This is a genomic window from Alkalicoccus luteus (assembly GCF_012034335.1).
GTDB classification, from domain to species: domain Bacteria; phylum Bacillota; class Bacilli; order Bacillales; family Salisediminibacteriaceae; genus Alkalicoccus; species Alkalicoccus luteus_A.
In genome coordinates this window covers 1-57671 of the sequence record NZ_JAATHJ010000015.1, presented here as the reverse complement: position 1 = coordinate 57671, position 57671 = coordinate 1, and the positions used below count along the sequence as shown (strand labels likewise).

The window sequence follows — 57671 nt, the reverse complement described above, 5'->3', positions numbered from 1 at the left end:
AACTGCTGCAAATAGAAATCAAGGTTATCGAGCGTGTGCTGGCGGATCTCTTCGGCATGGTCGCGCCAGTCCTCCCACGTGCCGAGTTCGGCAGTCGAGGCAGCCTTTCGTCCTTCGAGGCGGTCCTGAGCGCCGGAGACGGCGGAGCGCATGAACGTGTTTTCAATTCCTTTGCCGACCCGGTCAAAAAACGGATCGTTGCTGATGCGGATACTCATGAAACCGTCTCCTCTCTGCTGTTTAAAATCTCTGCGATGTGCCGGACTTCCACAGGTTTCCCGGTCCGTTCGATGCGGCCTCCGATGTTCATGAGGCAGCCGAGGTCAGAGCCGACGAGGCAGGACGCACCGGTTTCTTCAATGTGCTGCACCTTTTCATCGACCATCTGCTCGGAAATCGGCATCATTTTCACCGAGAATGTACCACCGAATCCGCAGCAGTGTTCCTTATATGGAAGCTCGGTCAGCGTTAGTCCGGATACATGTTTCAGCAGCCGGAAGGGAGCTTCCTTCACTCCGAGAAGTCGCGTCATATGGCAGGAGGAGTGGTAGGTGACGCTGCCATGAAACGTGGCACCGACGTCCTCAATTTCCAGCACATCAACGATGAACTGGGTAAGCTCATACGTTTTGGCCGCGAGTTTTTCCGCTTTCTCTCTCCAGACGTCGTCTTCAGGAAACAGCTTCGGATACTCGTGAATCATCGTCGCACACGAGCCGGAGGGCGTGACGACCCACTCTTCCTCTTCAAATGTCGTGATCATATGACGGGCCACTGTCTGCGCTTCTTTATGAAAGCCGCTGTTAAAGGCAGGCTGACCGCAGCACGTCTGTTTTTTGGGAAAGGAGACGTTACAGCCGAGGCGTTCGAGCAGTTCAACCGTACTCCGTCCGACAGATGATGGATAGACAGCATCAGCAAGGCATGTGATGAAAAGTGATACGTTCATAAAACAGTCCTCCCGGAAGTTAAGCAGATTTGGAAACCGCCTCCTGTTCGCTCACCGGCCGTGAACCGAGGTAGATCGCATAGGCGAGCCCGGAAATAACGAGCACGAGGAGTAAGCTTCCAATGTTTAAACCAAATCCATAAAACCAGACGGAGCCAAGTGCTCCGGCAAATACGAGATAGTATGTCGTTGGAATGAGCGTCTTGCGGATCAGCAGTCCTTCTTTGCCGGTCAGTCCGGCAGCAGCGCTTGCAGCGACAACATTATGAACACAGATCATGTTCCCGGCGGCACCGCCGATCGCCTGCAGAGCAACCGTCGTTGTGCCGGTGACGCCGATCAGCTCAGCCGTCTCGTACTGAAAGCCGGAAAACATCATGTTGCTGATCGTGTTGCTTCCTGCAATGAACGCGCCGAGTGCACCGATGACAGCTGAGACGAGCGGCCACTGGGAGCCGAAGACGGATTCAGCTCCGAGCGCAAGCTGAAACGGCATCGTGCCGAACGCGTTCGCTTCGACACCGGTGTTAATGAACACCTGCACCATCGGCACCGCGAAGATCAGTGCAGCTGCAGCTCCGACGGTCGTTTTAAAAGAAAGCGAAGCAGCGCGCCCAAAGCGGGCGACGGGCATCTTATATAAAAGAACAGACAGCACAGATACGAGGATTAAAATCGCAGCCGGCAGGTAAAGCGGCTGAAACGATACGGCAATTCCGGCATTAAATGGTTCTCCAAAGCTGACAACGACACTTTGCAGCCAGGCTTTCACCGGCAGGGCATCCAGGCGGGTGATGACAAGCAGCAGGCCGACGATAATGTACGGCACCCAAGCGCGGATCATGGACACCTTCGGCACGGTGCCGGCTGCTTCTGTTTTCAGCACGCCTTTCCATTCCGGATCCCAATTTGACTCTTTCTCAAACTGCCAGTCATCCTTCGGAACGAACAGACCGCGTTTAGCTGCCGGTATGACAATCGCAAGGCCGATTAACCCACCGAACAGCGACGGAAATTCCGGTCCCATGAAGACAGCGATCAGCATGTACGGAATTGTAAACGAAACGCCTGCAAACAGAGCGAACTTCCAGGCCCGCAGTCCTTCAATGAAGGAACGGTTTTTCCCAAAAAACTTTGTCAGCATCGCGATCATGATCAGTGGGATAAACGATCCGATTATCGCATGCAAAATTGACACGTGCTGCGTGATTTCCATGAGTGTTGCCGTGCTGAAGCCTGCCGTGTTCTGTAGGCCGTCGTTAATTCCGACGAGGACCGGTGTTCCGATCGCACCGAATGTCACCGGCGTAGACTGAATTGTAAGAGCAACCATGACGGCAGCCATCGCAGGAAAGCCGATGGCAACGAGCAGCGGAGCGGCAATAGCGGCGGGCGTTCCAAATCCGGAAGCGCCTTCGATAAAGGAACCGAACAGCCAGCAGATGATAATCGCCTGGACACGGCGGTCCGGAGAGATGTCCGTAAAGCCGCGGCGGATCGTATCGAGTGCTCCGCCTTCCCGAAGCGTGTTCAGCAAAAGCAGTGCGCCGAAAACGATAAGCAGAATCGTCAGAGCCGAAACGAGTCCATTTGCAATCGCGCCGCCGATTTGATTGGCCGGCACGTTCCAGAAGATCATCGCGGCCGCAATCGTAATCAGCAGCGAGACCGGCATCGCACGGCTGGCGGGCCAGCGCAAAATAACAAGAAAAAGCAGGACAGCAAGTATCGGGGTAAGCGCAATCAGTGCCAGCATTCCAGTTCCCATTCATATTCCTCCATTCATTGTAAAACAAACTCGCGTCACATCCAAGAAAAAACAGCGGGTCATCAAGAGAGCAGGTCATCAGATGACTGTTTTTGTAAGTGCTTACATTATAAGCGGAGGACTCCGTGGATTGCAACCTGTTTTTCAAATAATCGTCACAAATGCAGGTGATGAGTGAAATAAACAACGATTATGGTAACCAGTTTATTTTCAGTCATTTCTTCTTTTGTTAAGAGGCGATAAGCACGTCAGGAATAATCTTCGCGGAATCAGGGTATTAGATAGACAGAAATCCAAGGAGAAAAGGGGAATTCAGCATGACACAGAAATCAAAATCAATGGAAGCAGAGCTGGGCAGCTATTTTTCCTCTTTGCTGCGGGAACACTTCGGCAGAGGGCCCACATCTGTATATGTCACCATAGAACCGCCTTTTTTTACTGTTCATATACGGGGGTTTCAGCCTCCTATGGAAAAGATTTTGCTGAAGCGGAGAGAATATCAGCGGATTCTGGATACACGGGAAATGATGCTGTCCGAGCTTCGCAGCGATATTTGCGAAATGCTTGAGCAGACTGCTGGTGTGGAGATGAAAGAAATGTACACCGACTGGAACCTGCGCCGGGAAACCGGCCTTATTTTCGGAGAGCTAAGAGGGATACGGGCTGAAGATCAGGAGTGGAAATCCCCTGTTGAAGTGAATGACCGGGCGCTGCTTCGAGAATTAGTCCGTGCGAGCGAGATGGCAGAGAAAGAGCCGGGAGAAACGCAAATTTACTGGCTGAATGAACGGACCGTCCTCTGCCGGCGCAAAAAAATTCTTGTTGAAGTCGAAAAGGAGCTGATCCGTCACGGCATGCTCCGTGAACTAAAGCAGGCGAAGCGGCCGCTGGAACACCGGATGCTTCAGGAGGTAGACTTGGAAAGTGCTGTGGGAAAGCCGGTGCTTGATCATTTCGTTTCCTGGGATTTCTATACCGATAAGGGGTACATCGTGCTGGTTATGGATGCCCAGTGAACAAGCAAAAAGCCGTTCCTGAATAGAGGAACGGCTTACGTTATGGGTTTACTTATTTTCCAACAAGGGTAAAGGCTTCACAGTGCGAACACTTATGATAAGCCATGTCGCGAACGAGACGGTCGATTTGTTCGCTGCTGTTTGTAAACTCCCGCTGATCTGCGGGTGTTTCGTTAAATCCACATTTGTCACCTGCGCATAGTACACGGTGAACTCGTTTTTGTTTGTGATCAATGAAAAATGTCACGCTAATACCACCTTTCTAGTCGAAAGCGGACAGAAAAAAAGCCGAAAAGACGTACCTCTGGCGGGTTCGTCTCTTCGGCTTTGCGAAAACAGCACTATTGTCTGTCACAGATTGCCAAAATATGATCGCTCCGGCTGTTACACGGAACGGTTGTCTAATAAGGGAGTACAGCAGGTTCTAACGGAAACACTATTGTTTTCCGAGTAATGCCCATGATACGCACCTTTCTGGTATATGTCAAACAGATCTTTGTATAAGCATACAAAGTCCCGCCATGGCAGGGTACAGACTCGTTCAAATGATAATCATATGATGAAGGAGAGACGATGATGACAACAATGAAAGCAGTTGGACTTTATGAATACCTTCCGGCTGAGGATGAGAACAGCCTGCAAAATGTAACGGTGGAACGGCCAACGCCGAAGCCGCACGATATTATTGTTCACGTTAAAGCCGTGTCGCTTAACCCGGTCGACACGAAAATTCGGGCGCCAAAGGATGGAAAAGAAGAGGAGCCGAAAATTCTCGGCTGGGACGCAGCAGGAGTCGTTGTGGAAACCGGATCAGATGTGACACTGTTCAAGGAGGGCGACGAGGTGTATTACGCTGGCTCTGTCGGCAGACAAGGGGCGAACAGTGAATACCATGCAGTCGATGAACGAATAGCGGCCAAAAAGCCGTCATCGCTCGATTTTGCAGAAGCCGCGGCCATGCCGCTCACGGCAATTACCGCCTGGGAAGGCATGTTTGACCGGCTCGGCATTGCTCAGGCAGCTGAGAAAAATGAAGGGAAATCGATTCTGATTATCGGTGCTGCCGGCGGTGTCGGGTCGATTGCGCTGCAGCTGGCAGCACAGGCAGGGCTGCACGTCATCGGGACAGCCTCGAGGAAGGAAACAACGGACTGGGCCCGTGAGATGGGAGCGGACACGATCATCAACCACCACGACGATTTCAGGCCGCAGCTGGAGCAGGAAGGCATTCATGAAGTTGACTATATTTTCTGCCTGAACGCAACCGACACACACTGGGATAAAATGGCGGATGTCGTTAAGCCGCAGGGCATGATCTGCTCCATTGTCGAAACCGGGGAAAAGCTCGACCTCGGATTATTAAAACAGAAAAGCGCAGGTTTCATCTGGGAATTCATGTTTACTCGCGCGCTGTTTGAAACAGAGGACATGATTGAGCAGCACCGGCTGCTGGAAGAAGTGTCATCCAGGCTGGATGCCGGAACGTTGAAGACGACGATCACCGAGCGCCGCCGCGGCTTGGACGCCGCCGTGTTCCGGGAAGCCCATCAAAAGCTGGAATCTGGCACCATGATCGGCAAGCTCGTGATCGAATTTACAGAATAAAGCTTAAGGCTGCACCGGTTATCCTGCCAGTGCAGCCTTGTTTTATCCTGATTACTTCAGCGTTTCGTCGTCGTCCTGCTTTAAAAACGCTTCAGGCAGACGCAGGCGGTTGTCCTTCAAAATAAGTTCAAACACGCCTTCAGAATCTTCTTCCTTGTCCTTCAGCTCTTTCATTTCCAGATGCAGCTTTTCCATTTTGCGGTCGAGCGCGGCGGCGGAATCAGCAGCCTCTTTCAGCTCTGCGCGAAGCCTGGCCGGCACGTCGCGGTCGTATTTGTAGAAGATTTTATGCTCGAGGCTCGCCCAAAAATCCATTGCGATCGTGCGGATCTGAATTTCCACACAGACGTGCTCCACCCGGTCGGACATGAATACCGGGATGCGTACGAGCAAATGCAGGCTCTGATAGCCGCTGTTTTTTGGATGCTTGATGTAGTCCCGAACTTCAAGCACCTCGAGATCCTTTTGCTGCTGCAGCATGCGGCTTATTTCGTAAATATCTGACTGGAACGAGCAGATGACGCGTACGCCGGCGATATCCTGAATGTTTTCACGCATTGAGCTCAGGTTAATTGGCAGGTGTTTCCGATGCAGCTTCTCGACGATACTCTCCGGGCTTTTTAGACGGGAATTCACGTGTTCAATTGGATTGTAGTCGTTCATGTAGTGAAATTCCTGCTGCAGAATTTCGATTTTCGTGACAATCTCATCCAAAGCAAATTGATACGTCATCATAAAGCGCGTTAATTCTTCTTTCATCCGCTTTAGCTGGTGCAAATTCAGTGATGGTACCTCGGCCATAAGCTGACCCCTCCTTTGCGTTCTGTCTCTATTATATCGCATGAAGCAGGCTGTGAATGTGGAACTTTTGTGAAATAAATCACAAAGTAGGCGTGCAGGAATGTCACAGAATCTCACAGGAGCGGGGAGGTCTTTCCTGTGAACATCTTGGGAAGGGTGCCATTATGGCAGGGAATAGCAGCAGAGCCTCGAACTCTTAGGGAGCCGAAAGGCAAATACGGGCGGGACGACCCGCCTCCAGAGAGGGAAGGTTGAGAACATGCGTATCTTATTGCTTTTGCTTGCTGCTATGCTGCTCATGCCACTTCAGACGGTTTCTGCCGGAGAATTTAAGGGAGGCGGTGGTGACTTGACGCCGGGAACGATTACATACGGCGACCCGCCGGCGAAGGTGGACCCGGACAAGCCGGTGCTCGTATTTGTACAGGGGCTCACAAATGATTCCACAACTTGGTACGACGGGAACTCTATGTATGATACGGCCCGTGATGCCGGCTATGAAACGGTATTCGTCGAGCTTCACGATTCCGGCGGCGAGCCGAAAAGCTACTGGGACAACGGCGCGATGCTCGCTGGACAGCTTGAGGAGATTTCCGCTCATTTTGACGGGAAAGAGATTGTCATCGTCGGATACAGCAAGGGCGGTGTCGATGCCCAGGTAGCGCTGATTCACGAAGGAAAGCATTCGCTCATTTCGGACGTCATCACGATTGGATCGCCTCACGACGGTTCGGAGCTCGCTGATTTAGCGAACAGCACCTCGCTCGGCTGGATCGCTGATTTAATCGGGCAGAACAGTGAAGGCACGCAAAGTCTGCAGACGGGTGTCATGAATCATTTCCGCTCCATCACCGATTCCAGGCCGGAAGTGCAGGAAAATCGCTACTTTACACTCGCAGGTGATCGAACTGGTCCAATATTCAGCAGCTACTGGTTCGGCAGCGGGTTTATTTCCGGACCGAGTGACGGCGTCGTGTCCGTTGAAAGTGCGACACTGCCATACGGAACGATGCTTGGTGTAGGGAACTGGAATCACGGAGAAGTGCATCAGGGAGAAAATGCGTTTCCATTCATGCAAAGCGTCTTGAGCGGCGAGGCAGGAGCTGCCTCTCTAATGGAAGCAGCAGCGGAAGACTCCCTGTCAACGCTCGTAAAAGGCGGACAACAGGACGGGGAAGCGACGGAAACGATGATGATTGAAGCAGAGGCTGACAGTGTCTCCTTCAGCTGGATGAGCATGGAGCCGCTTGACGAGCTGGAGCTTGTCACGCCGGATGGCTCTGTGGACGTCGTGCAGGTGGAAGCGGAAGAAGACGAAACGCCGTTCTTTAAAGGTGCTTATCATCATCTCGTCGACCTGGAAAATCCGGCGGCAGGAGAGTGGACGGTTCGTGCAGCAGAAAACGGCTCGAAAGCCTATGGTCTCGTCGCCCAGTTTGAATCGGAATTGAACAATCAGCTGCACGTACGCGCAGAGGACAACAACCGCTCGTTCCGGGCAGAGGCTGATTTTCCTGCTGTGAACCGGGCTGGCCGCGGAGCGCTGGAGATGAACGCAGACATCCGCTTCACGCCGGGTGAGCCGGGAGCAGGCCGCGCATTCGGCCAGGCGGTCAGTGAATACCTGCAGCAGGCAAGGGGACAGGCCCCTGACCGGATTGCCGTCGGCGGCCGCGGAGCAGGTATTTACAATGCTGTCGTCCGCGTCAGCGGAGAAGCGCCGTCAGGCACGGCATTCGAACGCTCAGCCGTACGCTCCGTCTTCACCGACGAAGAGGGACAGTCTTACTAAAGAAGAAACCAGCACCGCGGGAGCACGCTGCCTGGGTGCTGGTTTTTCTGTTGAGGGGGAAGGAAGGCGCCGAAATAAGGAAACCGGGCAAGCGCCAGGTTTATTCCTAATGAATGCAGCGGGGAGGAAGCTTTTCGGCTGTTGTGCCGAAAAGTAACTTAACGGCAGACGAACGTAATTTACGCAACGTAACAGACCGTTATAACGAATAAAGCGACACAGCAACTTGCGAAAACGACAAAAACGTCCTCAAAAGCAACCATCACCTCAAACGGAGGCTTTCGGCTCGGACGCCGAAAGGCATCAGTCCATTAAAAGAGACCGGGCCGCAGCCCGGTCTCTCCAGGCTGGTGTGCCCGGCATGTCTGGCAGCTTGGTGGTGAAAGTCCACTACGGGCTTGGCAATGGGAACCGTTAGCGAATGGCAAGGGTGTCCGGGGCGACCCGGAATCTGAAGGAAGCCGGACGCAAACACACGCGGTAACGAACAGAAACAGGATACAAGGCTGAATAGGGAGGGATGAGTCTGCCAGCCAAGACGAAATCCCACATTGCCCGAATCCCGTTCAGTAAATTCTGTGCCGACGAGTGGAAAGCGGTCAGACTTACCCGGGGAGATCTGTATGGAATGCTCTAACGAGTAACGATTGCCGTGAGGCAATCCTGAACATACAGAAGTCAGTTCAAGTCATAGTACCGGGGACGATCCCTGAAAAGGGAAACGAGGGAAGGACTTGACGGTTGGTATCTCCATGTCCGCAGACGTGTGAAGTTGTGATGATCACAGACAACGGAATTGAATTTCCGGCTGCTCCCGGAAGGATAGAGTGGAACTCGAACGTACTGGGAGAGCGTGTAGCAACCTTTGCGGGGAAGCGACAAGGAAGGAAGATGCCATCGAACCGCCGTGTACGAGATCCGTACGCACGGTGGTGTGAGAGGACGGGGGTTAGCCACCCCCTTCTACTCGATTTGAAAAAGTCTTTCAACTTACATATTTATTCGTTTGATTGTATTTCCCCTCTGCTTACCAGCGGAAGCTTGCCGTGGGCTGGCCTTCAGCTATTTCTCAGGGCGACCCCTGAGAAAGGATCTTCAGACTGCGCTGATCCCACGGGCGTCCCCGCCGGACACATCGGGGAAACGGCTCTGATTCATGGAGAACAGCGTCACGACAGGCAGGTGCGACCGCTTTTTTTACCTTTTATACTGAATTGTAGGAAGAATTGGCATCCCTATTCAACATCGAAACGTCGCATAGGGAAGGTTCAATCTGTGTGGAAGCCGATCGTGCAGGCCTAACAACACATATGAACCGTACTGCCAGCTGCCGACGTCGAAGGAACTCGACTCCGGGAGGATCAGAACGAGGCGAAGATCCAGCGCTTCCGGCAGCAGGAGGAAGCGGTTAGCTGAGCCCGTTCCCTCCGGAAAGCGAGTGTCCGCAGATACAGGCAGATGCAACGTTATTCACTTAAAATGACTTTATCAACACTCTGAAGAGACCGGGCCTCAGCCCGGTCTCTCCTCTTTCCATTTATTGTGCGTGCTCTGGCTGTGGCTGTTCAAATGCGGCGAGGCCGGCTTTGTTCAGGAAGTTCCAAGGCTGATTGAAGTGCGGCTGGAAAAAGAAGTCGACGAAAGCTAGCTCGTCTACCGTCATTCTCGTCTGCACGCAGACGCTCAGCGTATTGATAGACTGTGTCACGTCTGCTTTTGAGATCACCTGTGCTCCAAGCAGACGGCGGGAGTTCGGATCAAACGTCACCTTCAGCTTGACGTCTTCAGACGTCGGCATAAATTCGGGACGGTGCTTCTCATTAATCGTGACGCTTTTCACCTCAAGCCCCATCGCTTCGGCGGACGTTTCCGTCAGGCCGGTGGAGGCCATGTTCATACCGAAAATGTGCAGGCCGGACGTGCCCTGAGTACCTACGTGGCGCATCTGAGGCTTCATAATGTTACGAGCCACAAGCGTACCCATGCGTACTGCATTTGTCGCGAGCGGGATATAGGCGTGTCCAGCTGTCGGGTTGTAAGGTACTGCACAGCAGTCGCCTGCGGCAAAGACAGCCGGGTCGCTCGTCTGCATATAATCGTTCACACGGATTGCACCATTGTCGAGCATATCGACCTTTCCTTTTAACAAATCCGTATTTGGACGGAAGCCGACGCACATGATGACCATGTCTGTTTCCACCGCGCCTCCGTCAGTGATGACGCGCTGCACATGTTCGCCGCCTTCGAAGCGGACAACAGATTCACCGAGTCGAAGCTCAATGTCCTTGCTTCGGAAATCATCTTCTACGATGTCCGTAAATTCCTTGTCCAGATACTTATTTAAAATGCGGTCCACGCCGTCAATCAGAGTCACTTTTTTGCCAGCCTGCTGAAACGCTTCGACAAGCTCGACGCCGATGTAGCCTGCGCCGACTACAGTTACGTGCTCGGCCTTTTCACCGCGCTCAATGATCGTGTTCGCCTGGTTAAAGTTTTTCGCAAGCAGAATGTTATCCAGGTCGATGCCTTCGATCGGCGGCGTTACAGGCCATGATCCTGTCGTCATGACGAGACGGTCGTAGCTGTCCGTGCGGGACTCGCCTGTTTTCATATCCGTTACATTAATCTTGCGGCTTTCTGTATCGATATTGGTCACATCATGCTCCATGTGCACGTGCACACCCATTGCCTTCATTTCTTCAGGCGACGAGTAGAAGAGACCCTGCGGATCTTTGACCACTCCGCCGACATACAGAGCCAGGCCGCACGATAAAAAGGATACGTTATCGTTCCGCTCGTAAACGTGAATCTCTGCTTCCGGGTAAAGCTCGGCCATGTTGCGGACTGCAGCGGTACCTGCGTGTGTGCTTCCTATTACAGCAATTTTCATGCTGACATACCTCCTATTATTATCTTGCTCAATTATTCACAAATCAGCGTATACTCAAATCATATCAACTCGGTTTTTACACGTCCATCATCTTGCTCAAACATTCACAATGAAACGTAAAAAGCATACGGTTTTTCTTGTGAAGTAAATCACAATTTAACCGTACACTCAGTATACAACGTGCAAAAACAAGATGCAATATAAATGCTCAACGGTTCACAAACTGTTCACAGGTGGATAGTACGAAGCACTTCGTAAACATCACGCTCATCAAATATTACAGGAACAGGATAAAGCGGATTTGCTTCGCGCAGGGCCGTCCGGGCGATCACCGGATAATCCGCGATGCGCAGCTTGTCGGTTCCAGCGGGCAGCTCAAGCTCCTCACGCAGGTGCTCCAGCTTATCGATAAACCTCGCTCCATCTGTACCAAGTCCGGCAGCGGCGGATAGCTTTTCCAGACGGGGATGCACCTCGCTGCCGTATTGACGGAGAACGGGAACAAGCAGCATGGCATTTGCTTCGCCGTGAGGAATTCCGTAGACGGCGCCGAGCTTATGGGCCAGCGCGTGCACGTTGCCAACAAATGCTTTCGTGAAGGCGAGACCGGCTAAATGGGATGCGTGCAGAACGAGCCGTTTGTTTTCAAGGTTGTGACCATCTGCATACACGTCCGGCAGGTGCTTCAGCAGCAGGCGCACCGCTTCCGCTGCGTGCCGGTCTGTCTCATTCGTTCTGCTGCGGCTGATGAAGGCTTCCACTGCGTGCGTCAGCGCGTCCATTCCGGTAGCGGCGGTCAGCCGTTTAGGCAGGCCTGTCGTAAGCGTCGCGTCGAGTACGGCGATGTCCGGGATCAGACACGTATCGATCAGCGCGTATTTTTCGTGCAGCGCAGGATCGGTCACGACCGCCGCTGCCGTCGCTTCAGAGCCGGTTCCCGCTGTTGTCGGCACGGCGGCAAGCATTAGTCCCCGCCGGCGTATTTTTAACACGCCTTTCATATCTGGCAGCGACTTATCCGGTCTTGCTAACAGCGCTCTGGCTGCCTTTGCACAATCGATGACGGAGCCTCCGCCAATTGCGATCACTGCTTCTGCTTTCGTTTCTTCCAGGTGCTCGGCCAGGCGGGCCGCCTGTTCAGCGGTCGGATCCGTGGTTACGTCATTCCAGACGTGAAAGCGCAGACCTTTCATCTCCAGCTGATCATAAAATGAAGCGGGAATCACATTCTTTTCCACCCCCGCGTCCGTTACGATCACCGCTCGGCTGGTACCCCGGTGCTGAAGCAGGGCAGGAAGCCGCTTCAGTGCGCCGGGGCCTTCCAATAGCTCAGGAGTACGCCAAGGTAAAAAGGGAGTCGCAATATAAAAGCCGGTTTGAATCGCACGGGAAAACAGCTGCATGCAAATTCGCCTCCTGTCTGTTTTTTCCTATTATAGCATTTTGTAAGCGCTTTACCTACAGGGGAACTGTTTTCTGAAGGAGGAATATGGGAATATGCATGTAATAGGAGGTGGGGCATTAGATGACTGCACTGCTGGATCAACAGTTAATTGCCGGAGACCAAAAGCTGCCCGGCTGGTTTTATAAGGAATACGAGACGTTTCGTTCCATTGTAACGAAAAAAGATTTCCCCTGTTATTTTGGCCAAAAGGGTGAAAAGAAAGCGGAGCTGCGCTACGGATGTGTATCCAGAAACGACTGGAGTGCGCTGCCGCAGATCGTTCATGAATTTCTGCAGCTGTTTCAGGAACCAAAACCGGCCAGACACGGCCTGTTTGTTTTCGTCGAGCCAGAAGAAGAGGAGCGGAGCATAGCGTATTACCGTGCTTACTTCTGGGAGATGCTTCAATATTTACATGAGCAGGATCCGCGTCCGTGGCCGGAGGATAAACCGGCGGACCCGGAGCATTTTTTATGGGATTTTCACTTCGAAGAAGAGCCGATATTCGTGTTCGGCAACGCACCTGCTTATAAGCAGCGGAAAACGCGTGATCTTGGCAACAGCCTCATTCTCGGTTTTCAGCCGCGGCGAATTTTCAAAGGGCTGGAAGGAACGCAGCCCGGAGGCATGATGTCCCGTGAGAAGGTGAGAGAGCGGGTAGAGGAGTGGGATCAGCTGCCCACTCACCCGGATATCAGCCACTACGGAGACCCGGAGCACCAGGAATGGAAGCAATTTTTTATTGGGGACGATGCAGAGCCGATTAAAGGAACCTGTCCGTTTCATGTGAAAAAGTAGCCACGGCACGACAGCTGGCCGGCCTCTGTTGTAAAATGAACGAACAGAGGAGGAGGCCGTATGACCACCGTTTCATTTCGAGACATTACCCGCCAGGAGGCGGAGCACTATATAAACGAAGCGATTCCGGACATGGCGCCGGTTAAGCTGGAACATACCGGAACCGGCTTTGATACGATCGTGTACGCAGCATCCGGCAGGCACGTGTTTCGGTTTCCGAGGCACGAAAAAGGATGGCATTCTCTGCGGAATGAAAAATACGTGCTGCACCTGCTGAAGGAGAGGCAGTTTCACAGCGTCTACGACGTTCCGGTGCCATTCACCGATACCGAAGGAACGAGCCACTACCCGTTCACCAGATTTTCATATGTTCCCGGCAGAGAACTTGCTTCCGAATCGAATACAGATCTGCTCGGTGCGGAAGCAGAACGCATTGCCAGCTTTCTAATCAGGCTGCATGACATACCGGTGCAGGACAGCGGCCTCCCGGGAGATGAGCTCAAGCGGCTTTCGGCTAAAAAGCGGAAACCGATGCTTGAAGAGATTCTTCGCGGACTGAAGCCTGTTTGTCCGGAGCGCACGCTCGATATGGCGAGGGGCTATCTGAGGGAGATTCCTGACTGGGAAAACCCACAGGAATCGGTGCTCGTGCACGGCGATCTGCACCCGAAAAACCTGATTGCCTGCCGCGGAAGACTGAAAGGAATCATTGACTGGGGAGATGCCCATATCGGACACCGCGCCTCTGACTTGGCGCTTGTCTATCAGGCGCTTCCTGATGAAGCAAAAAAACGCTTCTTTGAATGGTACGGAGCAATCGATGACGAAACGGAGGCACTCGCCGTGTTCAAGGCTGTGTTCGTCAGCGCAGCGGTCGGACGTGCCGCATATGAACAGAATGATAAACAGGTCGTGAACTGGTGCCGCACGGGAATGGAGCGTGCGCTTCGCTACTGGTTCCGTTCCTGACAAACACCCGCCTGTCCAATGTGACAGGCGGGTGTTCAGAGTGTTGATAACGTCATTTCAGGTGAATAACCTTGCATCTGCCTGCATCTGCGGACACTCGCTTTCCGGAGGGAACGGCCTCGGCTTTCGCCTCGTTCTGATCCTCCTGGAGTCAAGTTCCTCCGATTTGGCAGCTGGCAGTCCGGTTGACACACCTGGTGAGGCTTCACACGAGCTTGTTCCATATGGATGGAACCTTTCGTTAGGCAACGCTTCGATGTCGAATAGGGATGTACGTCAACGTATCCACCAAATAAAGCCGCAGCGTCAGTGATCGGGACGTTTTTTCTCCATTAAACAAATCCATTTTCCCTTCGTGTCCGGCGTGCCCGTGGAAGCCGCGCCATCCTACGTGCCTTTCTTCCCTTCATACAGGAGAAATAGCTGAAGGCAAGCCCACGGCAGGCTCGGTAAACAGAGGGGAAATACAATCAACCGAATACTCATGTAAGCTGATTGACTTTGTCAACAGCCTGAACACCCGCCTGTCCAATGTGACAGGCGGGTGTTTGTGATCGTATTTAATAAGTCGTAAAGCGGAGGGATTTCTGCAGCACGTACAGTCCGTATAAGTACGGGGTGACCGCATCCGCATATTCGTCGTAGGCGACGGTGAACTGTTCGTCTTCATTGAACCAGATCCGGTTATAATAGGCGTCAACGTCTTCTGCGATCTCGCTGTCAGAAGGCGCGGTCAAACTGATGTTGTTTTCCAGGTTGTAATTGTTCAGGTTCCGTTCTGTGAAATTTGTAGAGCCAGCGATAATATTGACTTGTTCTCCACGGTCGGCGTAAAGCATTTTCGTATGGTACTGCTCTTCATACGTATCGTACCAGCGCACTGTGATCAGATCGTCGTCCCGGTCCGTCAGCTCAGAGGCGACCGGGATATTCGGAAGGCCAATTTTCTCCTGGCCGAAGGCATTCTGGTTCGGATCCAGTACGGCATTGATGCGTACACCGCGGTCTGCCGCCTCATGCAGGCCTTCGATGACGTAGCGGTCTGACAAGTAAAACATTCCGATCCAGACGGTATCGTCCGGCTCGGCCCGTTCCAGCACTTTCAGCGTGGCCCGCCGGATGCTTTTCTCTGTAACAAGCTGTGCCTGAATCGGACCGTCATCGCGCACGGTCACCCATTCATCAAGCTCTGCTTCTGTTGGAAATGCTCCCATATTTCCGTCAGAAAACGCAGTGACCGCCCGTTCCTGATCGACTAGTTCCTTTAATACAGAGCCCGATACCCGGATGCCGATATTGGAGTGAAAGCCGCTTGCATCATGCGGGTTGGCAGAAGTGATAACCGCCTCTTCTTCATTCATCACGAGCTTGCGGTGGTTCGCTTTAATATTGGCCAGCTTTAAGTACGAGCGAAGTGTGACGTCCGGAGCGGTAGGACCGAACGCATTTGGCAGCCAGGCGGGTCCCCGCTGGCCGAACCATTGGAAGCCGATCCGCCAGAAGCTCGAGTAAATCGGATTTGGATCACGCAGTCTTTCCAGATTCGTATAGATCACTTCGACCCCGGCATCCGTGAGTCTGTCAATGTGAGCAGCTTCATGAGAGAAGTAGGTGGTATTGATCGGGTCGGTAATAAACACCGCCTTTACATCAGGTGACTCTGCCATCTTCTGTTCGATTCTGTCGCCGAATTCCCGGCTAAGCTCGGGAAAGGAACGTGATTCATCCGAGAATTCATTGACCATGAACATATCGATAATCAGAAAATGCTCCGCCTCGTCAATCACCCGAAACATCTCCTCCATGATTTCGTGCTCGTACACTTCGCCCGTTTCATCCTGATAGGTCAGGTCTGTCAGAAACGTTACTTCATCCTCCTGAAGCATATGTAAATCCCCTGTATAATCAATCCCCTCCGGCAGCGGTTTCAGCTGGTGCCAGGCGGTGACACCAATATAAAGCGCTGCGAAAGCGAGTCCAATCCAAAGCCATTTTTTGTGCCTCATCTTTATGCCCCTTCCTGTCATATTCTCTTATTATACCGCTTTACTGCATGGTGTATTCGACATTCTGCAGATCACGGAAAGTTTTTCGCTGCCGGACTGACAGCGCTCTGTCTCCATAACTGGGGGTCATCTTCCTGATTATCGAATGCTGAGAGGGGAATTCATGCTTCATTCAAAAAATTTAATAAAACATAACAAGGGCGTAGGACCTAGACGGGATAAGGGATAGACCTGATTTTAGAGGCGGCTTCTCCCATCTTTTTTGAGAATTTCCCGTTTAGCTTTCTGATAAACAGGTATATGAATCAATGAAAATAATATGAAAGCGTGCCATGAGCGCTTTCACGGCGCCGGGACGTAAACCGGGCCGAAAAAACAGGAGGAGATGGATATAAATTTCCATTTGTAAGCAAATTTAACAGTCGACCTGTAGCAATCTGGTGCATTAGCGACAAATCGAGAGGTATAAGCAAGATCGATGGTCTGAAGATAACTAAGCTATAGCGATCCTGATTAATCATCATCCATGACGTTTAAGTCCGTTTGCGAATAAAGTCAAAGCGTCCTATGATTAATAGTGTTGAAAAACGGAAGCTTCTTTGCTTGAAGACATCCTGAACGAAGACTTCTCGCAAAATAAATCATAAAAGGTGGTTTTTAAGTAATGAGCAGCACAACTGTTACTCCTGTACTTGAGGCCCTTTCGCTTGAACAGCCGTCCAAAGAAGATGGACAAGGGATGTACAACCTGGCAAAGAAGACGTCGTTAGATCTGAACTCTGCCTATAAGTATATTATGATGGCGGAATACTTTTCCGAAACCTGCGTGGTTGCACGTGAAAACAACGAGGTAGTCGGGTTTATCACCGGATTCATCCAGCCGGAACATCCGGATACGGTATTTGTATGGCAGGTGGGGGTCGACAGCTCTCAGCGCGGAAAAGGCGTCGCCTACAAAATGCTGGATGAGCTTCTCAGCCGTGACGCGGCGAAAGATGTGAAGTATCTGGAAGCAACGATTACAAAAGACAATGTCGCTTCCCAGTCTCTCTTTAAGAAGCTCGCGAAGACAGAAGATACGTCGTTTGAAGTACGCGAAACGTTCCCTGCGGACGTGTTTCCCGAAGAAGACGGGAAAGCAGAATACACGTACCGTATCGGACCTTTCTGGAAGAAATAATCGCAAGATCGGAAGACAACCGTCCGCTTAGACAAGGTGACTACAATTATATTGGGAGGACCTTTATCCATGAATGAAAAGCTACAGTTGATCGAAGAGCTTGAATCCAGTGTACGAAGCTATGTACGAAGCTTTCCAACCGTTTTTACGAAAGCCCGCGGCTATAAAATGTGGGATGAAGCAGGCAAGGAGTATATCGACTTTTTCTCCGGTGCAGGCGCACTGAACTACGGACACAATGAACCGGCTATGAAGAAAAAGCTCGTTGACTATATTCTCGATGACGGCATCACGCATTCACTTGATAAAGCGACAGATGCAAAGGTAGCGTTTATGGAGAAGTTCCGTGACGTGATTATGAAGCCGCGCGACATGGACTACCGCATCATGTTCCCGGGACCAACAGGAACAAATACGGTCGAGAGCGCGCTGAAAATTGCGCGTAAAATGACAGGCCGCACGGATATCGTAAGCTTCACGAACGGTTTCCACGGCATGACAATTGGTTCCCTGTCTGTAACAGGAAACTCTATGAAGCGTAAAGGTGCCGGCATTCCGCTGAGCCATACGGTTCAGATGCCATATGACAACTTTGTCGATGGCGAAGACACGCTGGACTACTTCGAGCGCTTCCTCGAAGACAACGGAAGCGGCGTAGCCGTTCCGGCAGCGGTTATTTTTGAAACCGTACAGGGCGAAGGCGGTATTAACGCAGCCAGCTTTGAATGGATGCAGCGTCTGGAGCGCATCTGCCGCGAGTGGGATATCGTGCTGATTGTCGACGATGTGCAGGCTGGTGTCGGACGTACAGGTACGTTCTTCTCCTTTGAGCCGGCCGGTATTAAACCGGACGTGATCTGCCTGTCCAAGTCGATCGGCGGATACGGTCTGCCGCTTGCGATCACGCTCATTAAGCCGGAGCTGGATGACTGGAAGCCGGGTGAACACAACGGTACGTTCCGCGGTAACAACATGGCGTTTGTCACTGCGACCGAATCACTCACGTACTGGGAAGATCCAGAATTTGAAAAAAGTGTCCAGGCACGCGCAGAAACTGTTACGAAGTTCCTTGATAACATGATTGATAAATATCCAGAGATGAAAGCTCACCGTAAAGGACGAGGTCTCATGCAGGGTATTTCTTCTGATATTGAAGGATTCAGTGAGAAGGTGGCAGAGCACGCCTTTGAACGACAGCTGATCATGGAAACGGCAGGCGGACACGACCAGGTGTTCAAGCTGTTCCCGCCGATCAACATTGATGAAGAAGGGCTGCAGGCAGGACTGGATGTAATTGAGGCGAGCATCAAAGACGCCCTTAAATCCATGAATGTAAAGACGAAAACGGCAGCGAAGTAACGATAAACTAAAACAGAATCAGAGCGGCCGGGACTCCGCTTTCGGCCGCTCTTTTCTGCTGTCCGAATAACGGACAGTCTGTATAATAGAAGAAAACCGGAAAATCATCGAGGAGGATTTCAGACATGAAGGTAGTTCGACTGGAAGACATCATTGGAACAGACCAGCACGTAAAAGGTGAAAACTGGGAAAGCCGCCGCTTGCTCCTGAAAAAGGACAACATGGGCTATTCCGTACACGATACCGTTATTAAAGCAGGTACAGAAACGCACATCTGGTACCAGAATCACCTGGAGGCAGTATACTGCATCGAGGGTGAGGGTGAAGTAGAAACGGTAGCAGACGGCAAAGTATGGCCGATCAAAGCGAACGAAATCTACGCACTTGATAAGAACGACGAGCACTATCTGCGTGCTTACGAAGGTTCTGACATGCGCATGGTCTGTGTGTTCAACCCGCCGATCACCGGCCAGGAAACGCACAACGAAGAAGGCGCGTACGAGCTCGTAGAAGACGAATAAACAGGTCTATATTTGAAGCGCAGCGGATTACATTCCGCTGCGCTTTTTTTGTCATATCCATGGCTCATACAAATAACCCGGACGGGGGAGGCCCGGTCCGGGTTTTAAACGTTTCACGTGAAACAGCGTCAGACTTTTTCTACTAAATAAGCACGCTTCTCACGGAAATACTTTTCTCCATTGTCAGAGGAATGCTCGAAAAAGCCGTTATAAGAACCGGCAACTTTGTATTCGCGCTCCGGATCGGTAAACAGCTGCTCCTCGTTTGAAGAGAGAACGACGACATCAGTAGTGGACACGAAGCTGTCAAGCTCCTTCGCCGTGTAATTTTGACCGATTTCCAGCTGGTTTAAGCGATATTGTGTCATACAGTCAGCTCCTTTAAGTGAGATCGTGTATGACTCTGTTTCCCACTCAAAGCTGGGACTAAACTCGGTTTTCCTGATTTAGAAACAGTGCCATCAGGATCAGGTCGTCGTAGGCACCCTGATAGTAGACATGGCGGCGAAGCCTGCCTTCCTCTTCAAATTGGAACTGCTTGTAGAGAGACCGGGCGGCTGTGTTTTCTGCCAGCACTTCGAGCGTGATCTTTTCGAGGCCTGGAGCTTCTGCAGCCCAGCTCAGCAGTTCCTCCATCAGCTTCCGGCCGATGCCCGCACCGCGAGAGGAAGGGGCAAGCGACATGCCGAAACTGCCGTGGTGGACGTATTTGACTTGCGTACTTCGCTGAAAAATCAGCGAACCAACTGGCTGTCCATCGCTCTCTGCTGTTAAAAATAGCGAGCGGGGGTCGTTACGGACAGCGATGATCCGCTGTTCCATAGCATCAGTAGTATGTGTTACCTCTTCCGGGCTGACAAGGCCAAAGCCTTCCTCCGTTACTCCGGAAGCTATCGCGGCGAGTGCAGCAGCATCTTCCGGCAGCGCCTGTCTGATTAAAATCGTCACGATCCGATCACGTCCTTTTTCTGTATTGCTTCTATTGTGCAGGGCTTCAAGCAGAAATGGAAGGTTTTCTGCGTCACTGATGGTTTTTTTCTGCAGATAAGGTAAACTGGTGAAGGAATGGATTTTTTATCAGCGGGAGGATGGTTGGTATGTTGTGGCACACACCTGAAGCACTTGAAGAACTTCTTTGTGAAGTAGTCGGCTGGGAAAGCCGGACGTTTTCGCAGGGAGAAAAAGACTTTCCAGTTAAATTACAAGAGAAGCTGAAACTGCTTCCTTATTTTAAAGAGCACCGGGACTATGTTCATCTGCACGATGCTGATAAAGGACGGCGCTCGCTCACTGCGGTGTACCGGCATCCGGACGCGGATGTTACGAAAACGATCGTCATGATCAGCCACTTTGACACCGTACAGACGGAGGAATATGGTCATTTGGAACCGTTTGCATTTGATCCGAAGGCATTGACGATGAAGCTGAAGGAAGAAGCGGAAACGCTGCCGGAAGCAGCGAGAGCCGATCTGGATTCCGACAATTACCTGTTTGGCCGCGGTACGATGGATATGAAAATGGGCGTCGTGCTGCACCTGCATATTATCGAGCAGGCGATTGAAGAAGGCTGGCCATTGAACATCGTGCTCGTTTCTGTTCCCGACGAGGAAGTAGATTCGGTTGGGATGCGGACAGTCGTGCCGGAGCTATTAAAGCTGAAAGAAACGCACGCCCTCGACTACACGCTTTTTCTGAACAGCGAGCCGTCGTTTACACAGCGCCCTGGTGATGAAACCCACTACATTTACACAGGTACAATGGGGAAGATCATGCCGGCTGTACTGTTCTATGGAAAAGAAACGCACGTAGGAGAGCCGCTCAGCGGGATCACTGCGACGTACATGTCATCATACGTTTCGAAAGACATGGAATGGAATCCCGCCTTTAGGGAAGAAGACCTCGGAGAAAGCACGCCGCTTCCCGTTTCCTTGCAGCTGCGGGATTTAAAGCTGGAATACTCGACGCAGACGCCATACCGGGCCGCTGCCCTGTACAACGTTTTTACGATGAAGCGGGATGCCGGTGAGGTGATGGACACGTTTGAGGAGGTCGTTACGAAGGCGATGCAGCAGTGCAGCGCTGATTACGAGCGCCTGTGCGCAAGGGAACAGGTGGAAGGAGTCGGCGGGGTCCGTGTCATCCGCTACGAAGAGCTGTACGAGTACGTGAAAAATAAGTTCGATGAGGACCTGATTGATGAAGGCACCCGGACGATTCTGCAGGAAGAGGACTGGGATGACCGCGAGCAGGCAATCCGTCTTGCAGGGGAGTGGATGCTGCTTTGTCCGGAGCTTGCTCCGGCCGCCGTCCTGTTTTTTGCACCGCCGTACTATCCGGCCGTCAATTCGTCTGACGAAAGCCTCATCCAGGAGGCTGTTGAAAGCTTGAAGCAAACAGCTGACGACGAAGGCTTCCGCGTCGAGCACGTCCACTACTTTAACGGAATTTGCGACCTCAGCTACGTCAATTACCAGAAGCCGGACTCGGAGCTTGATGCCTACCCCAACAATACGCCGGTTTGGGGAACGGGCTACACGATTCCGTTTGAAGCGATGCAGCAGCTGAAGGCACCTGTCCTGAACGTCGGCCCGTTCGGCAAGGATCCGCATCAGCGCACCGAGCGGCTGCACCGGCAGAATGCCTTTGTGCATACGCCGAAAATGCTGCATAAGCTGATGGAAGTCTGGCAGAAAAACAGTTCACCGCACTACAGCTGAACAATTTTTTACAATCCTTTCATAATCCTTTACGCTTCTGCAACACGTTTTTAACACAAAGATGATAGAGTAGGAAATGTAAGAGAGAGAGCACCAATTATCTCCCCCCCTTTTTCATGAAGATCTTCCCCCTTAAAGAATCTTCATAGTAAGAGACAGCAGGTCGTCCGCAGCATCCGGGCGGCCTGCTGTTTGTTCCGTTCGGCAGAGGCTTAGAGAGAAAATAGCTGAAGGCAAACCCGCGTAAGGCTGGGGAAGCGCAGTAGAAATACAATGAAACGACTATCGTCATTTTGTTTACTTAATCGACAAGCCGGGCTTTAATTTACAAGCCTATTTAGCTGAAGCAGCCTTCCGGAACGTGAAGAACTTCCTGCCGGGCGCAGCATGTGTTCAAGGTATGTTATTAAAAGTAAAAAGTACTTTTGTTCTCCCATAGTTCCGTCAATTTCTCACAATATCCCACAGGCGCATCCCTTGATTTGTCAGGTATCATGGCCCGATAATAGAGTTATAAGGAAACGAATGGGCAGGAGGGAACTGACAGATGAAATGGGAGGAAGAAACTCTCGTTCCAACACATATTGAAGTAGTGTGGCACCGGTTTCAGGATCGTTCCATCGGCACCCTGCTGCCGCATGTCGTTCACAGTGAACTGATTGAGGGAAGCAGCGATACGATTGGTGCGAAACACCGGCAGACGTGCGCTGAAAACGGCCGGGAAATGACGTACGTCGTGGAAACGACCGACTACCGTGATGAACCGTCGCGAAAAGTGAAGCAGATACAGTTTGAATCGGACGGACATTTCGCGACAACGCTCAGGTTTACGTTGATCAAGCTGAATGAGAACGAAACCCAGCTGATTTATGAAGGCGAGAAAAAGCCTGTCAGCCTGACGGGCAGACTGAAGCTGAAATTCTCGGCAAAGCGAACGCGTGATCAGCTCGTACGCCGGTTCGTTCATCATCTGCGGCAAGAAACAGGAGCATAGCGGGAAAAGGCGTCCAGCGAAAATGCTGAACGCCTTTTGACTGCTACTGAACCTTTGAAGCGGGAAAGCCCTGCTTTTCCAGCTCACTCCACAAAAAGTGTTCGAGCGAGCCTGGTCCTTTTTTCTGCAGCGCCTTTGACTGATCCTGGGAGAGCGTGATGCGAAATTCCGCTCCCCGGAGCGACGAGGCATATACATAAAATCGGTTATGCAAAAAGGAGGTGCCGGCGTCGAATACGTAGTGACATCCGGCTGCTTTTCGCTTCATTCTTGCGACGGTTGACTGAAAGTAGGTTTCCGGATCGGCATGGTGGCAAAAAAGGGCGGACGCATAACTCATGATACATCATTCCTCTGCTGATAAATTCAGCATACATTCCCTGTCTGTGCATACGCACAAAAAACCCCTTCTTTCACGATGAGAGAAGGGGTTTTTCATCCGTTCATTCATCGCTCAGAGCAGTGCTCTGCTGGCGTTGGCACCTTGCGAGGCAGGTTGCCGTGGAGTCGTAGAGCCAGATCTCTCGTCCACTCAGGATAAATGTATACTGTTAACGGAAGTATAAACGCTTTATTTGAAAATGTCCAGCTTCGTCAAAGCTGCAGCTCTTTTCGTTCTTCATCGCTGAAGACGCGGGAGCGGGTGAAGAACCGCTTACCTTCCGGGCCTTCCAGTGAGAACATGCCGCCGCGTCCGTCGACAACGTCAATAATCAGCTGCGTATGCTTCCAGTATTCGTATTGATCGCGTGACATATAGAACGGAGAGCCGCCGATCTCGCCGAGATACACGTCGCTTTCACCTATACGCAGATCACCGTCGGGATAGCACATCGGAGAGCTGCCGTCGCAGCATCCGCCTGACTGGTGAAACATGAGCGGGCCGTGGCGCTTTTTCAGCTTTTCAATCAGTTCCAGCGTCTCCTCGGTTGCGGTTACTCGTTCTGTCATCACAGAACACCCTTTCTTTTTTCGGCTTAGAAAAAGCCTTTTGGTTCTTCACTGTAGCTCACAAGCATGTTTTTCGTCTGCTGGTAGTGGCTCAGCATCATCAGATGGTTTTCGCGACCAATACCGGACTTCTTATATCCGCCGAATGCCGCGTGCGCCGGATAGTCGTGGTAGCAGTTGGTCCATACCCGGCCGGACTGAATCGCGCGTCCGAAGCGGTAGGCCGTGTTAATGTTGCGGGACCAGACGCCGGCTCCGAGGCCGTAGAGGGTATCGTTTGCGATCGACAGTGCATCCGCCTGATCCTTAAACGAGGTGACGGAAAGCACCGGACCGAAAATTTCCTCCTGGAAAATACGCATTTTGTTATGTCCTTCAAAAATAGTCGGCTGCACATAGTATCCGCCGGCAAGATCGCCGTCCATATGTGCCTGTTCTCCGCCAACAAGTACTTTAGCACCTTCCTGCTTGCCGATATCGAGGTATGATACAATTTTATCCAGCTGCTCCTTGGAGGCCTGGGCTCCCATCATCGTATCGGTATCGAGCGGATTGCCGGTTTTGATGCGCTTGACCCGGTCCACGGCCTTTTCCATAAAGCTGTCATAAATGGATTCTTCAATCAGCGCCCTTGAAGGACACGTACAAACTTCCCCCTGGTTTAAGGCGAACATGGCAAAACCTTCGAGCGCCTTTTCGAGATAGCCGTCCTCCTGCTGCATGACGTCAGCGAAGAAGAGGTTCGGAGACTTGCCGCCGAGCTCCAGCGTAACGGGAATAATATTCTCTGATGCATACTGCATAATCAGACGGCCTGTCGTCGTTTCGCCGGTAAAGGCTACTTTATCAATACGGGAGCTGGACGCGAGCGGTTTCCCCGCTTCGACGCCAAATCCGCTGACGATGTTGAGCACACCCGGCGGCAGCAGGTCTTCGATCAGCTCAAGCAGCACAAAGATGCTGGACGGCGTCTGTTCAGCCGGCTTCAGCACGACGCAGTTGCCGGCTGCAAGAGCAGGCGCGAGCTTCCACGTCGCCATGAGGATCGGGAAGTTCCACGGAATAATCTGACCGACAACGCCGACAGGCTCATGAAAATGATAGGCGATCGTATCTTCATCAATCTGGCTGATGCCGCCTTCCTGAGAACGGATCGCTGCAGCAAAATAGCGGAAATGATCAATTGCGAGCGGAATATCTGCGGCAAGCGTCTCCCGTACTGCTTTTCCGTTTTCCCACGTTTCGGCAACGGCTAGCATTTCGAGGTTGGCTTCCATTCGATCGGCAATTTTCAGCAGAATGTTTGAGCGCTCTGTAGGCGAGGTCGCGCCCCATGAAGCCTTCGCTTCGTGACCAGCTTCAATAGCAGCTTCCACATCTTCTTTTGATGAGCGGGCCATCTCGGTAAAAACTTCACCGGTGACCGACGTCGTGTTTTCAAAGTACTCGCCGTTTTTCGGCGGCACATACTGTCCTCCGATATAGTTGTCGTAACGCTTTTTAAATTGAACCAGACTGCCTTCCGTATTCGGCTTTTCGTAGATCATGTGCACACTCTCCCATTCTTCTCTGTATTTGATAAAGCGAAAAAATGTAAGCGATTACAGTATATCATAAATCGTCGAATTTTCAAATAATTTCGTTTCATAAATAATGGCAGTGGGAATATCGGAAGCAAAGCGACTTTTTTAAGGGGGAATCCGGATGAACAAGCTGCCTGAACAACCCGCATCATTATGGCGGGAGCGGCCTACACAGACATTTCCGGCATTGGAGGAAGATCTCGATACCGAAGTCTGCGTGATTGGCGGTGGTATAGCAGGCGTCTCAACTGCCTTTATACTTGCGAGGCGAGGCTTTCAGGTTGTGCTCGTGGAGGCCGATCGGATGGGTGCCGGCACGACCGGCTGGACGACGGCGAAAATTACGTCTCAGCACGGACCGAAATACGCAGATTTAATTGATCAGATCGGAGTTGATAACGCCCGGCTTTATTACGATGCCAACGAGGATGCCATCAGCTGGATCGAACGGATGACCCGCAAGCTGAATATTGACTGCAATTTTGAACGGCAGCATGCTTATTTGTATGCCGATACAGACGAAGGAATGGAGCAGCTGGAACGGGAGGCGGAAGCGTACCTGCAGCTGGAGCTTGACGGCGGCATGGTGGAAAAAGAAGGCTTCGACGGTACAAAGCGGCGCATGCTCGCCATGTACGATCAGGCTCAGTTTCACCCGGTCTGCTTTCTCGCTAAGCTTCTCCGCTATCTGGAAGTAGAGAATATGCCCGTATTTGAACAGTCGCGTGCAGTCGATATTAAGCGCGGTAAGCGGCCCCAGGTGCTTATGGAGAACGGGTCCGTCGTGATGGCCGATCACGTCGTCATGGCGACCCACTATCCGTTTAAAGATCTGCAGGCGCTGTTTGTGGCCAGGCTGCACGTGGAACGATCCTATTCCGTTGCTTTCCGTCTGAACACAAAAGCGCCGGAAGGGATGTATTTGAATGTGGAAAGCCCGAAGCGGTCGATTCGCCGTGCGTTTGATACGGATGGAAGAGAGCTTCTTCTTATCGGCGGAGAAGGACATACGAGCGGGCAGAAGGTGAATACGCTTGAAAACTATAAAAAACTGCATCAGTTCGGCCTCGATCACTTTGATACCGCTGCAGTGCCGTACCGCTGGGCCTCCCAGGATGTATTTACACTGGACGGGCTCCCGTACGCAGGCCCTGTTAATCCGGGAAAAGATGATGTATTCGTCGCCACCGGCTTTGCAAAGTGGGGCATGACGAACGGCGTCGCTGCCGCGCAGATCATCGCGGACCGGATTACGGAAAAGCGAAACGAATACGCGCCGCTGTATACACCGTCACGCTTCAGGCCGGGAAAAGAAATGAAAAATGCGGTTAAGGAAAACATGGATGTTGCCATGGAGTTTGTCCGTGGAAAGCTCGACCGCGGAAAAAGCAAAAAGGTGGAAGATCTTGATTTCAACGAAGGTGCAGTCGTTAATGTAAACGGGAAGCGTGCCGGAGCTTATAAAGATGAGCACGGCCACGTCACAATCGTGGATACGACGTGCACGCATCTCGGCTGTGAGCTCTATTGGAATAACGGAGACCGGTCGTGGGACTGTCCGTGCCACGGGTCCAGGTTTAACACAGACGGCGATGTACTCGAAGGCCCGGCGGTGAAGCCGCTCGATCAGCTGAAAGAAGAATAAATGAGAAAGCCGCTCCTGAATATGATCAGGGGCGGTATTTTTCTGCGGAGTAAAAAGTTTTTTGGAAAAAAGTGATCCAACCATTTTTTCCTTCCGTTTACTCTTGTGAAAGCAAAACAAAAACGGAGGGATTATGGATGAAAATGATGAAGAAAGCAGCACTGACGTCCTGCGCACTGCTCGTATTTGCACCAACCGTTGCAATGGCTGATGATCACGGAGACCACGATCACGATGACTACAGTCCGACAGTTTCCACACCGGCAGCTGATCTGCGGGCTGACCTGGATCAGCTTTTCTCCGAGCACTTTGCACTGACAGTCGCGTTTATGCAGAAAGCATTTGATGGAGCAGAGGATACGGCGCAAGCCGGAGCGGCTCTGGATGAAAACACAGCAGAAATCACCGCGACGATCGAATCTGTTTACGGATCTGAGGGAGCGGATGAATTTAACCGCATCTGGCAGAGCCACATTGACTTTTTCGGTGATATGGTCGCAGCGGAAGCTGAAGGAGATGAGGAAGCACGCGCCCAGGCAGAGGCGGACCTTGATAATTACGTAGATGAATTTTCCGCATTTCTAGATGCAGCAACTGAAGGCGGGCTGCCGCAGGAAGCTGGTCAGGAAGCGATCACTGCACATGTTGAAGATGTATCGAGCACGTTTGATTCGTATGTTGACGGCGAATTCATGGAGGCATACGAGAACTTCCGTCACGGCTTCCACCACATGTTTGATATCGGCGTGAATCTTGGCGGCGCTATTTCCGAGCAGTTCCCGGAAGACTTTGATAACACAGAGGTGTCCACGCCGGCTGCAGACCTTCGTGCACACTTGAACCACCTTCTGTCCGAGCATTTCTTCCTGGCATCATTCACGATGCAAAAAGGCTTTGATGGTGCAGAAGACTTTGATTTTGTGTCCTGGGCATTAGATGAAAATACAGCGGATCTGACGGAAACAATCGGATCTGTCTATGGAGATGAAGGTGCAGAAGCCTTCGAACCGATCTGGCAGAGTCACATTGATTTCTTTGGTGACATGACTGTAGCGGCAATTGAAGAAGATGCCGATGCACGAACGCAGGCAGAAGCGGATCTGGAAAGCTACGTCGTTGAATTTTCCGCCTTCCTCGATGAAGCAACAGGCATTCCGCAAGAAGCCGGGGAAGAGGAAATCCGTTCCCACGTTGCAGATGTAACGAATACGTTCGATGCGTATACCGCAGGTGAGTTCGAGCGTACGTGGAGCGAGGAGTTCCGTCACGGCTTCCATCATATGTTCATGCTCGGTGAAGTGCTGAGCGGAGCGATCGTCGACCAGAACCCGGACATGTTCGCTGCAGACAGCATGCCTGAAGAAATGCCGGCAACCGGTCTTGGCGGCACCGCTTCCAACACGACCTTTATGTGGGCGATGCTGACAGCCTTCATTGCAGCAGCAGGAGCACTGGTACTTGGACGCAAAAAGCTGAACAGCCAGCAGTAGAGGCTGATTATATACGGATCTTCCGGGGGCTTCGCTCCCGGACTGGTCCGATTTCGCAGCGGAAGGAGAGGCTGACATGAAGCGACTTATCTACTTATTTCTGCTGCCGGCAGCAGTTGCCGCAGCTGCTTTTATGATTGTGCTGCTTATCCAGCCTGTTTTCTCCAGTCCGACTGAGACGCAGGTGCTGTCCGAGCGCAATGAAGCACCGGCTGAGGCAGAAGAAGAAGCCGGAGAATTTGAGGATATGGAAGCATTCACGGTCCATCCGAGCCAGGAGGAAGCGCCGGAGGTCTCAGAAGAAGAAAAGGGACCCGGGATCCCTGAAACGCTGACTGTTCCGGCGATTGACGTGGAAGCGGATTTGGAAGAGGTAGGAATACTGGATAACGGGCAGATGGGCGTTCCTGATTCAGCTGAGGGGGTCGGCTGGTTCGAACCGGGTGCGCGTCCTGGAGAACAGGGGAACGCAGTGCTGGCTGGTCACGTAGACAGCCGCGACGGTCCTGCCGTATTTTACGATCTGCATGAGCTGGAAGCTGGAGACGAGGTTTTCGTAACCGATGACGAAGGAAGTGAGCTTCAGTTTGAAGTGACGAAAACCGTCGTTTATGATCGACGTGAGGCTCCGCTTGAGGAAATTTTCGGGCGAAGCGACGGACGGCATCTGAATTTGATTACCTGCACCGGCACCTTTAATCAGGAGTACGGCACACATGACGACCGCCTCGTCGTGTATACAGAGCTCGTGGAAGAAGAAGCGGGACAGCCGGACACTCCGGAAAATATTTCGGTTAGCGGCCAGTCTTTCCGCTGGCATGCGGTCGACGATGAGAACGTCGTCGGCTACCGGGTATACAGGGAGCTGGAGGACGGCACCGTTGAGCTTGCTGCCAGCAAAGCAGCCTACGAGCGGAAAAGCTACTCGTCAGATGACGTAGGCGAGCTGACGCATTATGTTACTGCTGTTACGAAAGATGGTGCAGAATCAGAACCATCAGAGAAACAATAAACGCGGGCCGGATCCTTTTATGAAAAGGGTCCGGCTTTTTCTGAGGCGTTTCGAATCTAAGCTGTATGATGCCTGAACGAGCCTTGGATTCCTTTTGGTCAGAGACGAATGTTTAAACAGGATGAGAAATGGCAATAGTCTTTTTAACAAGACGTTAAAAGGAGGAAGTTGACTATGGCACTTTTAGAAATCAGCGTAGTACCAGTAGGAACAGGTTCAGAAAGCTTTCAGGACGATGTCGATCGAGCTGTCGCAGTTATTGAGCAGAATGGGCTCAAGTATCAGGTCACACCAACTTCAACGATCGTGGAAGGAGACATCGATAAATTGTTCGATGTTGCCCAGGTGATCCACCTGAACGAAGTGAAAAATAATGCAAAGCGGGTTGTCACGACGATGAAGATCGACGACCGCACGGATAAGGATATGACGCTTGAAGGCCAGGTCAATAAAGTAGACAAATAAACAAAAATAAACGATCTCCAGCCGGGCAGCCACCCGGCTGGAGTTTTATATGAAAGGAGCAGCGCGATGGAAACGACAATTATGCAGCAGGCAGCTCAGCTTCAGGATAAACTTGCAGCTGCATATCCTGACCTGCTTCTGCCCCAGGCTGTGCCGCTCCTCTGGCTCGGGCCTGTGCGTCCGGTGCTGACAATTGGCGTGAACCCGTCACCGCGGGATTTTGACAATGAGGACCGCTTTCCCCGGAAAAAGAACGATCAGAAGGCTGTCGATTGGGCAAAAACGGAGGCAGAGGCAGCAATGCGGCAGCTAAACGATTATTTTCTCTCCGGAGACGTGTACACGAACTGGTTTGGAAAGAAGAACGGCGCAAAGATGGAAGGGTTTATGAACGGAGCTGGTCACAGCTACTACGGAGATCATGCCTCGGTGTATCACATGGATTACGTACCGTTTGCTACTAAAAAGCGGATGGGAGCGACCGGTCTGAAAGAAGAGCTGTTTCAGCTTGAGGACATGCGTACGCTGTTCCAGCAGCGGCTTACATGGTTAAGGCCTCGACAGATATGGGTATTTGGTGACGACGTGAAGCGGGCGCTGCCGGAAGTGGAGCATGGACCGGTGCAGCTCGTGCCCGGCTACCCGGCCGTATCGTTTGCCTCCGGGAGCGTCTGTGATTGCCCGGCCGTATTTGTTCACGCGAAGCCGGGAGAACAATTTCTTGGACTCGGAAGCGCGACAGACAGCCACGGCCGTCATCACGGCTCATATGGATCCCGTTCATCGCTTCGGGAAATCGGCGCCATTATTTCCCGGGAAATAGAAGGTCTCGGCTAGAGGCAAAGCTGTGCTATACTATTTCGTAAACAGAAATAATGGTGGGGGTGCAGCATGCAGCAAAGACCAGATCGGGTGATGCGGAGCATACCCGGCTATTACGGCTGGGTGATTGTGATGATGTCGGCAGCAGCCGTCTTTTTATCCGGACCTGGTCAGACGTATTCGGTTTCTATTTTTATTGACGCCTACATAGAAGAGTTCGGCTGGAGCCGGTCGCTCGTATCGGCTCTGTATGCAGGAGCAACGCTGCTGTCGGGAACGCTGATGATCTGGTTTGGCAGCTTGATCGACCGCTTTGGCCAGCGGAAGGCATCAATCAGTGCAGCAGTTTTGCTGGGTCTTGCCTGCTTGTTTAACAGCCTGCTGCTCGGGCCGGTTATGCTGTTTTTCGGCTTCTTTTTCATTCGGCTGTTTGGGCAGGGACTGATGGAAATGGTTCCGAACACACTCGTGCCGAGATGGTTTTCGGCAAAGCGAGGAAAAGCATTTGCACTGATGGAGGTTGGCGGATTTTTAAGTGCTGCCGTATTGCCGCCGCTCAACGTCTGGCTGATCGCCGGGGCAGGCTGGCAGGGAGCATGGCAGATCTGGGGAGCGATTCTGCTAGTCTGCTATCTGCCTCTCGTCATTCTTTTCGTGCGAAATGCTCCAGGAGACTATGGCCTTCAGGTCGATGGTCTTTCATGGAAGGAATCAGAACGCGCCGGAAACGCAATAGCTGATGCAGGCCTGACGCTGCAGCAGGCACTTCGTTCGCCGAGCTTCTGGGCGGTGATATTTTGCATTGCTGTACCGGCGATGGTGAACACCGGGCTGACGTTTCATATGGTATCGATTCTCGGAGAACAGGGACTGACGAGAGGAGAGGCCTCCTTTGTCTTAAGTCTCGTGGCGCTCACGGCCTTTCCTCTCTCGTTTCTGGCAGGTGCCGTCCTGGACCGGTTTCCGCTCCCAACCGTTTTTGCACTTACGTTTCTGACGGAAGCTTCAGCGGTTCTCGTACTCCTTGCCGGTGAAGGCTACACCTCGGCAGTGCTGTTTGGTCTGCTGCGGGGAACGGCAGCAGGTTTCGGGACCATCTGTCTCGCGCTGATCATTCCGAATTTTTTCGGCACCGCACACCTTGGAAGCCTGAAGGGAGTCGGTGTGACGGCGACGGTAACAGCATCCGCGATCGGACCACTGCCCTTTGGACTGGCGTTTGACCAATTTGGCAGCTATAACGAAATTTTGCTTCTCATGCTGGTTTTTCCGCTTACGGCATCGTTTGTCGCCTGGAAAAATAAAGGGCCAGTGATTAAAAGAGACCGATAACGGGAAAAAAAGCATCACGCCACAATCACTGAGGTGAAAGGATGGAAAATCTGTTAGTAGGCTATCATACACCGGAGATTGCACTTCCGGCTGTCACAGGAGAGACGTATCAGCTTGAGAAGGACAGAGAAGTGCGTCCGGGCTGGAGATTGATCTATTACTTCCGCGGCTCCTGGTGTCCCGCGTGCGAGAAATCACTGCAGGAGCTGAAGGAAAGTCAAAAACAGCTGTCTGATCAGAACGTGTGGATTACCGCTGTCTCAAGCGACAGGCTTGAAAAGCTGGAAGGCTTTCAGCATAAGCACAACTATCCATTTCCCATACTTGCCGATGAAAACATGCAAATGCTGCAGGACTTCGGTGTGTACAAGCATGATGATGAGAACAGTATGTACAGCGATCACGGAATCCATGGAGAGCCAGCAGTCTTCCTGTTAGATGAAGAAAACAGGCTGCTGTTCGTGCAGCGTCAAAGCGGCCCGTTTGGACGCATTGATGTGGAAGGACTGCAGCAGAATATCGACTATATTGTTGAGCATAAGCAGTAAAAGGAGAGTGAACGGTCTGAGCCAATCTGCTCAGACCGTTTTTCATGGATGTTTGTTCGTTATAACGTTTTTGATAAATAGCTCATAAAACGAACGGCTGTTCATTTTTAAGAGAATTTTCAACAATCTTTTTTCTGAATATTTAGTTGACAGCTTCCGTATATGGTGCTAAATTGAACATAAGTTATTCGTTATTAAGAATTTAGTTACTGATCGATTTTTTAAAGCGAACGTGTTTGCACGCGTTTGCATTTATTTTATTCGTTTTGTTCGTTAAAACGCACGAGTTGGAGGCGGGAGACTTGGGAGCTATAGCAGCGATAATATCTGAAAGTCCACAGTTAAACAATTCGCTTGAGCGATTGACAGAATGTCTAAAATCTTATCAGCATGAAGCATTAAATCAGCTTTATTATGGAAGAGCTGGCTTCTCTTGTGCTCATCAATGGGTTACTCCAGAGTCTGAGGGAGAAATCCTGCCTCTATTGCAAAACAACTATATGATTGTCGCTGATTGTATTATCGATAATCGATATGAATTATCACAGGATTTAGGGATAAAAACAAGTCATTCTAAATTAATGTCAGATACTCAACTCATATTGGAATCTTATAAAAAATGGGGTAATAAATGCGTAAAAAAACTCATTGGAGATTTTGCCTTCATAATTTGGGATAGTCAGAGAGAGGTTTGCTTCGCAGCAAGAGATTTTTCTGGTACAAGAACCCTCTATTTTTCACATACTGATGATTACTTAACTATTTGTACAACAATGGAACCTTTATTAAGAGCCTTTGATATAAACCCTGAAATTAATGAGGCTTGGGTAGCAGAATATATAGCTATTCCCACATTTCTTGATGCTGTAACAGTCGATTCAACAATCTATACGAATATTAAGCAAATCCCGCCTTCGCACTCATTAGAGTATAAGGCTGGAACAATAAATATAAAAAAATATGCAGCGATTGATTTCACAAAACAAATTGTGTTTCAAAGTGATGATCAATACGAAGAAATGTTCAGAAACATTTTAGAGAGAGCAGTGAGGGATAGACTTCGAACCAACGGTAAAATTGGTACGTATTTAAGTGGAGGGCTGGATTCTACAAGTGTGACAGCCTTTGCAGCACGAAATGCTAAAGATAAGCTTTACAGTTACAGTGTGCTTCCCAAACATAATTTCCAAGACTGGACAGATAAGTCACTAGTGCCTGATGAGAGCGAATACATTCAATCCTTTTTAGAGTTGTACCCAGAAATCAAACCCACATTTTTACGATTTGAAGATCAGTCTCTTCTCTCTAATCTTAATAATCAAATTAGCATATTAGAAACTCCATTTAAATTTGTACCAAACATGTTTTGGCTTGAAGGTGTTACCTACCGAGCTAAGCAAGATGGAGTTAAGGTACTGCTAAATGGGGCTAGAGGAAATTTTACGATATCGCATGGGTCTCTAGAAATCAATTTATCAGCATACAGAAGATTAATAAAACGAGGGAAGCTTATTAAAGTGAATAAAGAATTAAAGCAATTTTGTAATTACTATAGAACAGGCAGAAAAAAAATGTTTCCATATTTACTGAAAAAAGAAGTGCTCTCACAAGGAGTATACGAATCAATTATTGATAAAAATTTCGCAGCCTGTCATAGAACAGTTGAAAAACTCTCGTCGATAGGTTTAACCGAAAGAGGTTTGAAAAATCCCGCTTTATCAAGAAACAATCATTTTCTTCATGATGGTTCCTGGAATAAAAACGGTGTTCTAGATACAAAGATGTCTCTTGAAACGGGAGTTTGGAATAGGGATCCTACGAATGATTTAAGGCTCATCCAGTTTTGCTTAGCAATTCCTGAAGAACAATTTTGGAAAAATGGACTAGATCGATCTCTAATAAGAAGGTCAATGAAAGAGTACTTGCCTGTTGAAATAATTACTAATTATTTTTCAAGGGGTATGCAGGCAGCTGATACCATCTTGCGATTAGAAAAGGAATGGAATGATCTTATCAACGAATTTAAGGAGATGCTTCATCACCCTCTAATTCGTTCGTGGACATCTACCATCCTCTTACATGAGTATATAAAGGAGCTGGAGAATGCAGAAGGGCAGGAAGAGCTTATTAAGCTCCGCTTTGTCAGCCTCATCCGATTGCTTACTTTATATAGATTAGTAGTAAATAAGGAACGAAAGGGGGTGAAACTATGAAACAAGCATGGAAAACGCCAGTAATTGAAAAGTTGGACATCACGCAAACAATGGGAGGCGGCACAGACGTTTTCGGAGATTGTACAGAGGCAAATAATAGTAGTCAGCAACCAAACCCTACATGCCCTAGGGATGGTGAAAACGGAGGTAGCTGATAAGAGTGTTATCCATAAGACCCGTCCGAAAAACGGACGGGATTCTTATCCGATAAGGAGGGAAGACAGTGATCTTTAAAAAAGAGAGAAAAGCAGCATTCAGCTTGAATATAGAAACCGAAATACCGTTACCGGAACTAATGGTTGCACAAGGGGGAGGAACAGATGTTTCAATAGTACACGATTCTTCTGTTATACAAGAATTCTGCGAACAAAGCAGTGATCCGGAGGAATTTGTCATAAACAAGAGCGAAGTGCTGTTTTTAGAAAAAGATCTAGCTGTCTTTTCGATAGAAGGCGGGCGCTTGATCAGGGTGGGGATGCTAAGAGATAGTAAGCTGGATCAAGTCCGTCTTTTTTTACTTGGAACATGCATGGGGATCATTTTGATGCAGCGTTCTCAGCTTACATTACATGGAAGTGTAGTTTGGTATCAGGGAAAAACAATTGCTTTTACGGGAAATTCCGGGGCTGGAAAATCGACTTTGGCAGCCTCTTATTTAAAGAAAGGAGCAATGTTAATAAGCGATGATTTAATTCCAGTAAAAATCAATTCAAAAGGTGAAGTTATCGTGATTCCGGCTTATGCCCAACAAAAGCTATGGACTAAGAGTTTAAGTACATTAGAGATGGATCAGTCAAAATATCTACCTCTTTTTGATCGAAAAACAAAATTTGCAGTTCCATGCGAGGATAAATTTACCAAAGAAGAAAAAAAGCTAGATATTATTATTGAGGTAATAAAGACAGAACACATTCCTTTTTGTGAAATAACGGAGGTAATAAATTTAGAGAAGCTTCCTCTAGTTGCTAGACAAACATATAGAGGCTTTCTAGTACCGTACATTCAGACACCACAATGGCATTTTCAGTATGCTTCAGCTATAGCTGAAAAAGTTTCTATGTGGCAGTTGAAGCGTCCTGATGATGAAGATACATTTTCTCAGGTTCAACAACTAATTGATACAGTGTTGGAGGGGGGGGAGATCAATGACTCATCAAAAATGGTACTTACAAAAGAAGGGTAATGTTGTAAGCAAAATGAATGGTGAAACAGTAATGTTTAATATGAAAAATGGGAGTTATTATAACATCGGTTCTGTAGGAGGTGATATTTGGGAAAAATTAATGCAACCGGTGACGGTAGATGAAATCACGTCAGACATGATAATGAAATATGATATTGAAGTACAGCAGTGTTATAAGGAGGTAGAAGCTTTCTTAAAGCATTTGATTCAGGAAGAGCTTGTGGAAGTACGGGGGGGACTGACATGCTGAGAAAATGTAGTACGCTGATTTTTCACTCAAATGGGATGAGGCTCCTATACGCTGAAGCGTTTGCTGAATTGGCTATTGCTAAAGTTATAAAGCATCGCCCTTTCTCACAGTGGCAAAAAAAGCTTGGTGTACCGCAGGCAGAAACGCTTCTATCTGTCTATGACGCTGAGGAACGCGATAAAATTCGTCGTGTTTCGGGAGCAGTTCAAACTGTAGCAAAATATACATTTTGGGAAAGTATGTGTCTTGTTCAAGCACTTGCAGCTTCTAACATGCTCAAAAGAAGAGGCTATCCTTCAACGTTCTATCTAGCTACGGCAAGAAATGAGGATGGAAATCTGGAAGCTCATGCATGGCTCCGTAGTGGAACTATTTTTGTTACTGGAGGAGAATTAAGGAGCCAATTTACTCCAGCTGTTACGTACGCCTTAGAAGGAGAGCAAAGGAGGAGCAGCAATGTCAGTTCACCAAAGTGTATTGGATAGGAACTCAGCAGATCTATTGAATATTATCAACCATCAACACCTCAATCATCGTGAGGTAGATTGGCAAGGTATATATAATGCAGCGTATCATCATCGTTTAATACCAGTTCTTAATCAGCAGATCGAGCAGAGAGAAAGCTTTCCGATACCTGAAGAGTGGAGGGGTATAATTCAGAAGAAGGCTGCAAGAATTACCTTCTACCATTTTCAATTAATTAGAGAAATGGTAAAGCTGAATGATTGTTTTAATAAAAACAAACTTAAAGCTCTTCATTTAAAGGGTCTCCTTTTGTCACAAAAATTATTCGGCGACCTTTCTCTCCGCAGTACAAGTGATATCGATCTGCTAGTATCTTTATCAGATTTGGAAGGTGCAGAAGAGCTATTAAAAGCAATCGGTTATAAAGAGCAGGTGTATTTTTCACGTAGATTGAATGATTGGAAGTGGCGGCATCATCATTCCACTTTTATAAGCGAAGAAGGCTTAAAAGTAGAACTTCACTGGCGCCTGCATCCTGGTCCTGGAAAAGAACCCTCATTTCAAGCGTTGTGGGAGCAAAGAGAAATGATAATCATAGCTGGAAATGCTTTTTTTATGCCTGGAAGTGATCATTTGTTTCAGTTTTTAATTATGCATGGGGCAAGGCACGGGTGGAGTAGACTACGATGGCTTTATGATATTCATATGCTGGTTCTGAAATACGGGCAAGCGTTCAGCTATAGGGGTGGATTTGTGCCGGAACACGTTTATGGTTCTGCATTGAAATTAAGTAAGGATATATTCAATACGGAAGTTCCTGACGAATTTTCTGGTTTATTAACAAGTGAAAAATCCGTTTCTCTAGCTGATCAGACACACATCTATCTTGCTCATCAAATCAATCTTCATGACGGGAAACTTCCTGATTGGATTCAAGATCATCATCAACATTATTTGAAGCAGATTATGCCAATTAGGCAACGTGTCGTCACCTGGTTGTCTCATTTTTACCCATACCCCGAGGATGTCAATGTGATCCCACTACCGAGACTATTAACGCCTCTATACTTTCCTGGAAAACCGTTAACATGGTTTCTAAGGAAAACGATGAAAAGCCAATGAGAAAAGGAGGGATATCGTGAAAGACGTTCAATATTTTATTAAACAAATTCATCAGTTTGCGGGGATGAAGCTATATGGAACCATGGGTCTGATGGGTTTGATGAGCTTGATTGAAGGTGCAGCTCTTTTAATGATTATCCCTCTGCTTTATTTTATTGGTGTATTAGATATGTCGATGGACATCAGACAAATTCAATTTTTATTTGAATGGATTCAGCAAATTCCTGAAAACTACAGGCTGTTGTTTATACTTACTTTCTATGTGTTTGTGGTGCTAGTTGTTCAATGGTTAAAGAAGTATACACAACTTCGCCATGCTTCCATTCAATACGGCTTTTTACACAAGGTAAGAACAACGCTGCATGAAAAGATTTTGATAGCCGATTGGGGATTTCACTTGCAAAAGAAAAGTTCTGATATTGTTCATATTCTTCTTACAGAAACAGGGAAGATAAGCTCTGGTACAAATGCTGTGCTCCAATTGTTCTCTCAGGCGTTATTCACTATTATCCAAATTGGAATAGCCTTCTGGCTTTCCCCTGGAATAACACTTTTTGTACTTGGAGCAGGTGTAATCCTGATGTTTTTTTCCAAAAAATTTGTCAGAAGATCCATTAAATTAGGACAACGGAATTTTGAGCTCGGAGAACAATATATGGCTGGATTAAATGATAATGCAGCAGGCATAAAAGAAATCAAGGTGAATGGATTAGAAGATAGAAAGCAAGAATGGTATGACAATCACACGCAAGCAATCAACAATGAGCAAATGGCTTTTCTGCGGCTTCGGTCATCTTCCTATTTTCGATATAAAGTAACATCAGCTGTACTCATAGCGTTGTTTATATTCGGAGCACTGCAATTTTTTCAGGCTCAGGCAGCTCAACTTTTACTGATTGTTTTAATTTTCTCCAGACTTTGGCCTCGAGTTACCACTATTCAAAATGCGATGGAACAAATTGGAGCATTTATGCCGGCATTTTATAGGGTGCGAAAAATAGAAAAAGAAGCCGATGCAAATGCTGAAAATAAACTGATTGCCAGTGTGCTAAGTCCAAAATCATTAATTGAATTAAGAGATGTTTCCTTTTCCTATGATAGTCGGACAGATGTAAAAGCGTTGAGCCATGTTAGTGCCGAGTTCCCTATTAAACAAACAACAGCTATTGTTGGTAAATCAGGAGCGGGAAAAAGTACATTGATCGATTTACTCATGGGTTTACACAGACCTAATGCAGGAATGATAGTGGTAGATGGTGAAGAAAAAAGTAGTGACTATTTGCTATCACTGCGACCTCAAATGAGTTATGTTTCACAAGATCCTCACATTTTTCAAGGTACTATTCGAAATAATCTCAGCCTTGTAAAAACAGAAGTAACAGATTTCGAGATGTGGGAAGCGCTCCGCTTTGCCGCAGCCGATGAATTCGTGCAGAAGCTGCCAGACGGGCTAGATACCGAGCTTGGCGACCGCGGAGTGCGGCTTTCCGGCGGGGAGAGGCAGCGGCTCGTGCTGGCACGGGCGATTCTGCGGCAGACCCCGGTATTGATTCTGGATGAGGCCACGAGCGCACTCGACTCCGACAACGAGCAGAAAATCCAGCAGGCGCTGGAAAACATGCGCGGCCGCATGACGGTTATTGTTATAGCGCACCGTTTATCCACGATTCGACACGCGGACCAGGTGCTCGTATTGGAAGGCGGTCGGGTCATTCAGCAGGGAGGCTACCAGACGCTCGCGAGAGAACAGAACGGAGCCTTTCATGAACTGCTGCAAAAGCAGCAGGTATAGCCAAAATCATACGTAACGCCGTTCGCTTTGAAAAAGCGGGCGGTGTTTTTGCTGGTAAGCTGCAAGGTGCTAAAAACCACTCTGATTCTCATCACGATCGGATAGTGCACCCCCTTTTTATCAAGTAAAGTGAAAAAAACCACAAGTCGAAACTATTACGCTTTTCATGAAAAAACTGAATGAGATAGTGTATAAATTGAAGTTGTTTTTTAGTGTATAAGCTACTAATAGTCATGCAATTTACGAAGATTTTATCTGTTCAATCGATTTGCATGTTCATGCGTTTTATGCACTTTAAAACGCGCTGAAATGACATTTGTGTCACAAACCAGTCACGACTCATCTGACTATTTTCCGGATTTTGCTTGCACTTTTTGTAAGTCGGGAGTAAGATAATCGATGACTAGTCATTGAGAATGAATCTCATTATCAAAATGTGTTTTCCGCGGAAATGCATCAGGGCTGTTCAGGCAGCCTGTCAGGAGGAGCACCATGAGATTGCGTTATGTGATTCTGCTTCTGTGTGCCCTCTCCTTTGCAAGTTTGTTTGTCGGCGTCAGTTCCCTGTCGCTTTTCGATCTTGGACAGATGACAGAGGAGCAGAAGCAGATTTTCTGGTCGAGCCGTTTCCCGAGGCTCGTGGCTATTGTGATGGCAGGAGCGGGCATGGCGATTGCCGGGCTCGTCATGCAGCAATTGACCCAGAATAAATTTGTATCACCAACGACTGCGGGAACGATGGACGCAGCCCGGCTCGGTATTCTGGTGTCGATGATCGGCTTTGCCGGTGCCTCGTCACTCGTCCGGATTTCTGTTGCCGTATCGTTTGCAGTCGCAGGAACCTTTATCTTCATGTTTATTTTAGAGCGGGTCAAAGTAAAGGATAAAATTTTCATTCCGCTCGTCGGTCTTATGTTCGGAAATATTCTCGGCTCGATTACGACATTTTTTGCCTATCGCTATGATCTCATTCAAAACATGTCCGCGTGGCTGCAGGGAAATTTCGCCACGGTGATCAGCGGGCAGTATGAGCTGCTCTGGCTTGTAATTCCAATTGTCGCGTTTACATATCTGTACGCAGACCGCATCACCGTTGCCGGTATGGGAGAATCCTTTGCTAAAAATGTCGGGCTGTCATATCGGACCGTCATTAACCTCGGCCTCGTGCTGACGGCAGTGATGACTTCCCTGATTGTTTTGACAGTCGGTATGATTCCCTTTCTTGGCTTGATCGTGCCGAACATCGTCTCGATTTTCCGGGGAGATCATATGCGCAAAAATTTGCCGTATACGGCACTGTTTGGAGCTGTTTTTGTTCTCATCTGTGATTTGTTCGGAAGAACGATTATTTATCCGTATGAGATTCCGATCGGACTGACTGTCGGCGTGATCGGCAGCGGGCTCTTCCTTTATCTTCTGTTAAGGAGGCACCGCTATGGACTCTAAGTGGAAATTAATGCTGATAGCGAGCCTGGTAGCGGTTCTCTCTATCCTCTTCCTGATGATCGGAGCGGACGGAAACTGGGAATATGTGCTGCCGAGAAGGGGTCGGATGCTCGCTGCATTCGCATTGACCGGCGCCGCAATCGCCTATTCAACAATCGTGTTTCAGACGATCACGGGCAACCGGATTTTGACTCCGAACATTATCGGACTGGATTCGCTGTACCTGCTGATTCAAACGTTTATTATTTTCGTTTTTGGCTCGCTCAGCTACATCATGGTGCAGGGAAACATCAACTTTCTGCTCTCAACTGCGGCGATGATCGGTTTTTCATTTCTGTTTTACAAGCTGCTCTTTCAAGGAGAGAAGCGTCAGCTCTACTTCCTGCTGCTCGTCGGCTTTGTGCTCGGTACGTTTTTCTCCAGTCTCTCGACGTTTATGCAGGTGCTGATGGATCCAAACGAATTTCAAAACGTTCAAAACCGTATGTTTGCTAGTTTTCAGCGAGTACAGACGGATCTGCTTCTTCTTACCGGCACCGCATTTGCAGGCCTGGCGTTCATTGGCTGGCGCTGGCGTGATTATCTCGATGTCCTCGCGCTCGGCAAAGATCACGCGGTCAATTTAGGTGTGGCCTATGACCGGATCGTACGGAGGCTTCTCATTCTCGTCGCCGCACTCATTTCCATCGCAACAGCGCTTGTCGGACCGATCATGTTTCTCGGGCTGCTTGTCGCAAACGTCACCTATGAAATGATGCGTACGCACGAGCACCGGTGGCTGCTGCCTGCCGGTATGCTGACAGGAATGGGAGCGCTGATTCTCGGACAAATCGTCGTGGAGCACGTCTTCACGTTCTCCACAACGCTCAGCGTCATCATTAACTTTATCGGCGGAGTTTACTTTCTCTGGCTGATCCTAAAGGAGAGGAAAGCATGATCGCAGCGGAGTCACTCATTAAACAGTACGGAGATACACCGGTCGTCGACAACGTGACGGCATCGATTCAGAAAGGAACGATGACGACGTTTATCGGCCCGAACGGAGCGGGGAAAAGCACGCTTCTCTCGATGGTCAGCAGACTGCTGAAACGAGACGGCGGCTCTGTTTCGATTGACGGCATGCCGATGGAGAACTTTGCAGAAAAAGAGCTGGCACAAAAGATGTCGATCCTCAAGCAGACAAATGAGATGAACGTGCGCCTGTCTGTTCAGGACCTTGTCTCCTTCGGTCGCTTTCCCTATTCGAAAGGGAGGCTGAATGAGGAGGATCGAAAAGTTGTTTCAGATTCGATCGCGTTTACCGAGCTGGAGGAAATGAAGGAGAAGTACCTGGACCAGCTGAGCGGAGGACAGCGTCAGCGGGCCTTTATCGCCATGATTCTCGCACAGGATACCGACTATATTTTACTGGATGAGCCGTTAAACAATCTCGACATGCGGCATTCTGTGCAGGTGATGAAAGTACTGCGCTCGCTCGTGGATGAGCTTGGGAAGACAGTGGTGCTTGTCGTGCACGATATTAACTTCGCTTCCTGCTATTCCGACTACATTGTGGCGATGAAGGAAGGTCGTGTGGTAAAGGAAGGCCGCACGTGGGAAGTGATTCACCCGGAACACTTGAAAAGCATCTATGATATGGATTTTCAAGTGCAGGAAATCAACAATCAGAAAATATGCGTCTACTTTTCATAATATAACTGGAGGAATGGATCATGAAAAAACGAACAACGGCATCTCTATTTGCAGGAGCACTGCTGCTCGCAGCCTGCACAGGAGAAGGAGACGCAAACCAGACGGACAACGCAGAAGCGGCGGGAAACAACGGCCAGAACGAAACAGAGGAAGTGAACGATGCAAACGCCGGAGATGAAGCAGAAAGCATCACGGTAACCCATGATCTTGGCGAAACGGAAGTACCGGTGAATCCGGAAAGCGTCGTTGTCTTTGATTTCGGCGTGCTCGATACGATGGACGTACTCGGCGAGGAGCCGGTCGCACTCCCGCAGGGAAATGTCCCATCATACCTGTCGGACTATGAAAGCGAGGCATACGAAAATGCCGGAACGTTGTTTGAGCCGGACTTCGAAGCGATTTATGCGATGGAGCCGGACCTGATTCTGATCGGCGGACGCACGGCAGAAGCATACGATGAACTCAGTGAGATTGCACCGACCGTCATGATGGGCGTTGACCAGGATAACTACATCGAATCGTTTGAAGAGCAAGTAACGCTACTTGGCGACATATTTGCGAAGGAAGACGAAGCTGCATCAGCGCTTACAGACGTGCAGCAGCAGCTTGATGAGCTGCAGCAAACAGACTTTAATGGGAGCGGGCTGATGGTGATGACGAGCGAGGGCTCACTCAGCGCCTACGGTCCTGGATCCCGGTTCGGCCTTCTTCACAACGAGTTTGAGATTACACCGGCAGATGAAGGAATCGATGATGCCAATCACGGGCAGAACGTCTCATTTGAATATGTGCTGGAAACAAATCCGGATATTCTGTTCGTACTTGACCGCGGCGCGGTAGTCGGCGGTGAAGAGGAAGACAGCGCAGATGAGGTGCTGAATAACGATATCATTAACCAGACGCAGGCAGCTGAAAATGACAGCATCGTCTACCTGAATACGGAGTACTGGTACATTTCTGCAGGCGGACTGACGTCAGTGAGCGGCATGATCGAGGAAGTGCGACAGGCAGTGGAATAATCGCAGCGGGGAGCCTCCAGCTTTGGAGGCTCCTTTTTTGAATTTTCACGGGGACTGGTCAATCGTTTTGAGAATGTATCTGGACAGCTCCCTAATGAAAGGGAGGAGGAAAGTTTTCACGATGACGGCTGATGTTATCAAATCGCGGAGCAAACCTTTCAAACTCGACGCTAAACTTATTATACGCAGGCGGAAACTTGTTACGGTTATCAACTTCCGTTCGCTATAGCGAATATTTTATCAAAACAGTGCAGAAAGTTTTCAAACGCGACCGCGACATTATTATTTCAACGCAGCTGCAGAGAATCGGCCCCGCCCCTCCTGGCACAAAATCAGCTTCTTCCTGATCAAGAAAAAATATCCAAATCCAGTTTGTGCTATAATAACCGAGGGAAAATATAGATAACCTACTAGATGAGGAGGAAACATCATGGAACAATGGTTTTCCGCTGACACATGGCTCGGGGATATTCTCGGTTTTTTTGAGGGCATCATCTGGGGTTATGTGTTAATTTACGTCCTTCTCGGCCTCGGGCTGTATTTGACGATCCGCACGAACTTCGTGCAGTTTCGCATGCTGCCGACGATGGTTCGGGAACTGTTTAAAGGTACAGACCGTACGGCATTTAAAGAAAGGAAAGGAACAACGCCGTTTCAGGCCTTCGCTATCAGCACAGCGGCCCGGGTAGGAACAGGCAACCTTGCCGGTGTGGCGATCGCGATTTCACTCGGTGGACCGGGTGCAATATTTTGGATGTGGATTGTAGCGCTTATCGGTGCAGCAACCGGCTTTATTGAAAGCACGCTGGCTCAAATTTATAAAGTGAAGGACAAGGATGGCTTCCGCGGCGGACCTGCCTACTACATGCAGCGCGGACTTGGCTCCCGCTTCATGGGTATTCTGTTCGCTGTCCTGATGATTCTCTGCTTTGGTCTTATTTTTAATGGCGTGCAGACGAATACGATTTCAGACGCCTTCGCCGGATCCTTTAACGTTGATCCGCTCATCGTCGGAATCATTATTTCTGCTGCAATGGCCTTTATTATCTTTGGCGGGGTGCGTCGAATCGCCGTCCTTGCTGAAGTCATCGTTCCGGTTTTCGCCGTTACATACGTGCTCGCGGCGCTGGTCATCATGGTCATTAATTTTGACCAGGTGCCTGGAGTATTTGCCCTGATCTTCCAAAACGCCTTCGGTATCCAGGAGGTAGTCGGCGGGGGACTTGGCGCTGTGATTATGAATGGTATTCAGCGAGGCCTCTTCTCCAACGAGGCTGGTATGGGTAGTGCGCCGAACGCAGCCGCTACTGTTTACGTGAACCACCCTGTTAAACAGGGTCTGGTCCAGTCGCTCGGGGTTCTGGTCGATACGATCATTATCTGCAGCGCGACTGCCTTTATTATTCTACTTACAGATGTGTATACTGTCGGGGATATTGAAGGGATTCAGCTGACGCAGATGGCGCTTGCGGAACATGTCGGTGAAGGAGCCGGCGTCTTTGTTGCCATAGCGGTCTTCTTCTTTGCCTTCAGTTCTCTGCTCGGCAACTATTATTACGGTCAGGTGAACGTGGAATTTATTTCAGAAAAGCCGTGGGCGCTGCTCGCTTTCCGTCTCGCCTTTCTTGCGATGATTATCGTAGGCGCAACAGCTGATCTCGAGCTTATCTGGCTCATGGCAGACGTCTTTATGGGCTCCATGGCGCTCGTCAACCTGATCGCGGTGGCGCTGCTTTCCGGTATTGCCGTCAAAGCGCTGCGTCATTTCAACAATCAGTCGCGGCGCGGGCTCGATCCTACCTTCTATGCGGACAGCATTAAAGGATTGAAAAACGTCGAAAGCTGGGATAAGAAGTCGGATAGCCGCAAGTAACAATATAATGAAGGCCGGTTCCTGCGGGAGCCGGCCCTTTTTTGAAGGTGCCGGTTTTAAAAGCTCGTGCACGGGAATACGTTCTGCGAGGAGGGTGACGATTATGACAAAAAGTACGTCGTTCCTGAAAAAATATTTTCTTTCCCACAGGGAAGTAACGAAAGAGCTGACAGAAAAGATCGCTTCGGAGGACTATGCGTATAAGCCGACGGACACCTCTATGACAGCCGAGGAGCTCGTCACACATATGCTGACTTCTTTTCATCAGTTTGCATGCATTGCAGCGGGAGAGGAGCCGGAGAAGCTCCATGAAGATACGGAACAAGCGACGCTGCAGGAGCTGGCAGAGCGCTATACCGATGCCTCCGTGAAAAAAATCGAATCGATCAGCGATGAGCGGTTGGAGGAAACGATTGATCTTTCCGAGACGTTCGGCATGAAAGTTCCGGCTTGGCGCTTGATTGAAATCGGCATCGATCATGAAATTAACCATAAAGGCAATCTGTTCGTATACGTCAGAAGTCTCGGCTTTAATGAGCTGCCGATGTTTGTAAAAGCGTAAGCCTTTTATAACAAAGGAAGCACGGAACAGAAGGGAGGCTTCCCTTTGCTCCGTGCTTTTATGTGCTGAAGCAGCTGCTCTGCTACTGCAGAATCGCAAGCAGCACGGTAATCGTAATCACGCTCAGCAGCGTCGTAACCATCGTGACGCTCGAAACATAGCGCGGCTGGTTATCAAACTGCACGCAGAACATGACAATGGTCGCAGCAGACGGCATAGCAGCAGAGACGATCAGCACTTTCGCCAGGAGCGGATCCATCGGCATCAGCATCGTCAGCCCCCACGCAATCAGAGGAGAAATCAGCAGCCGGACCGTCGTGCTGTAAGAAATAGACGGCCAGTCAAACTGGCCGATTTGCATGTTGGCAAGCTGCATGCCCAGAATAATCATCACAATCGGGATCGCTGCTGCGGCGACAATATCGACTGCTCCCATCAAATTATCCGGCATCGCAAGCGGGGTCGCCTGCATGATGACAGCTAGCAGCAGTGCGTATGTAACCGGCATCGTCAAAATACTGCGGACGGCGTAGCGGGAGCCTGCATAGCCTTTTGCAGCGTAATAGACACCGAACACATTCATAATAATGGACTGCAGCACCATAAAGGATACCGCGTAAGCAAAGCCTTCCTGACCGTAGGCGAATAAAATAATCGGCGCTCCGTAATTGCCGGCGTTCATAAATGCCGTCGATAAAATCCAGCCGCTCTCTTTTTTCTCCGAACGCTTTGTGATCCGGGCCACTAGTTTGTTCAGTATAATCAGCGAGAACAGCAGCGCAAACGAAAAGACGACCATGTATACATACTGCCGGTCGAGCTCAGCTTCGTAAAATGTCTGGAAGACAAGCGCCGGGGTCGCCACATACAGCGCCACGACCGAAACCGGCTTAATATCGACTTTTTTCCATTTTTGTATTGCAAAGCCCGCTGCAAAAATGAGCAGCACAGGCAGAACCACCTGAATAAAAATTGTCATAAACAGCCCTTCTTTCCACCATTTCCACTCTTTAGTTTACGCCTCCATGCATGTAATTTCATTCGAATGAATACAATTTTGTGATTTTCCCGTAATGTACGGTACACTGAAAAACAAACAACTGGAGCGGAGGGCCTGTTTATGAGAGAGATCGTATCACTATCAGATGTGACCGTTCAGCGCGGGGGCAATGTACTCGTAAAGGATGTATCCTGGCAGATTCAGCGCGGCGAGCACTGGGGGCTGCTTGGCCGGAACGGCTGCGGCAAAACGACGCTGCTCAAGGTGCTTTCCGGATCGATGTGGCCGAAAGCAGGGAGCGGACCGGTCGATATTCTCGGTAACCGCTACGGCAGCTCCTATATGCCGGATGTGAAAAAATCGATCGGCTGGGTCAGTCAGGCACTTGAGCGGCAGTATCAAAGCTACCCGCATGTAGATGGACTGGAAATTGTGCTCAGCGGTCTGCACGCCTCGATCGGCCTGTATGAGCCGGTCACGCAGCAGGAAATGGACCGCGCCTATGAGCTGCTGGAGCAGTTTGGAGCCGGCCATCTGGCAGAAAAACCGCAGCAGCATTTTTCTCAGGGCGAGCTGAAAAAAGTACTGCTGGCACGAGCCTGGATGGCAGAGCCGGAGCTGTTAATTCTGGATGAGCCGTGCTCCGGGCTTGATCTTGCCGCACGGGAAGATCTTTTGTACCGGCTTGAGAAAAGCTTGCAGCAGGGAGGACCGACGCTCATTTATGTCACGCACCATATGGAAGAGCTGATTGCACCGATCACGCATGCGGCGCTGATGAAGGACGGATCGTTTATCAGTCAGGGAGAGAAAGAAACGGTGCTGAATGAGAAGGAGGCGTCCGCTGCGTTTGACGTTCCGGTTTCGGTTTCATGGGAGCACGGCAGGCCGTGGGTGAAAGTGAAGCCATTACTATAGAAGAAACAGGACTGCTCCCGGCATGGGAACAGTCCTCAGAGTGTTGATAACGTAATTTCAGGTGAATAACCTTGCATCTGCCTGCATCTGCGGACACTCGCTTTCCGGAGGGAACGGCCTCGGCTTTCGCCTCGTTCTGATCCTCCTGGAGTCAAGTTCCTCCGATTTGGCAGCTAACAGTCCGGTTGACACGCCTGGTGAGGCTTCACACGAGCTTGTTCCATATGGATGGAGCCTTTAGTTAAGCAACGCTTCGATGTCGAATAGGGACGTACGTCAACGTATCCACCAAAAAAAGCCGCAGCGTCAGCGATCGGGACGTTTTTCTCCAACAAACAAATCCATTTCCCCTTCGTGTCCGGCGTGCCCGTGGAAGCCGCGCCATCCTACGTGCCTTTCTTCCCTTCATACAGGGTTTACCCTGAGAAATAGCTGAAGGCAACCCCACGGCAGGCTCGGTAAACAGAGGGGCAATACAATCAATCGAATAGACATGTAAACAAGTTGACTTTATCAACAGTCCTGTTTTTTGAAAACGTCCTATTCAATGTTGCGTGCGACATATTTCGTTTCGAGGTATTCTTCGATTCCTTCAATACCGCCTTCTCGGCCATAGCCGGATTCTTTCAGACCGCCGAACGGTGCCTGGGCTGCGGAGGGAACGCCGTCATTCCAGCCGACCACGCCAAATTCGAGTGCTTCTGTGACCCGGGTGCCGGTAGCTGCATCTTCTGTGAAGACGTAAGAAGCCAGTCCGTAAGGCGTATTGTTGGCGAGTTCAATCGCCTCTGCTTCCGTTTTAAATGACTGGATCGGTGCCACCGGACCGAACGTTTCCTCCTGCATGATGAGCATGTCAGAGGTGACGCCGGTGAGGACCGTCGGCTGATAGAAATAAGCGCCGTCTTCAGCTGTTCCCGTCCCGCCTGCGGCAGCTTCAGCTCCGTGCTCGATCGCATTTTGCACGTGCTTCTCAATTTTCTCATAGCCGTCTTCGTCAATGACGGCGCCGATGTCGTTCTCTTCCTTCATCCCGTCACCGGCCTTCATGTTTTTTACTTTTTCGACGAACCGTTCCGTAAAGGCGTCCAGTATTCCTTCCTGGACGTAAAACCGGTTGGCAGCGATACAGGACTGCCCGCCGTTCCGGAATTTAGCTGTTGCCGCTTCTTTTACTGCTTTATCCAGGTCAGCATCATTAAAGACAAGCAGCGGAGCGTGTCCCCCAAGCTCAAGCGAGAGCTTTTTCACCTGGGCGGCGCTTTGTTCAATCAGCATTTTGCCGACTTCTGTTGAGCCGGTAAAGGACACTTTGCGCACCCGGCTGTCTTCCATAAAGACCGATGTAATATCAGAGGCGCTGCCGGTAAGCAGGTTGACGACGCCGTCCGGAATGCCTGCTTCTTCGCAAAGTTCGATAATCTTCATCGCGGTGAGCGGTGTCGCTGTAGCAGGCTTGATAATAAACGTACAGCCGGCAGCAAGCGCAGGCGCAAGCTTTCTCGTAATCATGGCAGCCGGGAAATTCCACGGCGTGATCGCTGCCGTAACCCCGATCGGCTGCTTAAGTACGTCAATCCGGTGTCCGGCATGCTTGCCGGGAACGCTTCTCCCATACACCCGCTTTGCTTCGTCTGCAAACCAGTCGAGAAAAGAAGCCGCGTAGACGACTTCTGCCTTCGAATCGGCGAGCGTTTTGCCATTTTCGAGTGTCATTAGCTCTGCGATTTCGTCTTGTTGCTCCATCATGAGCCGGTACACCTCGCGCAAATACCCAGAGCGCTCTTGTGCCGACGTCTGTTTCCAGTCGCTGAGGGCGTCAGCCGCCGCGTCGACCGCCGCTGTTGCCTCCTTTTTACCTGCTTTTGGTACCGTACTGATCAGGGCACCCGTTCCGGGGTTTGTGACGTTAATCTGCTCCAGTGAGCTTCCGGTCCAGGATCCGTTTACGTATAGGTCGTTTTTCATCGCTATCCCTCCTAAGTAAAAATGTTCCTTTTCCATGATGGACTGAAACGTATTTCTTTAAAAAAAGGAGCCGCGTCAAAAAAGAAGGTTTCGAATGAAATCAAAAAAGGTATAAAGCAACACCTGTATGTTATTTTAGATGGTCTCTTTATTTTCCGGAAATTTACCGTCAGCTTTCATTTAACACCTGTTTTTAGGACCAGATAATGAGCGATTTCCGAACGTTTTCATGTAAGCGTATTCAAAAAGATAGACAGCCATTTTGTATAAATCATGATTATTCACCCTCTAAGACCCTTCAATACCAATAATTTACATCCATACTGAATCACTCCTCATTCAGCGAACCTTTCCCCTTGACTTTTAAATATGAAGAAACACGATCATTTTGGATAAAAAGCTTATAATGACAGCGTTTTCAGTCAGAAAATCTGCGAAAGCTACGGAACACGAAAGTCCTTGCCTCACAAGGGATTGCAAACGGTTGTAGTCAGAAAATAGCGACAAAGTGTTAATTAATGCCTTTGTAAATTCGAAAAAAGATGGTATTATTCAATGATATGAAAGAAAAGTTCACCAATTTCTGAATTTTTCTGCTGCGCACACCGGTCTCTTCCATTTATTGGAGTGTACACCGATGTGTATAAAAATGTGAACGAACGATTAAATATAACGTGTCGGCGTCGTATCTTTTCGTTCGTGCATATTTGTATCTTTAAGGAGGGACGTTATCATGATGAATCACGGATATCCTACTGCTCAGGGGCTTTATGATCCCAGAGAGGAACACGAAGCCTGCGGGATTGGGATGATTGCGAATATTAACGGTACGAAATCCCATGATATCGTTCAAAATGCGATCACCATTCTCTGTAACCTCGAGCACCGCGGAGGACAGTCAGCGGATGTCAGCTCCGGCGACGGTGCCGGTATTTTGACTCAGATTCCGCACCGGTTTTTCGAGAAACAGTTCCATAAGGAAGACATTGCGGTTCCGGAAGAAGGCAAGTACGGAATCGGCATGATTTTCTTTCCTCAGGAACAGAAAGAACGAAAGGAATCACGCCGTATCTTCGAACGTATTATAGAAGAAGAAGGCCAGAGTGTCCTCGGCTGGCGAACGGTTCCCGTAAACGATTCGTTTGTCGGTGATGAAGCCAAAAAAACCGAGCCTTTCATCCGCCAGGTGATCGTTGCTCCATCAGAAGATCTTGAAGATCAGGATGCATTCGAGCGGAAGCTGTATGTCATCCGCAAGCGCACAGAAATCGAAATTGCCAAGACGCTGAAAAGCCAGGACTTCTATATTTGCAGCCTGTCGACGCGTACGATCATTTATAAAGGAATGCTGATTCCGGAACAGCTCGATTCATTTTACATCGACCTGAACCACCCGGACTTCAAAACAGCGGTCGCATTCGTGCATTCCCGTTTCAGTACGAACACGTTCCCGAGCTGGAAGCGTGCTCACCCGAACCGGTACACGATTCATAACGGAGAATTCAACACGATCCGCGGTAATATGAACTGGATGAAAGCCAGAGAGAAAATGTGCCAGTCCAAGTACTTCACAGATGAAGAGCTGGACAGCCTGCTGCCGGTTATTGATAAAAACGGCTCTGACTCTTCCATGTTCGATAACGCTTTTGAATTTCTGCATCTCTCCGGACGATCCCTCGCACACACTGCGATGATGATGATTCCTGAACCTTGGGCCAACGACGATTCCATTAAACCGGAAAAGCGCGACTTCTATGAGTACCATAGTACGCTCATGGAGCCATGGGACGGTCCTGCTGCCATCGGCTTTACAGACGGACGCCACGTTGGAACGATTTTGGACCGGAATGGACTGCGTCCGGCACGTTACTATGTAACGAAAAGCGGGATGCTCGTACTCGGTTCTGAAGTAGGGGCGCTGGATATCTTTGCAGATGACATTCTTGTCAAAGAGCGTCTGCATCCGGGACGTATGCTGCTGCTTGATCTGGAAGAAGGAAAGATCATTCCGGATGAAGAGATTAAAATGAACATTGCCAAAGAAAAGCCTTACCGCGACTGGATTAACAATAACATGATCGATCTGGATGATATTCCAAAGGTCAGCGAATCCGAGCTGCCGGATGATTCCGCAGATCTTGTTGATAAGCAGCTTGCGTTTGGCTACACCAATGAAGAAATGCACAAAATTCTAAAGCCGCTCGTAGCAGACAAGAAGGATCCGGTCGGCTCCATGGGCTATGACTCTCCGCTTGCGGTGCTTTCCAAGAAGCCGCAGCTGCTGTTCAATTATTTTAAGCAGCTGTTTGCGCAGGTCACAAACCCGGCTATCGATGCGATTCGGGAAGAAATTGTCACGCAGGTGAGCACGACGATCGGAGCAGAAGGAAGTCTCGTGAATCCGAAGCCGGAAAGCTGCCGTCACATTCGTCTGAATAAACCGGTGCTGAGCAATGAGCAGCTGGAAACCCTTCGTCAGCAGGAGCTGAAAGGCTTTAAGTCATGCACGCTGCCGATTCTCTTTGATGTGGCTTCCGGAAAAGAAGGCTTGGAACCCGCACTTGAGGACTTATTTAAACAGGCGGACCAGGCAGTAGAAGACGGCTGTGTGCTGCTTATTCTGTCGGACCGTGAACTGAGCCGCGAAAAAGCAGCGATTCCATCCCTGCTTGCCATTTCTGCGCTCCATCACCATCTGATTCGCCAGGGCAACCGCACGAAAGTCAGCTTGCTGCTGGAATCAGCCGAAGTACGTGAAGTGCATCATGTTGCTACTCTGCTCGGCTACGGTGCAGAAGCAGTGAACCCGTATCTTGCGTTCGCATCTCTTGCAGATCTGCGTGAGCGAGGCGAGATCGACAAAGCATACACGATGCATGAAATTACGTATCAGTACATCGATTCGGTGACAGATGGCGTTGTCAAAGTCATGTCGAAGATGGGGATTTCCACGATCCAGAGTTACCGCGGCGCCCAGATCTTTGAATCGGTCGGTATTTCGAAAGAAGTCATCGACCGTCACTTTACCCGGACTTCTGCCAAGCTCGACGGGATTGGTCTCGACGTGATCGCAGAGGAAGTATTGAAGCGTCACATACCTGCTTTTGAAGAACTTCGCGGAGGCAGCAAGAAACTCGAAGCCGGCGATGAATTCCAGTACCGTCAGAATGGGGAAGACCACCAGTACAATCCAAAGACGATTCACATGCTGCAGCACGCTACCCGTACGGGAGACTATGAAGCGTTTAAAGAATATTCGAAGCTCATTACGGATGAGAAAAACAACCTGCAGTCGCTGCGAGGCTTGATTGCGTTCAAAGACCGTCCGTCGGTTCCGCTTGAGGAAGTAGAATCGGTTGAGTCGATCTGCAAGCGATTTAAGACCGGTGCCATGTCACTCGGGGCAATCAGCGCAGAAGCCCACGAAGCACTCGCGATTGCGATGAACCGCATCGGCGGAAGCAGTAACAGCGGGGAAGGCGGCGAATATCCGGAGCGTTTTACACCGGATGAAAACGGCGATTCCCGCCGCAGCTCGATTAAACAAGTCGCGTCCGGACGCTTCGGCGTAAAGAGCCACTATCTGGTAAACGCGGATGAAATTCAGATAAAAGTAGCGCAGGGGGCTAAGCCTGGTGAAGGCGGACACCTGCCTGGCAAGAAGGTGTACCCGTGGATCGCCGAAGTACGCGGATCGACGCCTGGGGTAGAGCTTATTTCACCGCCGCCTCATCACGATATTTACTCGATTGAAGACCTGGCAGAGCTGATTCATAACCTGAAAAACGCCAACCCGCGCGCTCGTATTTCCGTCAAACTTGTATCCGCAGGCGGAGTCGGAACGATCGCAGCAGGTGTTGCGAAAGGCCGTGCGGATCTCGTACTGATCAGCGGCTATGACGGCGGTACCGGTGCTGCACCGCGTACAAGCCTGAAGCACGCCGGTCTGCCGTGGGAAATCGGTCTGGCCGAAACACACCAGACACTGCTCCTGAACGGACTTCGTGACCGGATTGTTGTCGAAACGGATGGCAAGATGATGACCGGCCGTGATGTCGTTGTTGCAACGCTGCTCGGAGCAGAAGAATATGGATTCTCGACAGCTCCGCTTGTCGTTCTCGGCTGTATCATGATGCGCGTCTGCCATCTCGATACGTGCCCGGTCGGCGTTGCTACCCAGAACCCGGAGCTGCGTAAAAAGTTCATGGGATCTGCAGAAGCAGTTGAAAACTTCATGCGCTTTGTCGCGGAAGAAACGAGAGAACTGATGGCAGAGCTCGGTTTCCGTACGATCAATGAAATGGTCGGACGCACCGACGTGCTGGAAGTCAATAAAGAAGTGGACCACTGGAAAGGCAAGTACCTGAACCTGGAGGCGCTCCTTTATCAGCCGGAAGTAAAAGCCGGTCAGACAGTTTATGCGAGCCGCAAGCAGGATCACGCTTTAGAAAAATCGCTTGATCATCAGGAACTGCTTCCATTCTGTGAAGAAGCCCTTGAGAACGGTACACCGGTAAAAGGAACGGCTGCGGTACGAAACATTCACCGCGTAGTCGGTACGATTCTCGGCAGTGAAGTGTCCCGCCGCTATGGCCTCGAAGGTCTTCCGGAAGACACAATCCGCCTCACGTTCAAAGGCTCAGCCGGACAAAGCTTTGGTGCGTTTGTGCCGCACGGTATGACGCTGAAGCTCGTCGGTGATGCAAACGACTTTATCGGCAAGGGACTGTCAGGCGGTAAAATCATCGCCCGTCCGTCACGTAAATCGCCATTCAAGTGGGAAGAAAACATCATCGTCGGAAACGTCGCCTTTTATGGCGCCTCCGGAGGCGAAGCATACATCAGCGGTATCGCCGGTGAACGCTTCTGCGTCCGAAACAGCGGCGTAAAAGCCGTGGTCGAAGGTGTCGGAGACCACGGATGTGAGTATATGACAGGCGGGAAGGTCGTCATCCTTGGGGAAACAGGGCGAAACTTTGCAGCCGGTATGTCAGGCGGCGTCGCGTATATTCTCGACGAAGCAGGCAATTTTGATGCGAAGTGCAACGCTGAACTCGTTGATCTGGAAAGCCTGAACGATAAAGAGGAGATCGCCGAACTCAAAGCGATGATCGAACGCCACGTTGACTACACGCTCAGCCGAAAAGGCCAGCGAATCTTAAATAACTGGGAGCACTTCGAAGCGAAATTCGTCAAAGTCATCCCGCAGGACTACCGTGCTATCCAGGAGCGAATCTCGCACCACCTCGCTCAAGGCATGAGCCAGTTCGACGCCGAAATGGCCGCGTTCGAAGACAGCAAAAAACCAAAAGTCGCAGCGAAATAGAAAAGCGTAGTGGCCCGCTTAGGGGCGCCGCGATTGGACTGAGGCTCACGAGATAAAGAAGACACTGCCGAAGGGCAGATGTCGCCTTATCGTAAGAGAGTAGAGGGAAATCGCCCAGCCCCTGGGCCACGGAGCTGGACAAAGAAAAGCGTAGTGGCCCGCTTAGGGGCGCCGCGATTGGACTGAGGCTCACGAGATAAAGAAGACACTGCCGAAGGGCAGATGTCGCCTTATCGTAAGAGAGTAGAGGGAAATCGCCCAGCCCCTGGGACGCGAAGCTGGACAAAGAAAAGCGAAGTGGCCCGCTTAGGGGCGCCGCGATTGGACTGACAATCACGAGATAAAGAATAGCAGCATCAAACAGCTGCTGATACCCAAAAGAAATGGATTGAAGGAGGGTACTGTGATGGGAAAAGCGACAGGATTTATGGAGTACACTCGCCAGACGATACCCGAGCGTAACCCTTCTGAACGAACGAAGGACTGGGATGAATATACGCTGCCCATGTCGGATGAAGAGGCCAAAAAACAAGGTGCCCGCTGTATGGACTGCGGTGTGCCGACATGCCACACCGGGATGGAACTCAACGGTGTGACAACAGGCTGCCCTGTTTATCACCTGATTCCGGAATGGAATGACCTCGTTTACCGTGGACAGTGGAAAGAAGCGCTCGACAAAGAACACGAAATGAACAACTTCCCGGAATTCACCGGATTTGCCTGCCCGGCACCCTGCGAAGGTGCCTGCGTACTTGGCATTAACGAACCGCCGGTTGCGATTCGTTCCGTGGAAAAGTCGATTATTGAAAAGGGCTTTGCGGAGGGATGGGTACAGCCGAATCCACCGAAGCAGCGTACCGGCAAGCGCGTCGCGGTCGTTGGTTCAGGGCCCGCAGGACTTGCTGCTGCAGACCAGCTGAACAAGGCTGGCCACAGCGTTTCCGTATTCGAGCGTGCGGACCGCCTCGGCGGACTGCTCACGTACGGCATTCCGGAAATGAAGCTTCCGTATGCTGTCGTAAAGCGTCGTATCGATATTCTGGAAGCAGAAGGCATCGAATTCTTCACGAACACAGAGGTTGGCAAAGACGTAACGTCTGAGCAGCTGAAAAGCGACTTTGACGCAACGATTCTCTGCGGAGGCGCGACGGTCCACCGCGACGTGCCTGCTGAAAACAACGATCTGAAGGGCATTCACTATGCGATGGATTTCCTGCATGCAAACACGAAAAGCCTGCTTGATTCCAAGCTGGAGGATGGCGAGTACATTTCTGCGAAAGATAAGAATGTGCTTGTTATCGGGGGCGGGGATACAGGAACCGACTGTATCGCTACTTCTCTTCGTCATGAATGTAAGAGCCTTGTCCAGTTCGATATATATGATAAAAAAGCGCCGGCCCGCGACATGATGATCAATCCGTGGCCCCAGTATCCGATCATTCACCGTATTGAGTACGGTCAGAAAGAAGCGGAGGCTGTATTTGGTGACGATCCGCGTGCTTACGCCGTCATGACAAAGAAATTTGTCGGTGACGATGATGGGAACGTAAAAGAAGTACACACGGTGAACGTTTCGCTTCGCTACGATGAGGAAGGCAACAAAATCCGTGAAGAGATTCCGGGCTCTGAAAAAGTATGGCCGGTAGATCTCGTACTCGTAGCCATCGGCTTTAAAGGACCGGAACAAGGTCTGATTGAACAGATGAATGTAGAGACAAAAACGAATTCAACGGTACGTGCACAATTCGATGACTACCGCACGAATGTGGAAGGCGTATTCGCAGCCGGAGACATGAGACGCGGTCAAAGTCTGATCGTTTGGGCGATTAATGAGGGACGCGGTGCAGCCCGCGAATGTGATCGTTTCCTCATGGGTGAAACAAAGCTGCCGTGATCATTGCTTTGCCGCAGGACAGCCTCGTCCTGCGGCATTTTTTTGTGTTTGAGGTTTGCTCTTCCCCTTCTAAGGTAATAGGTATTAGGAGAACAAACAGGGAGAGGAGGAAGCAGAATGGCGGATGATGAAAGAGGAGCCGGATCTGTTTTTATTAAGTATGCTGTTATTGCTAGTCCAAAACGTCCAGAATAAGATGGGATTGTTTGTCCAAGGATTGACGGATATACTGTCTATAAAGACCCTGCAGAAAGGAAAAGACGCCTTCCACAATGCCGGCCATTACCAGTG

General features: G+C 50.0%; 48 protein-coding genes and 1 riboswitch (1 of these 49 running past the window's edge). Of the genes, 33 read left to right on the top strand and 15 right to left on the bottom strand.

The window, feature by feature from the left end; translation table 11 throughout:
* The 3 genes in view from HCN83_RS10840 to HCN83_RS10830 are tightly spaced (at most 19 nt apart) and all read right to left on the bottom strand, a layout consistent with a single transcriptional unit that may run on beyond the window.
* Nucleotides 1-218, bottom strand: partial view of a LutB/LldF family L-lactate oxidation iron-sulfur protein gene (locus HCN83_RS10840; RefSeq protein ID WP_168007152.1) — the 5' portion only. Its footprint begins 1213 nt before the window's first position; the window shows 218 of its 1431 coding nt (coding positions 1-218); it begins with the start codon at nt 216-218; the stop codon falls past the left edge of the window.
* Complete coding sequence (locus tag HCN83_RS10835; protein WP_168007150.1) at nt 215-949, bottom strand: (Fe-S)-binding protein; 735 nt, start codon at nt 947-949, stop codon at nt 215-217. The genes HCN83_RS10840 and HCN83_RS10835 overlap by 4 nt, the downstream gene beginning before the upstream one ends.
* 19 nt (nt 950-968) lie before the next feature.
* Nucleotides 969-2717 (bottom strand): L-lactate permease, encoded by a 1749-nt coding sequence (locus HCN83_RS10830; RefSeq protein ID WP_168007148.1) that lies wholly within the window; start codon nt 2715-2717, stop codon nt 969-971.
* Nucleotides 2718-3034: 317 nt separating this feature from the next.
* Here HCN83_RS10830 and HCN83_RS10825 point away from each other — a divergent pair, with 317 nt between their 5' ends.
* Complete coding sequence (locus HCN83_RS10825) at nt 3035-3733, top strand: Na-translocating system protein MpsC family protein (RefSeq protein WP_168007146.1); 699 nt, start codon at nt 3035-3037, stop codon at nt 3731-3733.
* A 52-nt stretch (nt 3734-3785) separates the two neighbouring features.
* Here HCN83_RS10825 and HCN83_RS10820 read toward each other — a convergent pair whose 3' ends face one another.
* Nucleotides 3786-3980, bottom strand: coding sequence for a hypothetical protein (locus tag HCN83_RS10820; protein WP_168007144.1), 195 nt, complete (start codon nt 3978-3980; stop codon nt 3786-3788).
* Between the two features lie 338 nt (nt 3981-4318).
* Here HCN83_RS10820 and HCN83_RS10815 point away from each other — a divergent pair, with 338 nt between their 5' ends.
* Nucleotides 4319-5338 (top strand): zinc-binding alcohol dehydrogenase family protein, encoded by a 1020-nt coding sequence (locus HCN83_RS10815; RefSeq protein ID WP_168007195.1) that lies wholly within the window; start codon nt 4319-4321, stop codon nt 5336-5338.
* Between the two features lie 51 nt (nt 5339-5389).
* Here HCN83_RS10815 and HCN83_RS10810 read toward each other — a convergent pair whose 3' ends face one another.
* Nucleotides 5390-6139, bottom strand: coding sequence for a GTP pyrophosphokinase (locus HCN83_RS10810; protein WP_168007142.1), 750 nt, complete (start codon nt 6137-6139; stop codon nt 5390-5392).
* A 259-nt stretch (nt 6140-6398) separates the two neighbouring features.
* On the opposite strand from HCN83_RS10810, the gene HCN83_RS10805 reads away from it, so the two are divergent.
* Nucleotides 6399-7931, top strand: a complete 1533-nt coding sequence (locus tag HCN83_RS10805) for an esterase/lipase family protein (protein ID WP_168007140.1) — start codon at nt 6399-6401, stop codon at nt 7929-7931.
* 1537 nt (nt 7932-9468) lie between these two features.
* Here HCN83_RS10805 and HCN83_RS10800 read toward each other — a convergent pair.
* Nucleotides 9469-10821 carry an FAD-dependent oxidoreductase gene (locus tag HCN83_RS10800; protein WP_168007138.1) on the bottom strand — a complete coding sequence of 451 codons (1353 nt, stop codon included), beginning with the start codon at nt 10819-10821 and terminating at the stop codon, nt 9469-9471.
* Between the two features lie 227 nt (nt 10822-11048).
* The gene (locus HCN83_RS10795; RefSeq protein WP_168007136.1) at nt 11049-12224 is read right to left on the bottom strand and encodes an iron-containing alcohol dehydrogenase; all 1176 of its coding nucleotides are present in this window, start codon (nt 12222-12224) and stop codon (nt 11049-11051) included.
* 122 nt (nt 12225-12346) lie between these two features.
* On the opposite strand from HCN83_RS10795, the gene HCN83_RS10790 reads away from it, so the two are divergent.
* Together HCN83_RS10790 and HCN83_RS10785 are read left to right on the top strand one after the other, a co-directional pair.
* The gene (locus HCN83_RS10790; RefSeq protein ID WP_168007134.1) at nt 12347-13063 is read left to right on the top strand and encodes a YqcI/YcgG family protein; all 717 of its coding nucleotides are present in this window, start codon (nt 12347-12349) and stop codon (nt 13061-13063) included.
* A gap of 60 nt (nt 13064-13123) precedes the next feature.
* Nucleotides 13124-14032 carry an aminoglycoside phosphotransferase family protein gene (locus HCN83_RS10785; protein ID WP_168007132.1) on the top strand — a complete coding sequence of 303 codons (909 nt, stop codon included), beginning with the start codon at nt 13124-13126 and terminating at the stop codon, nt 14030-14032.
* Nucleotides 14033-14592: 560 nt separating this feature from the next.
* Here the strand turns inward: HCN83_RS10785 and HCN83_RS10780 are convergent.
* A complete protein-coding gene (locus tag HCN83_RS10780; protein ID WP_168007130.1) occupies nt 14593-16038 on the bottom strand; it encodes a phospholipase D-like domain-containing protein in 1446 nt (481 codons plus the stop codon).
* A 664-nt stretch (nt 16039-16702) separates the two neighbouring features.
* On the opposite strand from HCN83_RS10780, the gene ectA reads away from it, so the two are divergent.
* From ectA to HCN83_RS10765, 3 genes are all read left to right on the top strand, one after another.
* Nucleotides 16703-17218 carry a diaminobutyrate acetyltransferase gene (ectA, locus tag HCN83_RS10775; RefSeq protein WP_168007128.1) on the top strand — a complete coding sequence of 172 codons (516 nt, stop codon included), beginning with the start codon at nt 16703-16705 and terminating at the stop codon, nt 17216-17218.
* Nucleotides 17219-17287: 69 nt separating this feature from the next.
* Nucleotides 17288-18577 carry a diaminobutyrate--2-oxoglutarate transaminase gene (gene ectB, locus HCN83_RS10770; RefSeq protein ID WP_168007126.1) on the top strand — a complete coding sequence of 430 codons (1290 nt, stop codon included), beginning with the start codon at nt 17288-17290 and terminating at the stop codon, nt 18575-18577.
* A gap of 125 nt (nt 18578-18702) precedes the next feature.
* Complete coding sequence (locus HCN83_RS10765; RefSeq protein WP_168007124.1) at nt 18703-19098, top strand: ectoine synthase; 396 nt, start codon at nt 18703-18705, stop codon at nt 19096-19098.
* A gap of 128 nt (nt 19099-19226) precedes the next feature.
* Here HCN83_RS10765 and HCN83_RS10760 read toward each other — a convergent pair whose 3' ends face one another.
* Entirely contained in the window at nt 19227-19466 is a 240-nt protein-coding gene (locus tag HCN83_RS10760) for a hypothetical protein (protein ID WP_168007122.1), read from the bottom strand.
* Nucleotides 19467-19524: 58 nt separating this feature from the next.
* Nucleotides 19525-20046 (bottom strand): GNAT family N-acetyltransferase, encoded by a 522-nt coding sequence (locus HCN83_RS10755; protein ID WP_168007120.1) that lies wholly within the window; start codon nt 20044-20046, stop codon nt 19525-19527.
* Nucleotides 20047-20195: 149 nt separating this feature from the next.
* On the opposite strand from HCN83_RS10755, the gene HCN83_RS10750 reads away from it, so the two are divergent.
* Both HCN83_RS10750 and HCN83_RS10745 read left to right on the top strand, forming a co-directional pair.
* The gene (locus tag HCN83_RS10750) at nt 20196-21815 is read left to right on the top strand and encodes a M20/M25/M40 family metallo-hydrolase (protein ID WP_343033712.1); all 1620 of its coding nucleotides are present in this window, start codon (nt 20196-20198) and stop codon (nt 21813-21815) included.
* A gap of 547 nt (nt 21816-22362) precedes the next feature.
* The gene (locus HCN83_RS10745) at nt 22363-22809 is read left to right on the top strand and encodes an SRPBCC family protein (protein WP_168007116.1); all 447 of its coding nucleotides are present in this window, start codon (nt 22363-22365) and stop codon (nt 22807-22809) included.
* A 43-nt stretch (nt 22810-22852) separates the two neighbouring features.
* Here HCN83_RS10745 and HCN83_RS10740 read toward each other — a convergent pair whose 3' ends face one another.
* The 3 genes from HCN83_RS10740 to exaC all read right to left on the bottom strand — a co-directional run bounded on the left by HCN83_RS10740 (nt 22853) and on the right by exaC (nt 25307).
* Nucleotides 22853-23149, bottom strand: a complete 297-nt coding sequence (locus HCN83_RS10740; protein WP_168007114.1) for a hypothetical protein — start codon at nt 23147-23149, stop codon at nt 22853-22855.
* A 104-nt stretch (nt 23150-23253) separates the two neighbouring features.
* A riboswitch (SAM riboswitch) is annotated at nt 23254-23353 on the bottom strand.
* Nucleotides 23354-23403: 50 nt separating this feature from the next.
* Nucleotides 23404-23760, bottom strand: coding sequence for a DUF779 domain-containing protein (locus HCN83_RS10735; RefSeq protein ID WP_168007112.1), 357 nt, complete (start codon nt 23758-23760; stop codon nt 23404-23406).
* A 26-nt stretch (nt 23761-23786) separates the two neighbouring features.
* A complete protein-coding gene (exaC, locus tag HCN83_RS10730) occupies nt 23787-25307 on the bottom strand; it encodes an acetaldehyde dehydrogenase ExaC (protein ID WP_168007110.1) in 1521 nt (506 codons plus the stop codon).
* A 157-nt stretch (nt 25308-25464) separates the two neighbouring features.
* Here exaC and HCN83_RS10725 point away from each other — a divergent pair, with 157 nt between their 5' ends.
* From HCN83_RS10725 to HCN83_RS10630, 20 genes are all read left to right on the top strand, one after another.
* Nucleotides 25465-26988, top strand: a complete 1524-nt coding sequence (locus HCN83_RS10725; RefSeq protein WP_168007108.1) for an FAD-dependent oxidoreductase — start codon at nt 25465-25467, stop codon at nt 26986-26988.
* Nucleotides 26989-27125: 137 nt separating this feature from the next.
* The gene (locus tag HCN83_RS10720) at nt 27126-28478 is read left to right on the top strand and encodes a copper amine oxidase (protein WP_168007106.1); all 1353 of its coding nucleotides are present in this window, start codon (nt 27126-27128) and stop codon (nt 28476-28478) included.
* 76 nt (nt 28479-28554) lie between these two features.
* A complete protein-coding gene (locus tag HCN83_RS10715; protein WP_168007104.1) occupies nt 28555-29490 on the top strand; it encodes a class F sortase in 936 nt (311 codons plus the stop codon).
* Between the two features lie 174 nt (nt 29491-29664).
* A complete protein-coding gene (locus tag HCN83_RS10710) occupies nt 29665-29955 on the top strand; it encodes an MTH1187 family thiamine-binding protein (protein ID WP_168007102.1) in 291 nt (96 codons plus the stop codon).
* A gap of 66 nt (nt 29956-30021) precedes the next feature.
* Nucleotides 30022-30792 carry a hypothetical protein gene (locus tag HCN83_RS10705; protein WP_168007100.1) on the top strand — a complete coding sequence of 257 codons (771 nt, stop codon included), beginning with the start codon at nt 30022-30024 and terminating at the stop codon, nt 30790-30792.
* A gap of 54 nt (nt 30793-30846) precedes the next feature.
* Nucleotides 30847-32109 carry an MFS transporter gene (locus tag HCN83_RS10700; RefSeq protein ID WP_168007098.1) on the top strand — a complete coding sequence of 421 codons (1263 nt, stop codon included), beginning with the start codon at nt 30847-30849 and terminating at the stop codon, nt 32107-32109.
* Between the two features lie 41 nt (nt 32110-32150).
* Nucleotides 32151-32657, top strand: a complete 507-nt coding sequence (locus tag HCN83_RS10695; protein WP_168007096.1) for a peroxiredoxin family protein — start codon at nt 32151-32153, stop codon at nt 32655-32657.
* Between the two features lie 302 nt (nt 32658-32959).
* Complete coding sequence (locus HCN83_RS10690; RefSeq protein WP_168007094.1) at nt 32960-34870, top strand: asparagine synthase-related protein; 1911 nt, start codon at nt 32960-32962, stop codon at nt 34868-34870.
* Nucleotides 34867-35025, top strand: coding sequence for a hypothetical protein (locus HCN83_RS10685; protein WP_168007092.1), 159 nt, complete (start codon nt 34867-34869; stop codon nt 35023-35025). Before HCN83_RS10690 ends, HCN83_RS10685 begins: the two co-directional genes overlap by 4 nt.
* 68 nt (nt 35026-35093) lie before the next feature.
* Complete coding sequence (locus HCN83_RS10680) at nt 35094-36053, top strand: aldolase (RefSeq protein ID WP_168007090.1); 960 nt, start codon at nt 35094-35096, stop codon at nt 36051-36053.
* Entirely contained in the window at nt 36016-36303 is a 288-nt protein-coding gene (locus tag HCN83_RS10675) for a lasso peptide biosynthesis PqqD family chaperone (RefSeq protein ID WP_168007089.1), read from the top strand. The genes HCN83_RS10680 and HCN83_RS10675 overlap by 38 nt, the downstream gene beginning before the upstream one ends.
* Nucleotides 36297-36788: a lasso peptide biosynthesis B2 protein gene (locus HCN83_RS10670; RefSeq protein WP_168007087.1), complete on the top strand. Its 492-nt coding sequence runs from the start codon at nt 36297-36299 to the stop codon at nt 36786-36788. Before HCN83_RS10675 ends, HCN83_RS10670 begins: the two co-directional genes overlap by 7 nt.
* On the top strand, nt 36760-37890 hold the full coding sequence (locus HCN83_RS10665) for a nucleotidyltransferase domain-containing protein (RefSeq protein WP_168007085.1): 1131 nt from the start codon (nt 36760-36762) through the stop codon (nt 37888-37890). The genes HCN83_RS10670 and HCN83_RS10665 overlap by 29 nt, the downstream gene beginning before the upstream one ends.
* Before the next feature lie 16 nt (nt 37891-37906).
* Nucleotides 37907-39682, top strand: a complete 1776-nt coding sequence (locus HCN83_RS10660; RefSeq protein ID WP_168007084.1) for an ATP-binding cassette domain-containing protein — start codon at nt 37907-37909, stop codon at nt 39680-39682.
* A gap of 492 nt (nt 39683-40174) precedes the next feature.
* The gene (locus HCN83_RS10655) at nt 40175-41128 is read left to right on the top strand and encodes an ABC transporter permease (RefSeq protein WP_168007083.1); all 954 of its coding nucleotides are present in this window, start codon (nt 40175-40177) and stop codon (nt 41126-41128) included.
* Nucleotides 41118-42065, top strand: coding sequence for an iron chelate uptake ABC transporter family permease subunit (locus tag HCN83_RS10650; RefSeq protein WP_168007082.1), 948 nt, complete (start codon nt 41118-41120; stop codon nt 42063-42065). The genes HCN83_RS10655 and HCN83_RS10650 overlap by 11 nt, the downstream gene beginning before the upstream one ends.
* Complete coding sequence (locus HCN83_RS10645) at nt 42062-42820, top strand: ABC transporter ATP-binding protein (protein WP_168007081.1); 759 nt, start codon at nt 42062-42064, stop codon at nt 42818-42820. The genes HCN83_RS10650 and HCN83_RS10645 overlap by 4 nt, the downstream gene beginning before the upstream one ends.
* A gap of 20 nt (nt 42821-42840) precedes the next feature.
* Nucleotides 42841-43839: a siderophore ABC transporter substrate-binding protein gene (locus HCN83_RS10640; RefSeq protein ID WP_168007080.1), complete on the top strand. Its 999-nt coding sequence runs from the start codon at nt 42841-42843 to the stop codon at nt 43837-43839.
* A 430-nt stretch (nt 43840-44269) separates the two neighbouring features.
* Nucleotides 44270-45712 (top strand): alanine/glycine:cation symporter family protein, encoded by a 1443-nt coding sequence (locus HCN83_RS10635; protein ID WP_168007079.1) that lies wholly within the window; start codon nt 44270-44272, stop codon nt 45710-45712.
* Nucleotides 45713-45815: 103 nt separating this feature from the next.
* Nucleotides 45816-46274 (top strand): DinB family protein, encoded by a 459-nt coding sequence (locus HCN83_RS10630; RefSeq protein ID WP_168007078.1) that lies wholly within the window; start codon nt 45816-45818, stop codon nt 46272-46274.
* Between the two features lie 82 nt (nt 46275-46356).
* Here the strand turns inward: HCN83_RS10630 and HCN83_RS10625 are convergent, their stop codons facing one another.
* Nucleotides 46357-47253, bottom strand: coding sequence for an AEC family transporter (locus HCN83_RS10625; RefSeq protein WP_168007076.1), 897 nt, complete (start codon nt 47251-47253; stop codon nt 46357-46359).
* A 141-nt stretch (nt 47254-47394) separates the two neighbouring features.
* Here HCN83_RS10625 and HCN83_RS10620 point away from each other — a divergent pair, with 141 nt between their 5' ends.
* Entirely contained in the window at nt 47395-48192 is a 798-nt protein-coding gene (locus tag HCN83_RS10620; RefSeq protein ID WP_168007074.1) for an ABC transporter ATP-binding protein, read from the top strand.
* A 540-nt stretch (nt 48193-48732) separates the two neighbouring features.
* On the opposite strand, the gene HCN83_RS10615 is transcribed toward HCN83_RS10620, so the two are convergent.
* On the bottom strand, nt 48733-50160 hold the full coding sequence (locus HCN83_RS10615) for an NAD-dependent succinate-semialdehyde dehydrogenase (RefSeq protein ID WP_281351721.1): 1428 nt from the start codon (nt 50158-50160) through the stop codon (nt 48733-48735).
* A gap of 733 nt (nt 50161-50893) precedes the next feature.
* Here HCN83_RS10615 and gltB point away from each other — a divergent pair.
* Both gltB and HCN83_RS10605 read left to right on the top strand, forming a co-directional pair.
* Nucleotides 50894-55486, top strand: a complete 4593-nt coding sequence (gene gltB, locus HCN83_RS10610) for a glutamate synthase large subunit (RefSeq protein WP_168007070.1) — start codon at nt 50894-50896, stop codon at nt 55484-55486.
* Between the two features lie 406 nt (nt 55487-55892).
* Nucleotides 55893-57380, top strand: coding sequence for a glutamate synthase subunit beta (locus tag HCN83_RS10605; RefSeq protein WP_168007068.1), 1488 nt, complete (start codon nt 55893-55895; stop codon nt 57378-57380).
* Nucleotides 57381-57671 lie beyond the last annotated feature (291 nt).

Coding starts and splice junctions, on each gene's coding strand:
- HCN83_RS10835 (WP_168007150.1), bottom strand. CDS start 949: ATGAACGTATCACTTTTCATCACATGCCTTGCTGATGCTGTCTATCCA.
- HCN83_RS10830 (WP_168007148.1), bottom strand. CDS start 2,717: ATGGGAACTGGAATGCTGGCACTGATTGCGCTTACCCCGATACTTGCT.
- HCN83_RS10825 (WP_168007146.1), top strand. CDS start 3,035: ATGACACAGAAATCAAAATCAATGGAAGCAGAGCTGGGCAGCTATTTT.
- HCN83_RS10815 (WP_168007195.1), top strand. CDS start 4,319: ATGAAAGCAGTTGGACTTTATGAATACCTTCCGGCTGAGGATGAGAAC.
- HCN83_RS10810 (WP_168007142.1), bottom strand. CDS start 6,139: ATGGCCGAGGTACCATCACTGAATTTGCACCAGCTAAAGCGGATGAAA.
- HCN83_RS10805 (WP_168007140.1), top strand. CDS start 6,399: ATGCGTATCTTATTGCTTTTGCTTGCTGCTATGCTGCTCATGCCACTT.
- HCN83_RS10800 (WP_168007138.1), bottom strand. CDS start 10,821: ATGAAAATTGCTGTAATAGGAAGCACACACGCAGGTACCGCTGCAGTC.
- HCN83_RS10795 (WP_168007136.1), bottom strand. CDS start 12,224: ATGCAGCTGTTTTCCCGTGCGATTCAAACCGGCTTTTATATTGCGACT.
- HCN83_RS10790 (WP_168007134.1), top strand. CDS start 12,347: ATGACTGCACTGCTGGATCAACAGTTAATTGCCGGAGACCAAAAGCTG.
- HCN83_RS10785 (WP_168007132.1), top strand. CDS start 13,124: ATGACCACCGTTTCATTTCGAGACATTACCCGCCAGGAGGCGGAGCAC.
- HCN83_RS10780 (WP_168007130.1), bottom strand. CDS start 16,038: ATGAGGCACAAAAAATGGCTTTGGATTGGACTCGCTTTCGCAGCGCTT.
- ectA (WP_168007128.1), top strand. CDS start 16,703: ATGAGCAGCACAACTGTTACTCCTGTACTTGAGGCCCTTTCGCTTGAA.
- ectB (WP_168007126.1), top strand. CDS start 17,288: ATGAATGAAAAGCTACAGTTGATCGAAGAGCTTGAATCCAGTGTACGA.
- HCN83_RS10765 (WP_168007124.1), top strand. CDS start 18,703: ATGAAGGTAGTTCGACTGGAAGACATCATTGGAACAGACCAGCACGTA.
- HCN83_RS10760 (WP_168007122.1), bottom strand. CDS start 19,466: ATGACACAATATCGCTTAAACCAGCTGGAAATCGGTCAAAATTACACG.
- HCN83_RS10750 (WP_343033712.1), top strand. CDS start 20,196: ATGTTGTGGCACACACCTGAAGCACTTGAAGAACTTCTTTGTGAAGTA.
- HCN83_RS10745 (WP_168007116.1), top strand. CDS start 22,363: ATGAAATGGGAGGAAGAAACTCTCGTTCCAACACATATTGAAGTAGTG.
- HCN83_RS10740 (WP_168007114.1), bottom strand. CDS start 23,149: ATGAGTTATGCGTCCGCCCTTTTTTGCCACCATGCCGATCCGGAAACC.
- HCN83_RS10735 (WP_168007112.1), bottom strand. CDS start 23,760: ATGACAGAACGAGTAACCGCAACCGAGGAGACGCTGGAACTGATTGAA.
- exaC (WP_168007110.1), bottom strand. CDS start 25,307: ATGATCTACGAAAAGCCGAATACGGAAGGCAGTCTGGTTCAATTTAAA.
- HCN83_RS10725 (WP_168007108.1), top strand. CDS start 25,465: ATGAACAAGCTGCCTGAACAACCCGCATCATTATGGCGGGAGCGGCCT.
- HCN83_RS10720 (WP_168007106.1), top strand. CDS start 27,126: ATGAAAATGATGAAGAAAGCAGCACTGACGTCCTGCGCACTGCTCGTA.
- HCN83_RS10715 (WP_168007104.1), top strand. CDS start 28,555: ATGAAGCGACTTATCTACTTATTTCTGCTGCCGGCAGCAGTTGCCGCA.
- HCN83_RS10710 (WP_168007102.1), top strand. CDS start 29,665: ATGGCACTTTTAGAAATCAGCGTAGTACCAGTAGGAACAGGTTCAGAA.
- HCN83_RS10705 (WP_168007100.1), top strand. CDS start 30,022: ATGGAAACGACAATTATGCAGCAGGCAGCTCAGCTTCAGGATAAACTT.
- HCN83_RS10700 (WP_168007098.1), top strand. CDS start 30,847: ATGCAGCAAAGACCAGATCGGGTGATGCGGAGCATACCCGGCTATTAC.
- HCN83_RS10695 (WP_168007096.1), top strand. CDS start 32,151: ATGGAAAATCTGTTAGTAGGCTATCATACACCGGAGATTGCACTTCCG.
- HCN83_RS10685 (WP_168007092.1), top strand. CDS start 34,867: ATGAAACAAGCATGGAAAACGCCAGTAATTGAAAAGTTGGACATCACG.
- HCN83_RS10675 (WP_168007089.1), top strand. CDS start 36,016: ATGACTCATCAAAAATGGTACTTACAAAAGAAGGGTAATGTTGTAAGC.
- HCN83_RS10670 (WP_168007087.1), top strand. CDS start 36,297: ATGCTGAGAAAATGTAGTACGCTGATTTTTCACTCAAATGGGATGAGG.
- HCN83_RS10665 (WP_168007085.1), top strand. CDS start 36,760: ATGTCAGTTCACCAAAGTGTATTGGATAGGAACTCAGCAGATCTATTG.
- HCN83_RS10655 (WP_168007083.1), top strand. CDS start 40,175: ATGAGATTGCGTTATGTGATTCTGCTTCTGTGTGCCCTCTCCTTTGCA.
- HCN83_RS10650 (WP_168007082.1), top strand. CDS start 41,118: ATGGACTCTAAGTGGAAATTAATGCTGATAGCGAGCCTGGTAGCGGTT.
- HCN83_RS10645 (WP_168007081.1), top strand. CDS start 42,062: ATGATCGCAGCGGAGTCACTCATTAAACAGTACGGAGATACACCGGTC.
- HCN83_RS10640 (WP_168007080.1), top strand. CDS start 42,841: ATGAAAAAACGAACAACGGCATCTCTATTTGCAGGAGCACTGCTGCTC.
- HCN83_RS10635 (WP_168007079.1), top strand. CDS start 44,270: ATGGAACAATGGTTTTCCGCTGACACATGGCTCGGGGATATTCTCGGT.
- HCN83_RS10630 (WP_168007078.1), top strand. CDS start 45,816: ATGACAAAAAGTACGTCGTTCCTGAAAAAATATTTTCTTTCCCACAGG.
- HCN83_RS10625 (WP_168007076.1), bottom strand. CDS start 47,253: ATGACAATTTTTATTCAGGTGGTTCTGCCTGTGCTGCTCATTTTTGCA.
- HCN83_RS10620 (WP_168007074.1), top strand. CDS start 47,395: ATGAGAGAGATCGTATCACTATCAGATGTGACCGTTCAGCGCGGGGGC.
- HCN83_RS10615 (WP_281351721.1), bottom strand. CDS start 50,160: ATGAAAAACGACCTATACGTAAACGGATCCTGGACCGGAAGCTCACTG.
- gltB (WP_168007070.1), top strand. CDS start 50,894: ATGATGAATCACGGATATCCTACTGCTCAGGGGCTTTATGATCCCAGA.
- HCN83_RS10605 (WP_168007068.1), top strand. CDS start 55,893: ATGGGAAAAGCGACAGGATTTATGGAGTACACTCGCCAGACGATACCC.